Source organism: Altererythrobacter sp. Z27 (assembly GCF_052683155.1).
The window spans coordinates 2,225,699-2,283,369 of the sequence record NZ_JBQYMC010000001.1; the positions used below are offsets into that span (position 1 = coordinate 2,225,699).

Consider the following 57,671-nt stretch of genomic DNA (forward strand, 5'->3'; position numbering starts at 1 on the left):
CGGCCAAATACGGCGAATATCTCTCGGAAGGCGATGGCGAAACGCTCGACCTTAGCCTCAGCTACGGCACGCGCGGCCCCGGCATTTCGGTGGCCTTCGGCGTCGACTATGTCGACCAAAAGGAAGTCCGCACCGCCAACCGCGCGCTGACCCAGTTCCCGAACCCGGGCCAGACCAGCTGTACCGATCCGATCGGCGGGTGCTCTTCGGGTACGCTCGGCGGGCGTATCGTGTTCAATCCGGGCAATCCTTCGCTTCCGGCTGGCGGCAGCGTGACGGTCCGCAACTATCCGCTGATGACTCGCGGGGCCTATGACCCGACGCTGGTCGGCGGCGACTTCAAGGCCTTCACCAGCGCCGACCGGTTCAACTTCGCACCGTTCAACCTGCTGGTGACGCCGTCCGAGCGTTACGGCGCATGGATGAGCGCGAAGATGGAGCTGAGCGATGACATCAACCTGCGCACGCGGGTGGTTTACAATCGCCGCAATTCGAAGAATCAGGCAGCCTTCCTGCCGCTGTTCCTCGGCCCGGACGCAGGTAACGGCAATCTGCTCGACACCGTCTCGATCGACGTCACCAACCCGTACAACCCCTTCGGCATCACGCTCAATTCGGGGACCAACGGGCAACCAGCAACTTACAGCTTCATCGGTCGCCGCCTGGTCGAGAACGGCCAGCGCACCTACCACCAGACGGTCGATACCTTCACCGCGGCGGCAACGCTCGACGGCCAGTTCGAAATGGGCGGTCGCAACTTCTACTGGGACGTCAATGCAGTCATCGGCCTCAACGATGCGCACCAGCTGTTCACCGGCAACGTCAACGCCGCCAAGGTGGCACAGGCGCTGGGTCCGCTCGCCGATTGTACCGGCCCATGCGTCCCGCTGAACATCTTCGGCGGCGCGGGTTCGATCACGCAGGATATGCTCGATTTCATCGCCTTCGACGAACGCGCGAAGAGCGACCAGCGGCTGCAGGACTACACCGCCAACCTGTCGGGCGAGCTGTTCGACCTGCCGGGCGGTGCAGTCGGTATCGCGGTCGGTTACGAGCATCGCTACCAGAAGGGTTCGTTCACGCCCGATCCGATCATCCAGGCCGGTCTTGGTGCCGACATTCCGGCGCAGGCAGCATCGGGTTCGTACAAGTCGGACGAATTCTATGGCGAATTGCGCGTCCCGCTGCTGTCCGACATGCCGTTCTTCCAGCAGCTCGAACTCGACGGGGCGATCCGCCGCGCCGAATATTCGACCGGTTTCTCCAACACCAGCGTGACCGGAACCGTGCTGTGGAAGCCGGTGACCGACCTGCTGCTGCGCGGCTCCTATGCAGAGGGCTTCCGTGCCCCCGCGCTGGGTGAACTCTACGGCGCACAGTCGCGCGCCGACGCGCCGATCGACGATCCCTGCACCAACGTGGCGGGATCGCCGTGGCAAACCAGCGCCACGGTGCGGACCAACTGCATCGCCAATGGTGTGCCTGCCAGCGGCAGCTACCAGGAGCCCAATGGCGGGCAGTTGCCGACGCTCACCGGCGGCAACTCCGCGCTCGATCCGGAAACCTCGGAAACCTGGCTGTTCGGTGCGGTCTACAGCCCCGACTGGGCACGCGGCGGTTTCGTCAGCGACCTCAGCCTTGAAGTCAATTACTACGACATCACGGTTGACGGGGCGATCGCGGCGATCAACCCGCAGGTCACGCTGTCGCGTTGCGCGCAGCTTGGCGATCCGCTGGCTTGCAGCAACATCACCCGTACCTCGAGCGGCATCATCTCGAGCATCCAGGGACTGCTGCAGAACATCGGGCGGATCAAGACGACCGGCATTGACGCCACGTTCAACTTCCGCACGACCGAGACCGACGCCGGGACCTTCGGGCTGTCGCTCAACGCCAACTTCCTCGACAAGTATGAGGAAACCTTCCCGACCGATGCGGGAACGGCAACAATCGACTATCGCGGCACGACCCGTGGCTTCCCCGACCAGTCCTATGCCAAGTTCAAGGGCACGGGCGTGCTGACCTGGTCGCTGGGTGCGTTCGATGCGGCGTTCACCGGACGCTACATCGACAGTGTGGTCGAAAGTGACGGCAACAAGCTGAACTCGCGCTTCTACGGCGATATCCAGCTCAGCTTCACCCCGGGCTTCATGGATGACGCGTTCCGCTTCTCGGTGGGCGTGCTCAACGTGTTCGACACCGATCCGCCGGCCTGCTTCAGCTGCACCGGTCCGAACTACGATCCGACCACCTACGACATTCCCGGCCAGTTCGGTTATGTCCGCCTGACTTACCGGATGTGACGAAAGCGAGGGGCAGGCGGCAACGCCTGCCCCTTCATCCTTGCGAATCCGGAGATATTGCCGCCGAACGCATGCTCGGCGGCTCGTCTCGATGAAATCTGGTGCAACGCACGATCCTGCGGCTAGAAGGCCTGGTGTATCCAAGCTTTCGGAGGATCGATGACGCCAGACGCCAGCCCGCTGTTCCAGCCGCTCACCCTGCCCAATGGCAGCGTCCTGCCCAACCGCCTGTGCAAGGCGGCCATGGAAGAGAACCTGGCGGTGCAGCCGGGGCAGCATCCGGGCGAAAAGCTGTTCTCGCTCTATCGCCAATGGGCCGCCGGCGGCGTAGGCCTGATCCTCTCGGGCAATGTCATGGTCGATCCGTCCGCGCTGACCGGGCCGGGTGGGGTCGTGCTGCAGAAGGGCACCGAGCTGGAGCCGTTCCGCAAATGGGCCGAGATCGGCAAAGCGGGCGGCGGACAGTTCTGGCTGCAGATCAGCCATCCGGGGCGCCAGCTGTACAAGAGCCTGGGCGAAATCGCGGTCTCGCCTTCCGGCGTGGAGCTCAATCTCGGCAAGTTTTCGTCGCTCTTCGCGCCGGTTCGGGCGCTCGAAGCGCAGGAAATCGAGGCGATCATCGCGCGCTTTGCCGATACCGCACAGGCGGCGGAAGAAGCAGGGTTCGATGGAGTGCAGATCCACGGCGCGCATGGTTACCTGATCAGCCAGTTCCTCTCGCCTCTGACCAACCAGCGCAGCGACGAATGGGGCGGCAGCCTTGAGAACCGCGCACGCTTCCTGCTGCGGATCGTTGAGGCGGTGCGCCAGCGGGTGAAGCTCAGCTTCGGCGTCGCCATCAAGCTCAATTCGGCCGATTTCCAGCGCGGCGGTTTCGCCTTCGAGGATGCGCGGCAGGTGGTTCAGTGGCTCAATGGCTATGGACTCGATTTCGTCGAGCTTTCGGGCGGCAGCTATGAAAGCCCGGCGATGCAGGGCCATCCGCAGGAAGGGTCGACCGGCGCACGCGAGGCCTATTTCATCACCTTCGCGCGCGATATCGCCAGGGTCGCGGACACGCCGATCATGGTCACCGGCGGGATCACCAGGCTCGAAGTGGCCGAGGCCGCGCTGGCGCATGATGCGCAGGGCTTCGGGGTCGAATTGCTCGGGATCGCGCGCGCCATGGCGGCAGACCCGATGTTGCCGCAGCATTGGCGCCAAGGGCTCAATGCCGATGTGACGCTGCCCGAGGCCGGGTTCGGCAACCCGACGCTCAAGGGCCTCGCCACCATGGCACTGACCAAGCAGCAGATCATGAAGATGGCGAAAGGCAAACCGCCTGGTGATGGCGGCTCGGCGATTGTCGCACTGCTGGCCGACCAGTGGCGCGCGGCGCGGCGAGCGAAGAATTACCGCGCATGGCGCGCGGGCTGAGCCTGCGCCCGATCAGGCGGCGCGCGTCTTGCGCCGGTCATTCTTGCGGCGTTCGGGCTGCGTCGACTGACGGATCTTGCCGCGTTCGAAGGCCTGCAGCCGCTCGCTGACAGTCCGGTTGCGGCCCTGCGCCTTGGCTTCGTAGAGCAACATATCGACCCGGCTATAGATGTCGGCGAAATTGGCCATCGGCACCGCCAGTCGCGGCGCCACCAGCAGTCCCATGCTGGCTGTGACCAGCTGTTCCAGCTCGGGCACTTCCTGCGCCACACGGATCGGGATCGCATTGCGCAGCTTCTCCGCGCGCGCGGGCGCATCCTTGCCGCGCATCACCAGCAGGAATTCCTCGCCGCCCATGCGCATGGCGATGCCATCCCCGTCGGACTCGATCACCCGGGCGACGACCTTGAGCACTTCGTCGCCGACCAGATGCCCCGCAGTATCGTTGACCGGCTTGAAATGGTCGAGATCGATCAGCGCGAAAGTCTCGTACCCTGCCCGGTGCAAATCCTCGAAGCGTGCATCGATCGCGCGGCGGTTGTGCAGGCCGGTCAGCGGGTCGCGTTCGCTCAGATGCTCGAGCGCTTCGGCTTTGGTGCGGGCCTGGTCGCGCTCGCGGCGAAGCATGAAGAATCGGTCAGCCACACCGATCGCGGTGATAGTGGTTTCGCTCAACACACCGATATAGAACAATGGCAGCGCTTCGGACGGGATACCTAGCGGGAGGACATTCGTGACGATCTCTATCGAATAGGCCAGCAGCAGCGGGATCCAGCCGACAATTTGGAACCGGATCGAGCGCGAGCCTCGGCGATAGGCGTCGGCCATCGCCCAGATGAATACCGCCAGCACCGGCAAGAGCGCATAGGTGTGGAACCGCCCGCCGAGCGGAGCCAGAACTTCCAGCCCCAGCGCATGGATCGCCGAGGCGGCAAACCCCCAGATACCGGCAGCCAGCAGCAGCTTGCGCAGGCGCTGGTCGAGCCGCCCGCCTTCGACGAAGGCGTTGGTGAAGAATGCGGCCACCAGGATCGCCACGCCCAGGCTTACGATCAACAGTTGGCGCCAGGTCTCAATCGAAATCTCGACGAATTCGACCACCAATCCCGATCGCAGCAACACCATGCTGGCAAAGGCGAGCGAAAGCGCCGCATGCCACAGCAGGAAGGGGCTGCGCAGCGCGCTCCAGAAGGCCAGGTCGAACACCACCGGCATCAACATCATCCCCAGCACCAGCGCCAGGAACAGCATGTTGTGGTAGTGCGGCATCGTGCGCGAAGGGTCGGCCTTGAACAGCTTGGACCGCAGCACAGTCACATCGTGGCGCGCACCGTCATATCGCACGAACAGCGCGCGGCTTTCGGGCGTGATTTCGGGAAGCTCGACGAGGAACATCGGCTCGCCTGAGATCAGGCGAACGCTATCCTGCGTCTGGCGCGACTGGCGCATGGTTCCGTCACGATCGATCACTGTCAGTTCGACTTGGTCGAACATGCCGATCCGGCTGCGCAGATATTTCGGCGCTTCAACTTCACTGTCGGCGGAAAGGTCGAAACGGACCAGCATATGCTCCGCAGCCGCATCCTGTCTCGTGCCGTGGCACTGCCAATGGAGGCCCGGCCCTGCAAGTGTCGCGGCTGAAACGGGTGCTTCGAAAGGGACGACGCAACTAGCCAGCTGCGGCGTTTCCATCCGCGATGGAAAATAGGCAGACGCATAGGTCGCCACCGTCGCCGCAAAGGCGATCGCAAGAAAAATTACCCTACCCACGCGGGCCCCCTAGCCTGAGGGGGATTTAAAAGCCGTTAAGCATGGTTTGCGAGTTGGCGCGAAAATTGAACGCAATCCGCAGCTTACCCTTAACCCGCCTGTTCACCGCGTTCGCGCAGTTCAGGAGAATTCCCGATTGTCTCAAAAATGTCATGTCATCGACATAGGGCGGTCGGAAATCTGCAACAGGAATTTCACAAATGCTTCGTTCAACTCTGCTGGCGGCCACTGCAGGCGCCATCTGTTTTGCTCAACCCGCCTATGCGCAGGACAGCTCCGATACGGCCCGCGAACTGGCCGAAATGCGCGCGGCCATGGCTGCGATGGCGGCGCGCATCGATGCGCTCGAGGCCGATCTGGCCGAAGCGGAAGCCAAGGCAGAAGCCGCCAGCACTGAAGCTGGCGCAGCGACCGAGGCCGCCACTGCGGCCACCGCTGCGGCGGAAAAGGCCGGCAAGGGCCCCTCGATTGCTTTCAAGGGCGCGCCCGAAATCAAGGGCGAGGGCGGCTGGAGCTTCAAGCCGCGCGGCCGCCTGATGTATGACATGGGCTTCACCAGCGTGCCCGGCTCGACCGGCCGCTCGGACGGCTTCGGCAGCGAAGCGCGCCGCGCACGCCTCGGCGTCGAAGGCACAATCCCCGGCGGCTTCGGCTACAAGTTCGAAGCCGACTTCGCGGGCAATGAAGTCGAAATGGCGGACGCTTACCTGTCCTACACTGATGGCCCGGTGGAAGTGATGGTCGGCCACCAGAACAACTTCCAGTCGCTCGAGGAGCTGACCAGCAGCCTCCACACCACCTTCATCGAGCGCGCGGCATTCACCGATGCATTCGGCTTCGAGCGCCGCGTGGGCGCTTCGTTGACCTACAAGCAGGGCATCGCTCTCGCCCAGGCTGGGTTCTTCACAGACAACATGTCCGATACCGACACGGGCAACCGCGGCTTCGACGGTCGTCTCGTGCTGATGCCCAAGCTGGGCAGTGCGCAGCTGCATCTGGGCGGATCGATCCACTATAACGACATCAAGGAAGACGGCACGACGGTGCGGTATCGCCAGCGCCCGCTGGTCCACTTCACCGGTGAGCGCTTCATCAACACTGACTATATCGCGGCGACCAGTGAGCTTGGCTATGGCCTCGAAGCCGCCGCCATCACCGGCCCGCTGCATGTTGCGGCGGAAGGTTTCTGGCAGAAGGTTTCGACCCCGGGGGTTGCGCTCGATCCGACCTTCTTCGGCGGCTATGCCGAAGTCGGCTATTTCCTGACCAAGGGCGACACGCGCGGTTACAAGAGCGGCAAGTTCGACCGCACCAAGCCCGCCAACCCGATGGGCAAGGGCGGCATGGGTTCGCTGCAGCTGAACCTGCGCTACGACTATCTCGACCTCAACGATGCCGGGATCGTCGGCGGCACGCAGGACGGCTATTTCGTTTCGCTGGCATGGAAGCCGACCGACTACACCATGCTGCTCGCGAACTACGGCAAGCTCGACTATTCGGACGCGGTTTACGCTGCAGCCGGTGGCGACCGGTCATACTCGGTCGATGTGGTCGGTGTGCGCGCCCAGATCGATTTCTGATGATGTGTCGGGGTGGCGGTTTGCCCGCTGCCCCGCACGCCCGATTTTGTCACATTCCTGTCATGCTTCGGTCCTAGGCGGGCAGCTGATCCAACCGGGACCAATTTGAGGATTTTCCCATGCGTCACTTCAAGACTACCTGCCTGATCGCGCTTTCGACCCTCGCGCTGGCCGCTTGCGGCGAAAGCGGCACTTCGAGCACGCGCGATTCGATCCGCGCAGTCGGCTCGTCGACTGTCTTCCCCTTCGCCAAGGCAGTGGCGGAAAGCTTCGCCCGCTCGAACCCCGAGTTCAAGTCGCCGCTGATCGAATCGACCGGCACCGGCGGCGGCATCAAGCTGTTCTGCTCGGGCGTGGGCGCATCCACCCCTGACATGGCGAACGCATCGCGCCGCATGAAGCTGAGCGAGTTCGAAGACTGCCAGAAGAACGGCGTGACCGACATCGTCGAACTGCAGGTCGGCCTCGACGGGATCGCCTTCGCTTCGGCCAAGGGCGGGATCTCGATGAACCTGTCGCCCAAGATGGTTTACGAAGCGCTCGCCGCCAAGCCCTATGGCAAGGAACAGACCGCCAAGACCTGGTCCGATGTCGATCCGTCGCTGCCGAACGAGCCGATCCTGGTTTACGGCCCGCCTTCGACCTCGGGCACGCGCGACGCGCTGAAGGAACTGATCCTTGAAGTCGGTTGCAAGACCAGCGACGAGATGAAGGCGCTCAAGGAAACCGACGAAGACAAGTTCGCGCAGCTCTGCACCGAAGTTCGTGCGGACGGCGCCTATGTCGACCAGGGCGAGCAGGACAACCTCATCGTGCAGAAGATCGAGAACAATCCGCGCGCTGTTGGCGTGTTCGGCTATTCCTATCTCGAAGAGAACCTCAACAAGCTGCAGGGCCTGTCGATGAACGGGGTCGAGCCGACCTATGAGAATATCTCGAGCTTCGCCTATCCCGGTGCCCGCCCGCTTTACGTCTATGTCAAAGCGGCACACCGCCGTGCCATCCCCGGCCTCGACCAGTACCTGCAGGAATGGGTGAACAACTGGGGCCCGGGCGGTTCGCTCTCAAAGATCGGTTTCGTGCCTTCGCCCGATGCCGAGCGCGCCAAGTACGAAAAGGCCGCGACCGAATATGTCACCATCACGGCTGACGAACTGAAGTAATCCCCCCTTGATACTTCAGTCGAAGGCGCCGCTCCGTCACTGCGACGGGGCGGCGTTTTCGGTTCAGGTTGCCAGATAGGGCGAAGGCGCCGCCCCTTGCGGAGCGACGCCTTCCCTTGCATCTTCGAGCGGATCAGAAATCGATGCTGGCGCGGCCGTAAACGAACCGTCCGCTGAAACCGAATGGCGACTGTCCCGAATAGGGCAGGAAGATATTGCTGCCCGTCGGCACAAGGCGATCGGGATATTCGTCCAGCAGATTGTTGGCGCCCACGGCGAGCTGCACGGAATCGACCGGCTTGAAGCGCAGTTCGAAATCGACCACCCACTTGGGGGTCATAGTGAAGTCGCCCGTGGCAGCTCCCTTCGCAACAGTGATGTCGCTTACGCTACCGGTCGGCAGGAACACTGAGCCATAGCGATTGGCGCGCAGAGTGGCCCCGAACGGATCATTGTCCCATTCGAGCCCGAGGTTGAGCTTGTTCTTCGGCTGGCCGTCGGTCAGGCGGAAGCTTTCCGGGCGAGCGAAGAGGCGCTGGGCAGCGAAGCCGCTGAAGGTCCGCCGGTCAGTGATGTCCGTGCTGTTGATGTTGTAGCCGGCGGTCAGAGTGAGGCGGCCGATCCCGAAGTCCGGCAGGCGATAGCTGCCGACGATATCGAGGCCTTCGGTGCGGGTATCGATGCCGTTGATGAAGAAGCGGCCCGATGTCCCGACAACGCCCGCTGCCTGCAGGATCGCCACGACGTCGGCACCCTGCAGGTTCTCGGTCAGCACGATGCGGTCTTTGATCTTGATGTTGTAATAGTCGACCGTGACGTTCAGTCCGGGGACCATCGAGAACACGACGCCGCCGCTGAAGTTGACCGATTCTTCCGGCTGTAGCGGCTCTGCCCCCAGCGCCACCGCGATCGGCGAGCTGACGGGGAACGTGCCTACTTCGACCAGTCCGACCCCCTGGATATTGTTGGTCGAAGTGGTCGAGAAGAATTGCTGCGCCATGCCGGGGGCACGGAAGCCGGTTGAAACCGAGCCGCGGAACGCCAGCCCGTCGATCGGCTCGAGCCGCGCGGCCGCCTTGCCGTTGAGCGTATCGCCGAAGTCGGAGAAATGCTCGTACCGGCCCGCGATCTGGATATTGAACATGTCCGACAGATCGGTGTCGAGCTCGACATAGGCGGCATAGGAATCGCGCGACTTGTCGATCGCAGTGCTCGGCGCAAAGCCCGGGAACACTTGCGCGCCCGGTGCCGCGCCGTTCGAGAATGTATAGGGCCCGGCTATGTAGCTGCCCTCTTCACCCGGGCGGATCTTGTAGTTTTCGTTGCGCCATTCTGCGCCGAATGCCAGCGAGCTTTCGCCGATACCCAGTTCGATCGGGCGTTGCGCATCGAAATTGACCGAGGTCTGGCCCGAGCGCAGTCCGCCCGCATCGAACTTGCGAGGACTCACGAGCCCGCCAAGCGAGACGTTCCAGGTGTTCGATATGGCATAGTCGAGCCGGTTGGAACCGTAGTTGACCGAGAGGTCGAGGTTCCACCCGCCGGTTTCGCCGCGGACGCCGAAGACCCCGGCGATATCCTCGATGTCGCTGTTGATCTGCGGCAGGAAGCCATCGGGGTAGAACGGAACAAACGTAGTCGTGCTCGCGGCCCAGTCACGGTTGCGCGCATCGTTCGAACGGCGATAGAAACCGGTGCCGTTGCCGTCACGCTGGCCGTAGCTGCCGAAAGCGTAGAGTTCGAAATCGGCTCCAACGTCCATGCCGGCATTGACGAAGAAGTTCAGATCCTTCGACTCGCCGTCGCCGAAGCGGTGGCTGAAGCGGTTGAACGTCACTTCGCGCGGGTCACCCGCGGTTACATATTGCCGACGGATATCGGGGCCCGAGCGGTTGGAGGGGGAGCGATCCTTATACTCGGCAGTCCAGTTGAGATAGCCGCTGTCGCCCACCGGTAGCCCGATATTGGTCGCGAAGGTCCAGGTGTCGCCATCGCGGCGCTTGCGTTCCCGGTCCGAGAAAGTGACGACAGGGTCGTCGCTGTTGCCGGTGGTGCCGGTAACGCTGTCGATCTCGTACACATCCTCCATCGTGGTGATGTACTTGCCGAAGCTCATCTGCGCCCGGCCACCCTCGCGCTTCTTGATCTGGATGTTGATCACGCCCGCGATCGCGTCAGAACCATATTGCGACGAAGCGCCGTCGCGCAGCACTTCGATGCGCTCGATCGCCAGCGGCGGAATAGTGTTCATGTCGACGCCGGCTGAACCGCGGCCGACCGAGCCGTTGAGGTTCAGCAGCGAGGAAATGTGGCGGCGCTTGCCATTGACCAGCACCAGCACCTGGTCGGGCGAAAGGCCGCGCAGCGTGGCGGGCCGCAGCGAGTCGGTGCCGTCGGTCAGCGACGGCTGCGGGAAGTTGAACGACGGGACGAGGTTGTTGAGCAGCCGGTTGGTTTCGGTCGATCCCTGGTTGAGCAGCGCTTCGGCGCCGATGACATCGATAGGCACCGTGCTGTCCGCTACCGTACGGTCGGTGCGGCGCGTGCCGGTCACGATGATTACTGGCTGGTCACCGCTCTCGGCGCCTTGTCCGGAGGCATCCTGTGCCAGAGCCGGGCTGGACAGGCTGGCGAATGCGATTGCTGCGCAGGCGCAGGTCGAATGAAGCACGAGGCGTGACGACATGGTGTTTCCCCTTTGGTGATGCTCGGCCACTCACGAGCGGCACGAAATTACCCAAAAGGCAGAGGGTTGGAGAAGTATATTACGATTTGAAGCGACGTTCCTGCCTGATTGTGGCATTCGTGTCACAGAGGGGTGCGAAGCGTCAGAGCGGGTTTCCGTCGCGGTCGCGGTAGATCTCGCGCCGCCCGACATGGTTGGCGGGGCCGACCAATCCTTCATCCTCCATCCGCTCGATCCATTTTGCGGCGGTGTTGTAGCCGACGCCCATCTGGCGCTGCAGCCACGAGCCCGAGGCCTTCTGGTTCTCGATCACGATCTGGCAGGCCTGGCGGTACTTGCGTTCTTCCGGATTGTCGGACGCAGTGAAGTCGTCCTCATAGGGCGAATAGCCTTCTTCGGGTTCTTCGGTCACCGCGTCGACATATTCGGGCTTGCCCTGCGCGCGCCAGAAATCGGCCACACGCTCGACTTCATCGTCTCCTACAAAGGGGCCGTGCACGCGGATCAGCGCGCCGGTGTTGGGCTTGTAGAGCATGTCGCCCTTGCCCAGCAGCTGCTCGGCGCCCTGTTCGCCCAGGATGGTGCGGCTGTCGATCCGGCTCGTCACCTTGAAACTGATGCGGGTGGGCAGGTTCGCCTTGATCACGCCGGTGATGACGTCGACCGAGGGGCGCTGCGTCGCCATGATCAGATGGATACCTGCAGCGCGCGACTTCTGGCTCAGGCGCTGGATCAGCACTTCGATCTCCTTGCCGACCGTGACCATGAGATCGGCCAGCTCGTCGACGATCAGCACGATTTGCGGCAGCGGTTCGTAATCGAGCTGTTCTTCCTCGTAGATCTCGTCGCCCGTTTCCGGATCGAACCCGGCTTGCACGCGGCGGCCCAGCGGCTTGCCCTTGGCCGCAGCGCCGGTGATCTTCTCGTTGAAGGAGTTGATGTTGCGCGAATTGACGCTGCTCATCATGCGATAGCGGCGCTCCATCTCTTCCACCGCCCATTTGAGCGCGCGCACCGATTTGTGCGGCTCGGTCACCACCGGCGAAAGCAGGTGCGGGATATCGTCATAGGTCTTGAGCTCGAGCACCTTGGGATCGATCAGGATCAGGCGGCATTCGGCAGGCGTGAAGCGATAGAGCAGGCTTAGCAGGATCGCGTTGAGCCCGACCGACTTGCCCGAACCGGTGGTGCCCGCCACCAGCAAGTGCGGCATCGCGGCAAGGTCGGCCACGATCGGTTCGCCCGCGATATCCTTGCCCAGGATGATCGGCAAATTGCCCTTGGATTCGGCAAAGGCGGCGCAGGCGGCCAGCTCCTTGAACGCAACCGTCTGCCGGTCTGCATTGGGCAGTTCGATCCCCATCACGGTCTTGCCCGGGATCGGGCTGACGCGCGCGGAGATCGCGCTCATGTTGCGCGCGATGTCTTCGGCAAGGCCCATCACGCGGCTGGCCTTGATCCCCGGTGCAGGCTCGAGCTCGTACATGGTTACGACCGGGCCGGTGCGTACGGCAGTGATTTCGCCCTTCACGTTGAAATCGTCGAGCACGTTTTCGAGCAGGCGCGCATTGCGCTCGAGTGCCATCTTGTCGAGCTTGGGCGCGTTGTTCGCAGGCGCATCGGCCAGCAGGTCGAGGCTGGGCAGGTCGAAGCTCGCGAACATGTCGCGCTGCTTGGCCTTGGGCAGCACCGCCGGTTTGGGTGGAGCGGAAGGATCGCTGATCTCAGGGGCGCGGCGCGGAGCAGGCTCGGGCCGCACATCGCCTTCGCTGCGGCTGCGCCTAGCGGATCGTTCGCGCCTTGGTTCGGGTAGGGCATCCTCGCCCGCGATCACGCGGCGGCTGCGCTGCGGCAAGCGGTCCTGCACGAAGTCGGGCAGTGTCAGCAAATTGCGCCAGTCGATTGCGAACACACGTGTCAACAAGCCGATCCCGCCCGCAAGGCTGGCGAGCGCAAGGCCCAGCGTGATCCAGCCCGATGCATCCTCGCCGAAGCGTGCCGCCACCGCCTCTATCGCCGCGGCGCCCAGCAGGCCCGCGATTCCTCCCAACTGCGCAGGCAGGGTCGAGAGCGGTCCTTCGAACGTCAGCGAAAGCACGCTCGAAAGCAGCACCATCGCCAGCAGCAGCATGGCCAGCGGCAGCCACCAGCGGGTAGGCTCGGCATCCTCTTCCTGCTCGACATCGCGCCACAATTTGCGCGCGCCGATATAGATCAGCGGCAGCAGCAGAACTGCAGTAAGGCCGAAAATGCCCAGCACCTTGTCCGCCGCCCATGCGCCGCTCGCGCCCATCCAGTTGCGCACGTCCTCGCCCGAGGCTGCGGTCGAACCCGAGGGGTCGGTCTGGGTATAGCTCGCCATGGCGAGGCCGAGGAACAGCAGCAGCGCGAACAGCGCGCCCGCGCCCGCCATCTGCGCGGCACGACGCATCGAGCGGCGAAACGCCGCACGCCAGTCTGTCGCGCCCTTCTTGCTCATAGCGCGGGTTGCCATGGCTGTTCCTCCTGCTGGAACACACCATGAATCTTGCGCGAGTCCGCGTCAAGGAAAGTGCGGCAGGGCGAGTCTGCTAGGATAGGCCGTCGATCGCGGCCCAGCGCGGCCAGCGCAGGCGATCTGCGCTGTGCTGGTTCATCCCGCCGAGCGCGATCACGGGCATTTGTGCATGTGCCGCGAGCAGGCGAAAGCGCAGCGGGCCAAGGCTCGGCGCGCCCGGATGGGTGCGCGTCGAGAAGGCGGGTGAAAGCATCACCGCATCGGCGCGCAGGCGATTGGCTTCGCCGATCTCGCGCAAATCATGCGCTGTGGCGATGGTGATTAGGTCGCGGCTGGTCGGGTAAAGCGCGCGCGGCGCGCCATAGATGCCGTCGGCGCCCCATTCGCGCGCGGTGAGCGCGCTGTCGGCAAGGACCAGCAGGTGCCCGCGCGCAAGGCAGAGGCGGCGCAGCTCGCGAAAGCGTGCCCAGCGTTCCGGATCGCCAAGGTGGTAATGACGATAGACGAGGCCCGATCCGCGCGGCAGGCGCAGCAGCGCATCTTCCAGCACGGCGTCGTTGCGCGCATCGGACAGCAGCCAGAGCGAGGGAAGGGCCTGTATCTTCGTCACGCAATCGCTATAGCGCGGCGCGATGGAAAAGGCAGATACTCCGCTCGAGGAAGTTCGTGGCAGGGTCGCGCGCGCCTGCAAGCCCGCGCGGCGCGAGCCCGAGGAAATCACGCTGATCGCGGTCAGCAAGACCCATCTGGCGGAAGCGATCCTTCCGCTGCTTGAGCAGGGGCAGCGCGTATTCGGCGAAAACCGCGTGCAGGAAGCGCAGGGGAAATGGCCCGCAGTGCGCACCCGCTTTCCCGATGTCGAACTGCACCTGATCGGCCAGCTGCAATCGAACAAAGCGGAGGATGCCGTGGCACTGTTCGACTGCATCCATGCGCTCGACCGGCCGAGCCTGGTGAAGGCGCTGGCACACGCAATGGACGCGGCAGGCAAGCGCGTGCCTTGCTTCGTACAGGTCAATGTAGGCGAAGAAGAGCAGAAGGGCGGTTGCGCAATTGCCGACCTTCCCGCGCTGCTGGACCAGGCCCGCGAAGCCGGAATCCCGGTCGCCGGGCTGATGTGCATCCCGCCTGCCGATATCGAGCCCGCGCCATTCTTCGCGCTGCTGGCCAAGCTGGCGGCGGACAATGGCTTGCCGGGCCTCAGCATGGGGATGAGCGGGGATTATGAAACCGCAGTGATGCTCGGCTCGACCCATGTGCGCGTGGGCACCGCGCTGTTCGGGGAGCGCCCCGCGCTCAAGTAGCGAAGCGGTAGCGCGGAAAAGACCCGCTCAAGTAGCGAAGCGGTAGCGCACAGGAAACCAACGAAAAAGGGCGCCCCGAAGAGCGCCCTTTCCCTTTTGCGTTGATCGCGTGGATCAGAAGTTGCCGCGCAGTGTGATCCCGTAGGTCCGCGGTTCGGCGAGGAACTGCGAGAAGATCTGGCGACCGCCCGGATAGTTCCCGGCATCGTTGAACGGTGCACCCGAACCACCCGCCTGGAACGGCGAGTTGAAGGCGACCTGGGCATAGTCCTTGTCGAACAGGTTCTGTGCCCAGAGCTCGATGCTCCACTTGTCGTCGGGACCGCGGACGCCGACGCGAGCGTTGAACAGCGCGTAGCCATCCTGTTCCTTCTGCGGGAACAGGTCGGAACCGGTGTTGTAGTCGCTGGTCATGCGGCCATCGATGTAGACAAGGCCGGTCAGCCCGCTGCTGCCCAGTTCGGGCGTCCAGGTGATGCTGCCGGTTGCGACCAGTTCGGGCGCGTTCGACAGATTGTCGCCAGGCAGCCGGCGCAGCGCAGCGTCGAGCGGTGCGCCGTCCTTGTTGCCGACGAGGTCGCCGCGATACTTGGTGCGAGCGTAGGTCAGGCCGGCCGCGACGCGGAAGTCAGGTGCCGGAACCAGCTGTGCCTCAAGTTCGAAGCCCTGCGTGCGTACGCCGTAACCGACGTCTTCCTTGGCGCAGGCGCCGGTGGCCGAGCTGGTGTCGGTGTCCGAATCCGGGCCGCCGACGAGTTCGCCGTTACAGCCGTTGATGTTCTGCACCAGGAAGACCGTTCCGTTGAATGTGTTCAGCTGGAAGTTGCTGAAATCCGAACGGAAGGCCGACATGCTGAGGCTGAACGGGCCGGTCGAGTACTTGGCGCCGATTTCATAGCTGTCGACCAGTTCGGGGTCGAACTGGAGGTTGCCGACCAGCGACTGTGCGCCACCCACCGAGGCAAAGGTGGCGAGAGGCGGCTTGAGCGCCGAGCGGTCAAGGTTGAAGCCGCCCGCTTTGTAGCCGCGTGCATAGCTCGCATAGACCATCAGGTCGTCGGTCGGCCTGTACGACAGGATCGCCGTGCCGGTCCATTCGTCTTCGCTACGCGAATCGTTGATCGACACGCCATTGAGTTCGGCAGTCGAGTTACCCTGACAGCTCAGGCCGATCAGGCCCTGGCTGACCGCGGCCAGCGATGCGATACCCGTGAAGCTGCCAACCAGGCCCTGCACCGTGGTGCAGACCGTGTTGTCATTGGTAAAGGTTGCATCGAAGTCCTTCTTGTCATGCGTGTAACGCAGGCCAAGGGTCAGGTCGATCTTGTCGGTGAGGTGGACGATGTTGTGCGTGAACAGCGCCCAGTTGTTGCCGTCCTGGAAGTAACGGTCGTTGACCGTACCGAGGTCGTTGAGGCCGTCGAGTGCGTCGACCGCTGCGTAGATCGCGGCCGTAGCACCGCCGAACAGTGCCGGGCGGGCTGCAAAACATCCGGGCGAGGTCGGGGAATACAGCGCGGCAAGGCCACCACCCGAAACCAGGCGGCAGGTCGCGAACCGGCCATAGTCATCGCCGAAGCGCAGATTGTCATGCACGGTCAGCTTTTCGTTCGAGTAGAAGCCACCGACAAGCCAGTCGAGCGTGCCGTCGAAAGCTTCACCTTGCAGGCGCAGCTCCTGCGTGAAGGTGTGGAACTGGCGATAGGCGTCGTCGCTCGGATCGCGATAGATGATGTCGACATAGCCATAGTCGGTGTCCGACGCCTGGCTCGAGCGATATTCGCGATAGGCGGTGATCGAGGTCAGCGTAGCGCCGCCCAGATCCCAGTCGATCTGGCCCGAGAAGCCATAATCCTTGGTTTCGCCGGCATAGCTGCGGCCCGGGCTCACCGACAAAGTGCGCTTATAGCCCTGGTTGAAGGCCGACAGTGGCTGGCCGAGGTCGCGCAGCACGTTGATGATATTGTTGCCGTCTGCCGGCGGCAACCCGCCGACGGACAGCGGGTTGGCGACATTGTTCAGGTCGCCGATGAACGGGTTGACGCTGCTGTCAACATAGATCGCGCCGCAGCACTTTTCGTCGCGCGAAGTGTAGTCGGCGATCAGGCGGATCGACACAGTGTCGCTCGGCTCGATCAGCAACTGGCCGCGCAGGAAGTAACGGTCACGGTCGTTGACGTCGGTATTGTTGGTTTCGTCGCGATAGAAACCGTCGCGCTTCACCCAGATACCGTCGAGGCGGGCAGCGATATTCTCGGTAACGGGCCCGGTGACGCTGCCGCCGAGGCGCATGTAATCGTAATTGCCATAGGTGATCTCACCGGTGGCGCCGAAATTGAAGGATGGCTTCTTCGAATAGATGCTGATCAGGCCGGCCGACGAGTTGCGGCCGCCCAGTGTGCCCTGCGGGCCGCGCTGCACTTCGACGCGGTCGATTTCGCCCAGCTCGTTGAGGCCGATGCCCGAACGCGAGCGATAGACGCCGTCGATGAAGACCGGAACCGAGCTTTCAAGGCCGGGGTTGTCGCCCACCGTGCCGATGCCGCGGATACGTGCCGAGCCGTTCGCTTCCGAGCCGGTCGAAGAGACCAACAGCGAAGGGGCGACCTGATTGAGCTGGCGGATATCGTTCGCGCCGCTGTTCTGCAGCGTTTCCGCGTTCACCGCGGAGATTGCGACTGGAACGTCGGCCAGCGCCTGCGAGCGGCCTTGTGCCGTCACGATGATTACATTGGCGTCGAAGTCATCGTCGCCGGATTGGTCCTGTGCAAATGCTGCCTGGGGCACAAGCGCCATGCCTGCGCCCATGATCGCGAGCGACGCGATCGAAGATATTGTCGATTTCACCGGGGCTCTCCTCATATTCCCAACGCCATCCAATAGCGTTCTGTAATATAATTGCAACCGGTGTCCCGCAGGGCAGGAATCACGCCTCTTCGAGTTGCCGCTGGCGCCTATCACTACCAGCATCGAGCAGGCGTGCCTCGATCTCCGCCAGGCGGTTGTCGGCGGTCACCTTGTCGCCCGTCAAATCGGTAACATAGAAGGTGTCGGCGGCGCGTTCGCCATAGGCGGTGATATGCGCCGACTGGACCACCAGATTGCTTTCGAATAGCGCGCGCGCAAGGCGGTTGAGCAGCGCCGGGCGGTCGCGCGCGTTGACTTCGATCACAGTGAAGCGGTTCGAGGCATTGTTGTCGAAAGTCACCCGCGGGGCGACATCGAACGTGCCCGACCGCGTATGCGGCAGCGGGCGCGCCGCCAGCTTGGGGACCAGCTCGATCCGGTTGGCCAGCGCGTCGGCAATGGCCTTCTTGAGCCGCTCGATCTGCTGGCCTTCGCGGAACGGCTTGCCCAGCGGGTCCTGCACCAGGAAATTGTCGACCGCCCAGCCGCTGCGTGCGGTGTGGATGCGCGCGTCGATGATATTCGCACCCGCCAGCGCGATACCGCCGGCAATGCGATAGAACAGGCCGGGGTGGTCGGCCGCGATCACGCTCACCAGGGTAGCGCCGCGTTCCTCGTCAAACTCGCAATGGATCGAGAGATGCTCTTCGATTTCGCGGGCGACTTCATATTGGACGAGATTGCGTGCGATCACGTCTTCGGGCTCGGCAATCCAGTAGGAATCGTCGAGCAATTTGCCGACCTGCGCCACCAGCGGAGATCTTGAGCCCAGCCGTTCCGCCACCGCTTCGCGCTTGGCCGCGACGCGTTGCTTTCGCCCGTCGCGCATATGGCCAAGGCGCAGGCGCTCCTGTCCGGCGTCGTAAAGTTCGCCCAGCAGCTGGCCTTTCCAGCTGTTCCATGTGCCGGGGCCGACCGCGCGGATATCGACCGCGGTCAGGATCATCAGATTGCGCAAGCGTTCGAGGCTCTGCACCTGGCTGACGAAATCCTCGATCGTCTTGGGATCGGTGAGGTCGCGCTTGAACGCGGTCGCGCTCATCAGCAGGTGCTGGCGCACCAGCCAGGCGACAAGGTCGGTCTCGTTATCATTGAGGCCGAAGCGCGGGCACAGTTCATGCGCCACTTCGGCGCCGAGCACCGAATGGTCGCCGCCGCGGCCCTTGGCGATGTCATGCAGCAACACCGCGACATAGATCGCCCGGCGCGAATTGACGCGGTGGATCAGCCGGGTCGAGCGCGGGTGGTCGGACACCAGCTCGCCCTTCTCGATCCGGTTGAGCAGGCCGATCGCGCGGATGGTGTGCTCGTCCACCGTATAATGGTGGTACATGTCGAACTGCATCTGCGCGTTGACTCGCCCGAAATCGGGCACGAATCGGCCGAACACGCCGGCATCGTTCATCCAGCGCAGCACCGTTTCGGGATCGTTGCGACCCGCCAGCAGTTCGAGGAACAGCGCATTGGCGCGCGCGTCTTCGCGTATGTCGGACTTGATCAGCGCGCTGTCGCGATCGGCCAGGCGCATGGTTTCGGGATGTATCTCGAGGCCATTGGCTTCAGCCAGCTGGAACACTTCGATCAGCCGCACTGGGTCCTTGCGGAACCAGTCGTCCGATGGCGCGGCGATCTTGCCGGCAAACACGCGATAGCCCTTGAGCATGCGCGATTTCTGGCTCCAGCCCGCGAAGAAGCCGGTGCGCGCGCGCTTGCCCGCGAATTCATCGTCGAGGTGCGACAGGAACACGGCGGTCAGGCTGCCCACGCGCCGCGCCTGCAGGAAATAGAACTGCATGAAGCGTTCGACCGCGCTCTTGCCCGGGCGGTCGGCGAAATTCATCCGCGCGGCGACTTCGCGCTGGAGGTCGAAGGTCAGCCGGTCTTCCGCCCGGCCGGTGATGATGTGCATGTGGCAGCGCACTGCCAGCAGGAAGCCCTCGGCGCGTCGGAAGCTGCGGTATTCGGCCCGGGTGAACAGGCCCACGTCGACCAGCTCGGCCGCGCTGCGCACGCGGTGCATATATTTGCCGATCCAGTAGAGCGTCTGCAAATCGCGCAAGCCGCCCTTGCCGTCCTTCACATTGGGTTCGACCACATAGCGGCTGTCGCCCATCCGTTTGTGGCGCTGGTTCCGCTCTTCGAGCTTCTGGGTGAGGAATTGCCGCTCGCTGCCCTTGGCCACTTCCGCCCAGAAGCGGCGGCTGGTCTCGTCGTAGAGCGCGCGGTCGCCCCAGATGAAGCGCCCTTCGAGCAGCGCGGTGCGGATCGTCAGGTCTTCGCGCGCCATGCGCATGGTGTCGTCGACCGTGCGGCTCGAATGGCCGACCTTGAGGCCGAGGTCCCACAGGTAATAGAGCATCGCTTCGATCACCTGCTCGCACCACGGCGCGCGCCGGGTGGGCGTGATGAAGGCGATGTCCACGTCCGAATGCGGCGCCATCTCGGCGCGGCCATAGCCGCCCACCGCGATCAGCGTGAGCCGTTCGGCGCTGCTGCGGTTGGCGACCGGATAGACATGCGCGGTGACATGATCGTGCACCACGCGCACGATCTGGTCGATCAGGAAAGCCTGCGCGCCGGTGCATTCATGCCCGGCGGATGGCTTCTCCGTTAGCCGCCGCGCGATTTCGGCGCGCCCTTGTTCCAGTGCATCGCGCAGCAATTGCACGATCTGCCCGCGCGCTTTCTCGCCCTGATCCTCGACCAGCGCGTGGATCGCGTCGGCAAGCGCGCGCCGGTCGATGACCGCGCGCTGGTTGGGGACATTGAGCGATTTCAAGCGAGGCCTCTATGCCGCCATCAGGTCGCCGGCGAACATCTTGCGGACGGTGCGCTTGTCGATCTTCTGCGTGCCGAGCCGCGGCAAGGCCTTGTCCGACACCCAGATATGCTCGGGCAGCGGTACCTTGAACGGCGCGATATGCGACAGCAGGAATTCGCGCAGTTCGCCTGCGCTCAGGCTCTGCCCCGGCTTGAGGTAGAACACCACCGCGGGCACTTCGCCCATCCGGTCGTCAGGCACGCCGAACACCGAACATTCGGCGATGGCGTCATGCGCGTAGACCGCTTCCTCGACTTCGAGGCAAGTGATGTTCTCGCCGCCGCGGATGATGATGTCCTTCTTGCGGTCGACGATAAAGACATAGCCGTCCTCGTCGAGCCTCCCGAGGTCGCCGGTGCGGAAATACATGTCCTCGGTATAGGCCGCCTTGGTGGCTTCCTCATTGTTCCAATAGCCCATGAAATTGCACACCGAGCGGATCGAGATTTCGCCCACCTGGCCTTGCGGCAGCTTGTTGCCGGCATCGTCGAGGATCGCGAGATCGACCAGTGGGCGGCTCGGCTTGCCGGTGCTCAAAGGTTTGGCAAGATAGTTCTCGTTGAAATTGCCGCAGCCCACGCCGTTGGTTTCAGTGAGGCCATAGCCCATCAGCGGGAAGCCGTCGGGGAAGGCGTCGCGGATCTTGCCGACATGCTCGACCGGGCGCGGCGCCCCGCCTGCGGCAAAGCCGGTGCACGAGCTGAGATCGTATTTCGCGCGATCGGGATGGGTCGCGATCTCATAGCTCATCAGCGGCACGCCCGCGAAATAGCTGACCTTTTCCTTTTCCATCAGGCGCAGCGCTTCGCCCGCATCCCAGCGCGGCATCAGCACCAGCTTGCGGCCGAGCGCGAAGCTCTGCAGGAATACCGGGACTTCGCCGGTAACGTGGAACAGCGGCACGGCCACCAGCGCGCAGGCCTGCGATGTCGGGGCCTTGCCGCCGGAATCGAGATAGGTGAAGGCCATCAGCGACTGCATGGCATAGCTCAGCGCGCCGCTCACGACGCCGCGATGGTCCGACCATGCGCCCTTGGACTTGCCGGTCGAGCCGGAGGTGTAGAGGATGGTGGCGTAATCGTCGGGGCCGACTTCGGGGAAGCGCGCGGTGGCGGGATCGCCCCACAATTCGCTCAGCCCGTTCGAAGGCGGGCCTTCATGTCCGAACAGCACGATCCGCGCGCCGTGCGCCTGCCCGTCGAGCCGCTGGGCCCGCTGGGCGTCGGCCAGCAGCAGGCGGCAGCCGACCAGTTCGATCTGTTCGGCGAGTTCCTCGCCGCTTGAAAAGCCGTTGAGCAGCGTGGCGCAGCCACCCGCCACAAGGATGCCCATGTATGCGACGATCCAGTTGGCCGAATTGCGCGCGGCAATGCCCACGCGGTCGCCCTTGGCAACGCCATGGTCGGCGATCAGGCCCGCGGCGACGCGCTGCGCAGCATCCCACGCTTCGGCGAAGCTGATGCGGGTCTCGCCATCGATCAGGAAGGGCTGGTCCCCGTTCTGGCTGCAGTAATGCGCGAAATAATGCACCAGGCTCGGCGGGGCATTCTTGAGCATGGGCATTTCCACGCCGCCGCGTGTCACCGGCACGAGCTCGGCGGGGGCGCCGGGCGCGGTCAGCGTGTCCATGATCGCATCAAGTGTCTTGTCGAGCTCTGTCGGCATTAAAATCCTCTCCTCTTGGTACCGAGTTGTCTCCCGGCCGCGTCCTTGGCCTGCTGGCGGGCCCAATCCCCGCCGAACAGGCTTTCCCCCAAACCCCGGCTGTGCCAAAAGCCCGTCCGAACGCTGTGCCGGACCGGCAGGCCCAATCTATATAGAGGTTCGCTTCGTGCTGTCACTACTCGCCGCTTCGGGGATCGCCGCCAGCGGCGCTGCCGATCCGATCTACTGGAAAGACCTCGGCCTGGTCGAGGGAATCGACCTCGGTTTCTTCACTTTGCGCTTCTATTCGCTGGCCTATCTTGGCGGGATCCTGTTCGCCTATTGGCACCTGACCAAGATGATCAAGGCGCCCGGCGCGCCGATGGCGCAGCGGCATGTCGATGACCTGTTCTTCTATTGCACGCTGGGCGTGATCCTGGGCGGGCGGCTGGGTTACGCCGCCTTCTATCGCCCCGAATTGTTCACCAGCTTCAGCGGCAACGGCTTCGTCACCTGGGAATTGCTGCGGCTGTGGGACGGGGGGATGAGCTTCCACGGCGGGGTGATCGGCGTGCTGGTCGCGATCGCCTGGGTCAGCCTGCGCGGCAAGCTCAATTTCCTGCGCATTGCCGACTATGTGGCGGTCAACGTGCCGATGGGAATGCTGCTGGGGCGGCTCGCCAATTTCAACAATGGCGAGCTGTGGGGCCGCGCCACCGACGTGCCCTGGGGCATGGTGTTCTGCGACCTTCCCAGCCTGCCCGGCGAATGCCAGACGACCTTTGCCGTGCGTCATCCCAGCCAGCTCTACCAGGCCGGGCTCGAAGGACTGCTGCTGCTCGTGATCCTGCTGGTGCTGTTCTGGAAAACCGGTGCGCGCTATCGCCCGGGCCTGATGGTGGGCGTTTTCACCATCGGGATTGGCGCGGCCCGCTTTGTTAACGAATTCTTCCGCGAACCCGATGCACATCTGGCGCAATTCGCTGCAACAACCGGACTTTCGATGGGGCAATGGCTCACAATACCGCTGATTCTGCTTGGATTGATTGTAACGCTTTACGCGATAAGTCGCGGGCCGATCGGGAGCGGCGGGAGCAAGCCGGGGCAGGCATGAACGACAATCCGCCAGCCAGCCTGGCGGACATTTTCCGGCGGCTGATCCGCGAGACCGGGCCGATCAGCCTGGCCCAGTATATGGGCGAGAGCAACGCGCGCTATTACACCAGCCGCGACCCGCTGGGCGAAGAGGGCGATTTCATCACCGCGCCCGAAGTGAGCCAGGTTTTCGGCGAGCTGATCGGGCTGTGGCTGGCCGATATCTGGGTGCGCGCCGGGCGGCCCGATCCGGTCCATTACGTCGAACTGGGGCCGGGCCGCGGCACGCTCGCTTCCGACGCGCTGCGCGCCGCCGCGCGCTATGGGCTGACGCCGCAAGTCCACTTCGTCGAAGGATCGGAGGCGCTGCGCCAGGTCCAGCGCGGCACGATCCGCGGCGTGCAGCACCATCTCGACCTCACCAGCCTGCCCGATGACGGGCCGCTGCTGATCATCGCCAACGAATTCTTCGACGCGCTGCCAGTGCGCCAGCTGGTGCGTTCGGCAGAGGGCTGGCGCGAGCGCATGGTGGGGCTCGACGATGACCGCTTGGTATTCGTATCGGGCGGCAAGCCGATGGATGCGGCGGTGCCCGAAAGCTGGCGACAGGCGAGCCAGGGCACGGTGATCGAAACCAGCCCGGCTTCGGCAGCGGTTATGAGCGAACTGGCCGATCGGCTGGTGGCGCAGGGTGGCGCGGCGCTGGTGATCGATTACGGCCCGCGCGAAACCCGCGCCGGGTCGACGCTCCAGGCGATCAAGGCGCACAAGAAGGTCGATGTGTTCTCCGCGCCGGGCGAGATGGACCTCACCGCGCATGTCGATTTTGAAACGCTGGCCAAGGTTGCGAAGCGCCAAGGCGCGCAATTGTTGGGCGTGACGATGCAGGGCGAATGGCTCACCGCGCTGGGGATCGACATGCGGATGGAAGCATTGCGTCGCCGCGCGCCCGACCAGGCCGACAAGCTCAAGCGGCAGCAGGACCGGCTGACCGGCGAAAGCCAGATGGGCCTGCTGTTCAAGGTGATGGGGATTTCGGCGCCCGGCTGGCCAGCCGAAGCGCCCGGCTTCGGCAGCTAGAGCCCCGCGCGCCGCGCAAGCAATCGCGCCGCTTCGTCAGGAACGGAAATCGGGGTCAGCCCTCGGCCTCGTCCAGCGCGGCGATATAGGTCACCTGCTGCAATTCGACCTCGCGTCCGGCGTCGCTGGTCACGCGCATGGTCCCTTCATCGCTTTCCTTGCCGAGCGTCCAGCAGGCGCCGGAGCGGGTCTCGTCCTCGGGCGTGAAGCACAGCCTGCCATCGGCCAGCCGCTCCCATGTCCCTTCCTGCCACGGATCCCCGTTCTTGAGATCGCGATAGCGCCCGTCTGGATCGAGGAAAGTGGTGTAGATCGCGCCCTCCTCGCCGGTCACGCGCCATGCGGTATTGGCCATCGCAATATCGGCGGCAGTCGCCTTGGGTGCGGGGGTTTCGGCAACGCCGACCGCATCGGCCATGGCTTCCTCCGCAGGCGAAGGCGAGGCTGCCGCTTCATTGCCGGCCGTATCTTGCGGCGGGTTGCAGCCGGCCAGCAGCAAGATGCAGGCGAACAGCGGAATATGGCGCATGGTTCGGCTCCCGGAATGGATGTGCGCGCCACCCTAGGCTGCCCGGGCGGCGGGGCCAAGCCTCGGCGCAAGCATGCCGATTTCATATGCAACCGGTTTGCGCTCGCAGCGCGCGCTGTTATGGGCGGAAGCGAGGAGAAGAAGAGCAAATGCGCGCCACCCCCGATTTCGATTTCCAGCTCGGCGAAAGCGCCGAGATGATCCGCGAGACCGTTGGCCGATTCGCCGACGAGCAGATCGCGCCGCTCGCCGAAAAGACCGACCGCGACGACTGGTTCCCGCGCGAACTCTGGCCCGCCATGGGCGAGCTGGGCCTGCACGGCATCACCGTGGAAGAGGAATGGGGCGGGCTGGGCCTGGGCTATCTCGAACACGTTATCGCAGTCGAGGAAGTGAGCCGGGCAAGCGCGTCGGTCGGGCTTTCCTACGGCGCGCATTCGAACCTCTGCGTCAACCAGATCCGCCGCTGGGGCAATGACGAGCAGAAGGCGAAATATCTCCCCAAGCTGGTCAGCGGCGAGCATGTCGGCTCGCTCGCCATGTCCGAAGCCAGCGCCGGTTCGGACGTGGTCTCGATGAAGCTCAAGGCCGAGCAGGTGCAGGGCGGCTACGTGCTCAACGGCACCAAGTTCTGGATCACCAACGCCACCTATGCCGATACGCTGGTGGTCTATGCCAAGACCGATGGCCACGCCGGGTCGCGCGGGATCACTGCCTTCCTGATCGAGAAGGACATGCCCGGTTTCAGCATCGGGCAGAAGATCGACAAGATGGGGATGCGCGGCAGCCCCACCGCCGAACTGGTGTTCGACGATTGCGAAGTGCCCGAAGAAAACGTGATGGGCCCGCTCAATGGCGGGGTCGGCGTGTTGATGAGCGGGCTCGACTACGAGCGCGTGGTGCTCGCCGGGCTACAGCTCGGCATCATGCAGGCCTGCCTCGATTGCGTGATCCCCTATGTCCGCGAGCGCAAGCAGTTCGGCAAGCCGATCGGCGCATTCCAGCTGATGCAGGCCAAGGTGGCGGACATGTATGTCGCGCTGCAATCGGCGCGCGCCTATACCTATGCCGTGGCCAAGGCCTGCGATGCGGGCCAGACGACGCGCTTCGATGCGGCGGGCGCAATCCTGCTCGCCAGCGAGAACGCTTTCAAGGTCGCCGCCGAAAGCGTGCAGGCGCTGGGCGGCGCGGGCTATACCAAGGACTGGCCGGTCGAACGCTATATGCGCGATGCGAAGCTGCTCGATATCGGCGCGGGGACGAATGAGATCCGGCGGATGCTGATCGGGCGCGAATTGATCGGGGCTGCGGGGTGAGCGAGACGGAGGATAGTCTGAGCACGAAGAACCTCATCGAGGCCCATATCAACAATGAGGGCTATGCCGATGTCCGCATCGCTGCATATCAGCTTGAGGGCGCATATAACTTTGGACGATTTCTCGCCGACGTCGCCCGGCACGGCGCGCTTGCCTACGCCACGACGTGGTCGCTCGACGAAGGTCTTGCGCTACAGCAGATTTGCTCGGGCCTGAGTGATCAATTGCGTGAGCAGAATTCATCGATCGACATCATTGAAGCTGGTGGTCTCGACTCATGACCGCACCTGTCCTCACCACCAAGCCCGACTGTGAACTCACCGGAGCTGCGGCATGAGCGACGAGGACTACGTCTATGACGAGGTGAGCGGCGAATGGATGCCGGCCTCCGAGCTCGCAGCAAGGCGCGCTGCCGAAAGCGCGGTCGAAGTCCGCGATGCAGTCGGCAATATCCTTGCCGATGGCGATCAGGTGACGCTGATCAAGGACCTCGAGGTCAAGGGCGCCGGACAGACCCTCAAGCAGGGCACGCTTATCAAATCGATCCGGCTTACCGGTGACGCGCAGGAAATCGACTGCAAATACCCCGGCATCAAGGGCCTGGTCCTGCGTGCCGAGTTCGTGAAGAAACGCTGAGGCCCGACGAATGACCGCGCCTGTTCTCACCAGCAAGCCCGACTGCCAACTGATCGGAGCAGAAGGGTGATTGTCGACGGCAATGTCCTGCTGCTGTCGTGCCCCGAATGCGGGGTACAACACCCGCATTTCCAGTTCTGTGGTGATACCGACATGGCCACGGATGGAGTGTCGTCTGCGGGCGATCGCGAGGGTTCGCTTCTCGCCCTGTTCCGCACCTCGCAAGACAAGGTGGAGCAACAGGGGTTGGGCGGAGACTTGCGTTCGGCGATGCTGGCAAGAGTGATCGAGCATGCGCCATCGGCCGAGGGGCTGGACTTTGCGACATTCCGGAAACTCTACCGGCCACCCGAATTGAAATATCACTGCCCCTGGTGCGATATGGCGGAGATGTCCGTATCGCGAGAGATGAAGCCAGACGAATTCGTCGAGGCCGGGGGACGGATTCAATGTATCGGCGCTATCGAATTGCGCGAAGGACAAGCCTTTTCATGACCGCACCCGTTCTCACCACCAAGCTCGACCGTGAAAGCCCCGAGGCAAAGGCGCGGTTCCAGCACAACAAGGCGCTGGCTGACGAGCTGCGCGCCAAGGTCGCTGAAGCCGCGCTGGGCGGTCCCGAGAAACATCGCGAGCGGCATGTGTCGCGCGGCAAGCTGCTCCCGCGCGAGCGAGTAGAACGGCTACTCGATCCGGGCTCGCCTTTCCTCGAAGTGGGGCAACTCGCTGCGAATGGCATGTATGAGGGTGACGTGAACGGCGCCTCGATGATCGCGGGGATCGGCCGCGTTTCGGGCCGTCAGGTGATGATCGTGTGCAATGATGCCACCGTGAAGGGCGGCACTTACTATCCGATGACGGTCAAGAAGCACCTGCGGGCGCAGGAGATCGCGCAGGAAAACCGCCTGCCGTGCATCTACCTCGTCGATAGCGGCGGCGCCAATCTGCCGCACCAGGCCGAAGTGTTCCCTGACCGCGACCATTTCGGGCGCATCTTCTTCAACCAGGCGAACATGAGCGCGCTGGGCATTCCGCAGATCGCCTGCGTCATGGGCAGCTGCACCGCGGGCGGGGCCTATGTTCCCGCGATGAGCGACGAGACGGTGATCGTGCGCGAGCAGGGCACGATCTTCCTTGCCGGGCCGCCGCTGGTGAAAGCGGCGACAGGCGAGGAAATCAGCGCAGAGGACCTTGGCGGCGGCGACCTCCATGCGCGCAAGAGCGGCGTGGTCGACCATCTCGCCGAGAATGACGAGCACGCGCTCACCGTGGTGCGCGATATCGTCAGCCATTTGGGTGCCAATACCGGCGCGGCGAAGGACGTCGAACTGCGCGATCCCCGCCCGCCCAAGTTCGACGCCGAAGACCTTTACGCGCTCATCCCCGAGGATGTGCGCGCACCCTATGACGTGCACGAAGTGATCGCGCGCATCGTCGACTGCAGCGAGTTTCACGAGTTCAAGCAGCATTACGGCTCCACGCTGGTGTGCGGCTTCGCGCATATCTGGGGCATGCCGGTGGCGATCCTCGCCAACAACGGCGTGCTGTTCTCCGAGAGCGCGCAGAAGGGCGCGCATTTCATCGAACTTGCCTGCCAGCGGCGCATTCCGCTGCTGTTCCTGCAGAATATCTCGGGCTTCATGGTCGGCGGGAAGTACGAGGCTGAAGGCATCGCCAAGCACGGCGCGAAGCTGGTGACGGCGGTCGCCACTGCGACCGTGCCCAAGGTGACCGTAGTGATCGGCGGCAGCTTCGGAGCGGGCAATTACGGCATGTGCGGCCGCGCCTACCAGCCGCGCTTCCTCTTCACCTGGCCCAATGCGCGCATTTCGGTGATGGGCGGCGAGCAGGCGGCATCGGTGCTCGCGACTGTCCACCGCGATGCAGACAAATGGGACGAGCGCGAGACCGAGGCCTTCAAGGCGCCGATCCGCCAGAAATACGAGGATGAAGGCAATCCCTATTACGCCACCGCGCGGATGTGGGACGATGGCGTGATCGACCCGGTGCAGACCCGCGACGTGCTGGGCCTCGCTTTCGCCGCGACGCTCGAAGCGCCGATTGCAGAGCGGCCGCAATTTGGCGTTTTCCGGATGTAGGCAGAGGGCGATCTTCCGACGTACTGCTACGCCGGAAGGGATTACGCATGCCTGCCCGCGGAGTTATTTCGGGAGCGGGAGGAGGCCGGTCCGAGGCAATTCCATCGCCGAGCCTTGGGTCGCACCACATGGACTGGCCGGGCGTCTATCGCTAACCGGGCCTTCACCTTGCCACCCCTGATGAAGGTGCCTCCTCCCAATTTCACCGTGCCTGCGGTTCGACCAGGGAGGCGGAACGCTTGTACTGTATTCCACGCATCATATTCCGCACAATCTGGTGCCTGGGCGCAATCGCGGCTTCTCCGGCCTTCGCTGCACCTGTTTCGCCTCAGGTTCATCCCCATAACCTGCCGCAGTCGACTGACGCCGACAATCTCCCGTCATGGGCGAGCCCGGAACACCCGGAAAATCCGGCGTCCGATCTGGAGTTGGCTGTGCGCGCTTTCATGACGGCACTCAGACACCCAAACTCCAATTTTCGTGGTGCGCCCGCGCTGCATGGAAAGGCAGTCCTGACCGTCATTTCACGCGCGGGCGATCCGGTTGCCCTGGCAGGTGAGCAAGCACGGACCTTCCTGCTCGCCGTGTTCGATCCGGACAAGGCTAAGTTCCGTATGGCCGCGCCCGAGGTTCAAATTGAAGGCAATTACGGCCTCGTCACTCGCAGATTCAGTGCGCAAGAGACGGGCAGCCGCACGGAATGCATGGTTTTCCACGCCGAGGCATGGCGCAAAGGACAGCAGTGGGAGTTTCTGCGGATTACGCTTGTCGGCATGCCCTATTTCGACAAGTGCGAAATCCAGGAGGGTTGACTGCGCATCGTGACGTCGAAACCCTCTCGCTTTCCGCTGCATAGCTGCTAGGCCGTAGCGTCAAGGGAGAGGAAATGTCGCAAGCCAGGGGCCGCAAGCGCTCGATCTTGTCGCGCATCGTGCGTCGCATCATCATGGCGCTCTATCGCTGGAAGGGCTGGAAGATCGACGGGCAACTGCCCGATCTGCCGAAATTCGTGATCGCGGGCGCACCGCACACGTCCAACTGGGATTTCGTGTTCTTCATCGGTGCCACCGCAAAGGAAGGCGTCGAACCCAATTTCATGGGCAAGCATACGCTGTTCGAAGGCATCATGCGGAATTTCATGTTCGACATGGGCGGCATCCCGGTCGACCGCAGCAAGCGCGCCAACTACGTCGATCAGGTAGCCGAGGAATTCGCCCGGCGTGACCATCTGGCGCTCGTGATCGCGGCCGAGGGGTCGCGCACGACCGACGGCAGCTGGAAATCAGGATTCTACCATATCGCGCAGGCAGCCAATGTGCCGATCGTGCCCGCCTGGGTGTGCAACGATCGCAATATCCTGGGTTTCGGGGAACCTGTCTGGCCCAGCGGCGATTATGGAGCAGACCTGTTGAAGATTGCCCGCTTCATGCGCTCAAAGCTGCCCGAGAACGAACGCTTCAAGGTGCTGGAGGCGCAGGCGCTGCGGATCATCGAGGGAGAGGCCGATGCTTGACGCACTGCTGGTGAATGCCGCGATCCTCGTCGCGATCGTGCTTGTGTTGTGGATCGTCTCGGTAAGGATCGACGATGTCTCCTTCATCGACGCCTTCTGGGGCGCGGGGATGGGCATCCTGGCGATTGCCAGTTGGATGCATGTGCCCGGCGGCCAGCCGGGCGCGCTAGCCACGCTGTTGATGGCGATGGCTGCGGCATGGGGATTCCGGCTGGGTATTTACCTGCTGCGCCGCTGGCGGCGCGAGGGCGAGGACAAGCGCTACAAGATGATCCTCAAGAAGGATCGCGAGAAGGGCAATTTCGCCTTCGCCGCACTCACCAAGGTGTGGCTGATGCAGGCCGTGTTGCTGTTCATGGTCTCCTCGCCCGCGCAAGTCGGCATCCTCGCTTCGTCCGAGCCCGCGCCCATCGCTCCGCTGGCATGGGTGGGGCTGGCGATCTACCTGATAGGCATATTCTTCGAATGGGTGGGCGACTGGCAGCTGGCGCGGTTCAAGGCCGATCAGGATAATTACGGTCAGGTGCTCGACACCGGACTGTGGCGCTACACCCGCCATCCCAATTACTTCGGCGACTGTGCTGCATGGTGGGGCATTTGGCTGGTCTGCGCTTCGGCCGGATGGGATTATGCGCTCTACACGCTGATCGGGCCGATTTTCCTCACCTTCACGCTCACCAAATGGTCGGGTGCGGCACTGCTCGAAAAGGGGCTCGATCGCTCCAAGGGCGACAAATACGCTGACTACAAGCGGCGCACCTCGGCTTTCCTTCCGCTTCCGCCGAAACGGCGCGGGTGAGAGGGGCATCACAGGTCGCAGCCCCGCAGCGAAAAATAATTCGCGCTTGGTGGTTTAAGCCGCGCGCCGGACACACTAGATAAGCCCCCGTTCCACCGGGAGGAAACGGACGATGATGTCCGCCGAAACGCGACGATCCGAACGCCAGAGGCTTGCTGCGCGCGCGCTTGAGCTGACCATCCAGCGAGGACATGAAATCACGCTTCCGTTGCTTGCGGCGGAAGAAGGCATATCGCGCCACCGGGTCGAAGAACTGTTCGAGGATGATGGCGACCTGTTCGAAGCCGTGGCGGAACTATGGATGGAGCCTCACGTCGCGATCATGGAAGAGGTCGTTGCGAGCGACTTGCCGTCCAATCGCAAGATGTTCGAATTCTTCGTCCGGCGCTTTCGCGTCACGCGCGAACGCTATCGCCAGAACCCGGCGGCTTTTGCGCTGATCTGCGAACTGGGCGCGGCGCGGTTCGAGCGCGTGCGCAGCTTCGTCGACCTGGCCGACCATTATCTGTGCGAAGTGATCGCGCAGGCGCAGGTCGACGGCTATTTCCCCGGGTTGGGGATCGACGAGGCGCTGTCGCTCATCAACCAGATGGTCGCCAATTACACACTGCCCGATGCGCTGACCTACATTGACGAGAAGCTGAGCGAAGAAAAGCTGGCGCGCATTATCGACACGATCTTCATCGGGCTTTCCGCCGAAGCGGGTGGCGCGCGCGGGATCAACACGCTGCGGCTGGCGACCTGAACCCGCAGTTCAGCGGCGCGGCAGGCGGCCCCGCACGCCACGCAAAGCATATTTCAGGCTTCCGCCGATCATCAGCATCGCACTTCCAACCAGCAGCAGCGCCCAGACCCAGTGCGGCAGCAGCAGGCTCGCTTCGATCGCGCCGGTGTCCGACAGCATCAGCTGGCCGCCGATCACAGCGTTCTCGGTGAAGAGGTAGTCCCACGACAGGAACATGCTGAGCCCTGCCAGCATGCCGAGGAATTGCAGCATGAAGCGCACTAGGCCGGGCTTGCCGCGCCATGCCAGCAGCGCCAGCAACGCGGCAATTGCGGGCAGGACGATCCAGCCGGTGAGCGTGCGCACCCAAATCAGCGTGGAGAGCATCACGATCGCCGCGAGCGCCAGCAGCGCGGGGCGCCAAAGTCGCGCGCGGGCGCTCGCCAGCATCAGCGCCATCCCCATCACGCTCGGCCCCAGCGGTCCGCCCGCCGCGATCATCGCGCGCTGCCATGGCGGAATGTCGGCCGGGGACAGGCTTTCGGCCACGCCCGATCCGTCGGGGAAAATCAGCAGCCGCTCGAACTGGTGGCCCAGCGCCAGCGCGGTCAACCCGTGGCCCATTTCGTGGAACCATGTGCCCAGGATCATGAAGGGATAGATCAGGTAATTGCCGAAGGGCAGGTGCGGCGCGAACACCACCAGTATGCCTGCAATGAAGAGCCGGCCCACCTGTTCGGATTGCGATCCGGGGGCAACGCGCTTCACGTCGCCCGCCTCAGCCTTCGCTTTCGGCGTTCTTGTGGTGGAGGAGGTATTCTTGCGCGATCGACCATCCGGCCAGGAATAGTCCGGCCAGCAGCGGGCCGAGCACCACGCCCGAAAGGCCCATGGTCGCGATCCCGCCCAGCGTGGTGATCAGAATGACCCAGTCGGGAATTCCGGTGTCGCGTCCGACCAGGATCGGGCGCAGCACATTGTCCGCCATGCCGATCACCGCAAGGCCCGAAATTGTCACAAAGACGCCTTCCCAGGTCGAGCCGGTCGCGAGCAAATAGATCGCCGCGGGGACCCACACGATCCCGGTGCCGACCGCGGGCAGCAGCGAGAAAATTGCCATCAGCAGGCCCAACAGCACGGCTGCCTGCACGCCCACGATCCAGAAGGTGATCGCGCCCAGCGCGCCTTGCACCAGCCCGACCACGACCGAGCCCTTGATCGTTGCGCGCACGATCGAAACGAAGCGTTCGGCCAGCTGCCGGGAGATTTCCAGCGGGAGCGGAATCCCGCGCAGGATGGCGGCGCTGACCGCCTTGCCGTCGCGCAGCAGGAAATAGGTGACGTAAAGGCCGACCAGGAAAGACAGCACGAAGCCGAACAGCCCGCCGCCGATCGCCACTGCCTGCCGCGCGATCATCCCCGCGCTTTCGGTCAGCAGGTCCTGCGCACGTGTCTGCAACGCGGTGAAATCAGCCAGGCCGAGCTTTTCGAGCGGCTCGCGCAGCTGCGCCGGCAAGGCGTTGAGCACGTCGATGAACCAGGCCGAGACATCGAGATTCCCGTCCTGGAAGGCGATCACGACATTGGCCGCCTGCTCGACCACCAAGCTGCCGATGAACAGCCCGGGCAGCAGCACCGCGAAAGTGATGAACACCAGTGTCGCCACCGCGGCGCGATTGGCCCGCCCGTTCAGCTTGGCGAGGAACCACTGGTAAAGCGGCTGGAACATGATCGCCGCGAGCGAGGCCCACAGCACCGAAGTGGCGAGCGGCCACACCACGAACACGAGGCCTGCGGTGAGCAACCCCAGCAGCAGGACGAAGCCGAGATGTTCGTAGCCGTCGCGTTCGCGATCTTTCGCCATGCCTTATCCGCTCCCCAAAGGCGCCGACGGGCGCCGCTCAGACGTCGAGATTCGCCACATTCAGTGCATTGTCCTGGATGAATTCGCGGCGCGGCTCGACCACGTCGCCCATCAGCCGGGTGAAGATCTCGTCGGTTACGTCGGCATCCTCGACCTTGACCTGCAGCAGTGCGCGATTTTCCGGATCGAGCGTGGTTTCCCACAGCTGCTCGGCGTTCATTTCGCCCAGCCCCTTGTAGCGCTGGATCGAAAGCCCTTTGCGCCCTGCCGCGAGCACCGCGTCAAGCAGCTCGCTCGGGCGCGAGATCGCTTCGCCGCCGGCTGCGGCAGGCAGGTCGTCCGCCTCGCTATCGTCATCGGGCACGATTTCGGGCTCGGCGCCGGTCTTCACCAGCCGACCGGGCCGGGCATAGGCTTCGGCCTGGCTGCCGGCGAGCCCGTGCAGCTTGTGCGCTTCGGCGCTGACGAGGAACTTGGCTTCGATCTCGTGCACATCGGTCACGCCGCGCCACACCCGCTCGAACCGCACGGTGCCGTCATCGCCGATCTGCGCCGACCAGCGCGCTTCGGGATCGCCCAGTTCCATCCGCTGCGCCGCCAGTTGCAACGCCTCTGCGCGGGTCGCCGGGGCGAGTGCGGGATCGAGCGCGCCCGACAGCGCCATCTGCTCGATGATCGCCGGATCGTATTTGCGCGGAATGAAACCGAGCAGGCTGCGCAGGCGCAGCGCATGGTCGACCATCATGCGCAGGTCTTCGCCCGAGCGCGCGCCGCTGACCGTTTCGAGCACGCGGCCCTGCAGCCCGGCCTCGACCAAATAGCGGTCGAGCGCGGCCTGGTCCTTGAGGTAGACCTCGCTGCGGCCCTTCGCCACCTTGTAGAGCGGCGGTTGCGCGATGAAGAGGTGCCCGGCCTTGATGATCTCGGGCATCTGGCGGTGGAAGAAGGTGAGCAGCAGCGTGCGGATATGTGCGCCGTCGACGTCGGCGTCAGTCATGATCACGATCTTGTGATAGCGCAGCTTCTCGAGGTTGAACTCGTCGCGGATGCCGGTGCCCATCGCCTGGATCAGCGTGCCGACTTCCTTCGAGCTGATGATCCGGTCGAACCGCGCGCGCTCGACATTGAGGATCTTGCCCTTGAGCGGCAGGATCGCCTGCGTCTTGCGGTCGCGGCCCTGCTTGGCCGAGCCGCCTGCGGAATCGCCCTCGACCAGGAACAGTTCGCTCTTGGCCGGGTCGCGTTCCTGGCAATCGGCCAGCTTGCCGGGCAGGCTGGCGACGCTCATCGCGCCCTTGCGGCTCATTTCGCGGGCCTTGCGCGCCGCTTCGCGCGCGGCGGCGGCATCGATGATCTTCTGGATCACGTCCTTGGCCAGCGCGGGGTTTTCCTCGAGCCAGTCGTTCATCTTGTCGCCCATCAGCGCTTCGAGCGGCTGGCGCACTTCGGAGCTGACCAGCTTGTCCTTGGTCTGCGAACTGAACTTGGGATCGGGCAGCTTGACGCTGACGATCGCGCTCAACCCTTCGCGCATGTCTTCGCCCGAAAGGCTCACCTTCTCCTTCTTGATCAGCCCCGAACGCTCGGCATAATTGTTGAGCGTGCGGGTCAGCGCGGCGCGGAACGCGGCCAAATGCGTGCCGCCATCGCGCTGCGGGATGTTGTTGGTGAAGGTCAGGACGTTTTCGTAATAGCTGTCGTTCCACTGCAGCGCGACGTCGATCCCGATCCCGTCCTTCTCGGCCGAAATCGCGATCGGTTCGGGCATCAGCGCCTGCTTGTTGCGGTCGAGATACTTCACGAAAGCGCCGATCCCGCCTTCATAGAGCAGGTCGTGCTCGCGGGTTTCCTCGTGGCGGTTGTCGCGCAGCAGGATGCGCACGCCCGAATTGAGGAAGGCCAGTTCGCGGTAACGGTGCTCGAGCTTGTCGAAATCGAACTCGGTCACGTTCTTGAAGGTCTCGGTCGATGCCTTGAAGGTGACGCGCGTACCCTTCTTGCCCGGAGGGGCGTCGCCGACGATCTTCAGCGGCGCTTCTGCATCGCCGCTGCGGAAGCGCATCCAGTGCTCCTTGCCGCCGCGCCACACGGTCAGCTCGAGCCATTCGCTCAGCGCATTGACTACCGACACGCCCACGCCGTGCAGGCCGCCCGACACCTTGTAGGCATTGTCGTCGCTGGTGTTCTCGAACTTCCCGCCCGCGTGGAGCTGGGTCATGATCACTTCGGCCGCCGACACGCCCTCTTCGGGGTGGATGTCGGTCGGGATGCCGCGCCCGTTGTCTTCCACCGAGACGCTGCCATCGGGGTTGAGCTCGATCAGCACGAGGTCGCAATGGCCCGCCAGCGCCTCGTCGATCGCATTGTCCGACACTTCGAACACCATGTGGTGCAGGCCCGAACCGTCATCGGTGTCGCCAATATACATGCCGGGGCGTTTGCGCACGGCATCGAGGCCCTTCAGAACCTTGATCGATTCTGCGCCATATTCGCCCTTCTGGACGGTTTTTTCGGGAGTATTTTCGGTGTTCTCGGACATGTCCATCATATAGGCGCGAGGGGGGCGAATCCCAAGCAATTCGGGCCTTGCAAAAGGGTGTTTTCCACGGCTTGCCCCAGACCCCTACTCAGGGGCGGGATATGCCACGGGTTCCCCGGCATCGAAGGCCTTGCGGAAATGCACCGAACCTTGCCAGATCGAAACGTCGAACACATCGGCTAGCTGGCTGCGAACATCGGCCGGAAACTGGCTTTCGTGGCAATTCACCGCACGGCGCACCGCGGCCAGATCGGCCTGGTTGTAACCGTATGCAACGGTCAGGAGCGCGGGATCGGTAACCGCCCATTGCTGCAACTCGGGGATCGGCGGCAGGGTACCTGCGCGAATGCCGGGATAGAGCAGGACGGGGCGGCCCTCGGGCATGGCCTGCACCAGTTGCGTGACGATCGAGCTCACCATGCGGTGATCGCCATGGCCATATCCGCCGTCCGGCCCCCAGGTCAGCACGTATCGATAGTCTCCGGCCTGCAGGATCTCGCCGAGTTCCGCGGCCAGCCCGCGCGCCGGGCTGTCGGGCGCGCGCGGCATGTCGCCAAGCGTGCCGTCGCCCAGGCGGAGGAAGCGCGGCTCGGTTGCGCCCAGCGCGCTTGCGGCGCAGCTTGCCTCGCCTTCGCGCTTTTCGGCCAGTGCTGCGCCCGCTTCCATTCCCGAGACGCCCGGCCCCTGGTCGCCGCTGGTGGCATAGACGATCGCCAGCTCGGCCCCTTCGCGCGCGGCGCGGGCAATGGCCGGAGCCAAAACGATCTCGTCATCGGGATGCGCGACCACGACTAGCACCTTGGACAGTGTCCTTGGCGGCGCATTGGGCGAATCTGTCGCCTGCGCAGCCACGGCCAGCGGTATATGGGCCAGCATCGCGGCAATGAACGGGCGCAGCATCGTCAATCTCCTTGGCTTCGGCCCGCGAGACTGCATAGATGCGCGGCGGATTGCAACGGGCGGGGCAACGGAGAGTACATCGCATCATGCTAGAGCAATTGAAGTCCGAATTCGGCAATTTCCCCGCCATCCTTGCGCAATGGGCCGCGAGCCAGCCCGATGCCGTCGCCTTGCGCGACGGGCAGGCCGAAGTCAGCTGGGGCGAGCTGGGCGACAAGGTCGAGCGGCTCGCGGCAAGGCTGGTCGAAACCGGGCTTGAGCGCGGGCAGTCGGTGGCGATCCTCGGCACTTCGACGGTCAATTACGCGCTGGTGTTCCTTGCCGCGGTGCGCGCGGGCGGGGTGGCCGCGCCGCTCACCACCAGCGCTTCGAAGGAGCAGCTGGTGGGCATGGCGCGCGACAGCGGGGCGCGGCACCTGTTCATCGATGAAGCGAAGAGCGGCGAACTTGGCGAAGATTTCGTGCCTGAGCTCGACCACATTGCGCTTGAGGATATCGGCGCGTGGATGGCGCCCAAGGGCACCCGCGCGCCCGAATACGTTCCGGGCCGGAAAGACCCGTTCAACATCATCTATTCATCGGGCACGACCGGCATCCCCAAGGGCATCGTCCATTCGCACCTGATGCGCTGGCGGCAATTCGCCACCACCGGGGCGAGCTTCCTCGAATCCGGCATGCCGGTGCGCTCGCTGGCCTCGACCCCGCTCTATTCGAACACCACCATGGTGGCCTTCCTTCCCGTGCTGGTGGCGGGCGGCACGGTCAACATCATGGGCAAGTTCAACACGGTCGGCTGGCTCGAGATCGCCGAGCGCGAGCAAGTGACCGTCACCATGCTGGTGCCAGTGCAATACCAGCGGCTGATGGCGGAACCGCGCTTCGACGAGTTCGACCTTTCGGCGCTCAAGCTCAAATATTGCACTTCGGCGCCCTTCTCTGCCGAGCTCAAGGCCGAAGTCCTGCGGCGCATGCCGGGCGGGCTGGTCGAGATTTATTCGATGACCGAAGGCGGAGTGGTGTGCCTGCTCGCCGCGCATGAATTCCCCGACAAGCTGCATACTGTCGGGCGGCCCGCGCCGGGCAGCGAAATGAAGGTGCTCGACGATGAGGATCGCGAAGTGCCGCCGGGCACGCCGGGCAATCTGGTGGGTCGATCGCAGACCATGATGAGCGGCTACCAGAACCAGCCCGAAAAAACGCGCGAAGGCTATTGGACCGATCCCGAAACGGGGGATGTGTGGCAGCGCATGGGCGATATCGGCCGGGTCGATGCCGAAGGCTTCGTCGAACTGGTCGGCCGCGCGAAAGACATGATCATCTCGGGCGGGTTCAACATCTTCCCCTCGGACCTCGAGGCCGAGCTCGACAAGGAGCCCGACGTGATCGAGGCCGCAGTGGTGGGCGTGCCGTCCGAACGCTGGGGCGAAACCCCGGTCGGTTTCGTGCGGCTGGCCGAAGGCGCGCGCGACGTCGATGCGATCTGCGCGGCGGTCAATGCGCGGCTGGGCAAGACCCAGCGGCTCGCTGCGCTCAATGCGATCGACGAGATGCCGCGCAGCCACATCGGCAAGCTGCTCAAGACCGAGCTGCGCGAGATGGTGGTGGAAAGCGGCGCGCGCTTCTAGCGTCTTTCCAAAGGCCGGGACCGTCCGTCACAATCGGACGGACGGCGCCGCTCCTGGCCTCGCTTTGCCGCTTTCGGCCTTGGCTGAATGCTCAAACGATCGTGGCGTTGAACATCAGGCCGCTGAGGCTGATTGCAGCGATAAGCGAGATGAGCTTTTCGGCAACATTGGTCATGGTCTTTTCCTTTCTTCTTGTTCTTGGCGGCCATGGAGCGCGCAGGGGCGAGCACGCGCCGCCGAAGCCACGCGAATGCATCCCGCCTGAAGTGCGCCCCAAAGCTGCTGGTATTCGCGAGTGAGGCGCGGCCACCGGGTTGGGGGACTGGTGGCGGCCGCGCCTCGCTCGCTGCTGTGGTCGCTCGGGCCTTTGCCCACCGGCACCCGAGGGAGAGGGGGGTGCGGGCGACCTGCCAGGGGGTGCCGGCTTTGGGGGCTCCGGCACGGCCTGGCTTGCATCGGCGCGAGGGGGAGAGGGTCTTCGCCGCCGATGCAGCGTTGAAATAATGTTTCACTCGGTTGAACACAAATGAGAAAACAAGCAGACATGTTGCGAAAACTGCAATCAACTGCGCGCACTGTCCCGCTGAGGTGAAGAGTGCGGCATTCGCCGTGCCCCTCCGGCGGTGCAAAGCGCGCGGCGAATGCTGGACAGCGTGCCCGCGCATCCTTAACGCGCCGACATGGACCCGCAGCACCTCCCCGATTCCATCCTCATCGTCGATTTCGGCAGCCAGGTGACGCAGCTGATCGCGCGCCGCGTGCGCGAAGCAGGCGTCTATTCCGAGATCGCGCCCTTCACCATTGCGGAAGAGGCGTTTCATCGCCTCAAGCCCAAGGGCATTATCCTTTCGGGCTCGCCCGCCGGCGTGCCCGAGGAAGGCAGCCCGCGCGCCCCCGAATTGCTGTTCGAGGCGGGGATCCCGATCCTCGGCATCTGCTATGGCCAGCAAGTGATGAGCCACCAGCTCGGCGGCGAAGTGCGGCCCGGGCATGAGACTGGCGAAGGCGGCGAGTTCGGCCGCGCCTACCTCACCGTGACCAAGGAATGCGCGCTGTTCGACGGGCTATGGAAAGTCGGCGAGCGCCACCAGGTTTGGATGAGCCACGGCGACAAGGTGACGCGCTTTGCCCCCGGTTTCGAAATCGTGGCGGTATCCGATGGTGCGCCCTTCGCGGTGATCGCTGACGAGGAGCGCAAGTTCTATGGCACCCAGTTCCACCCCGAAGTGGTCCACACGCCCGATGGCGGCAGGCTGATCGCCAATTTCGTGCGCCATGTCTGCGGGCTGGCGGGCGACTGGACCATGGCCGAATTCCGCAAGACCAAGATCGAAGAGATCCGCGCGCAAGTGGGAAGCGGTCGCGTGATCTGCGGCCTTTCGGGCGGGGTCGATTCCGCAGTCGCCGCGGTGCTGATCCACGAAGCGATCGGCGACCAGCTGACCTGCGTCTTCGTCGATCACGGGTTGATGCGGATGAACGAGGCCGAACAGGTCGTCACGCTGTTCCGCGACCATTACAACATCCCGCTGGTGCATGTGGATGCGGAGGACATGTTCCTTGGCGGGCTGGCCGGGCTGACCGACCCCGAAGCCAAGCGCAAGTTCATCGGCAAGACCTTCATCGACGTGTTCGAGGCCGAAGCGCAGAAGATCGGCGGTGCCGATTTCCTGGCGCAAGGCACGCTCTATCCCGACGTGATCGAAAGCGTCAGCTTCACCGGCGGGCCGTCGGTCACGATCAAGAGCCACCACAATGTCGGCGGCCTGCCCGAACGCATGAACATGAAGCTGGTCGAGCCGCTGCGTGAATTGTTCAAGGACGAAGTGCGCGCGCTGGGCCGCGAGCTGGGCCTGCCCGAAGTCTTCGTCGGCCGCCATCCCTTCCCCGGCCCGGGCCTCGCGATCCGCATCCCCGGCGAAGTGACCAAGGAACGCTGCGATATCCTGCGCAAGGCCGATGCGATCTATCTCGATGAGATCCGCAAGGCCGGGCTCTATGACGCGATCTGGCAGGCCTTCGCCGTGCTGCTCCCGGTCAAGACCGTGGGCGTGATGGGCGATTACCGCACCTATGACAGCGTGTGCGGCTTGCGTGCGGTGACTTCGACCGACGGCATGACGGCAGACGTCTATCCCTTCGAGGCGAGCTTCCTCACCGGCTGCGCGACGCGCATCGTCAACGAAGTGCAGGGGATCAACCGCGTGGTCTACGACTATACGTCGAAGCCGCCGGGCACGATCGAATGGGAGTGATGGCTGCGATAAAGGAGGTCATTGGTCACCCAAAGGCAGTCATGCTGACCCTACGATTTGCATGGGCAGTTTTCACGAAGGATTCCGAGAACGAGCTAGCAGTCCACCGAGAAATGCGAGCCTATGCCCTAAGGCGCGGCGCGACCGAGACCTTTGCGTGGAGATCACGGGCAAGAGAGGCAGAACTTCTCTTGAGATGCGGAAAGCCGCATGAGTCTCGTTCGCTGTTCATAGACGTGCTGAAGGCATGCAAAGTACGAGAGGACGAGATGGGGCGGCATCTCACACTCTATGCTCGCTATTGGATTTCGTTGATCGATGTAAAGCCTTCTCAGGCGGATTATTGGGCACGTCGAGCTGCCGAGGCTGGACTTCTGAAGCGCGGTTTGACGGAAATCCCGGCACCTACTAAGCATAAGGACGAATTCGATAGGGAATTCGAACATATAGCAGCAGAAATCGATTGTGAGCTTCGCCGCAACGAGGCGTCATTTGGAGCTTCCAATCGAACTGAATAGTAGAGGCGAACTCGCTTACGTTCGCTCAATCAGCGCGGCGGGTCACCGTTGAGGGCTAAGCCGCTTCCTTCACGCGCTCCCCGATCCGTTCCACCGCGGCGTGGACTGCGCGCGCGGCGCCATCGTCCAGCCGGTCCTCGAACAGGGTCAAGTGCTGGAGCAGGGTCTTGCGGACCGCGCCATGCGGCTGGCCCAGCTCGGCATGACGCTCCAGCCCGTAACGCATGATGATGGTGGAGTTGACCGCCAGGTCGCGCAAGCGCTCGACCGGCCAGTCGAGCAGCCCGGCTTCGACCAGCGCGGCCAGATGCGCTTCGATGCTGTCCTCGGTCTCGACCAGCCAGCCCGCCACGCGGCTCGCGATCGGCTCGACATGCTCGCCGTAATGCGGCTGGTCGCGATAGAGGAAGCGATAGTCGCGCAACTCGCGCATCAGCGCCTCAAGCATGGCGCAATAGGAACCGACCGAATTGGCCGGATCGGGCCGCATGGATAGGCGCGCGGCGATCCCTTCGGCGAATTCCTCCGCGATCGCGGCCAGCAGGTCGCGCTTGGTCTTGAAGTGATACCACAGATTGCCTTCGGCGATGCCGCAGGCCTCGGCCAGCGCGGCGGTGGTCACCGCGCCATAGCCTGCCTCGTTGAACAGCAACCTCGCCTTGAGGACGATCTTGTCGCGGGTCTTCATCAATAGCGCGACAGCTGGACCGGCAAATGCTTGTAGCCGTGGACGAAGCAGGCCGGGACTCGCTCTGGCTCGCCCACGACATTCACCCGCAAGCGGCGCTTGGCCAGTTCCTCGAGCAGCGTGTGCAGCTGGAGTTCGGCCACGCGCGCGCCCACGCAGCGGTGGATGCCATAGCCGAAGCTGAGGTGGCGACGGGCGTTCGGCCGGTCGACCCTGATCGCTTCGCCATCGTCGAAAATGTCCTCGTCGCGATTGGCCGAGAGGTACCACAGCACGACCTTGTCGCCCTTTTTCATCAGGGGCCCGAACATGTCGGTGTCTTCCTCGACCGTGCGGCGCATATGCGCGAGCGGGGTCTGCCAGCGGATGATTTCCTGCACGGCATTGGGGATCAGCGAAGGGTCGGCCTCCAGCTTGGCGCGTTCCTCCGGATATTGGCTGAGGCCATAGGCATAGGCCGACATCGAATTGCGGGTGGTGTCGTTCCCGCCCACGATCAGCAGGATCAAATTGCCGATGAACTCTTCGGGGCTCATATCCTTCATGGCATCGGACTGGAGCATCACCGATATGAGATCCTTGCCCGGATTGGCCAGCCGCTCCTGCCACAGCGCGGCAAAGGCCATGCCCATTTCCTGCAGCTTGGCATTGCGTTCGATCAGGCCCTCGGGCGAACGGATCATTTCCACATCGCCGCCGTAATCGGACCATTCGGTCAGCTTGTGGCGCTCTTCCCACGGGAAATCGAACAGCTTGGCGAGCATGCCGGTGGTGAGCTCGATCGAGACTTTCTCCACCCAGTCAAAGGTTTCGCCTATGGGAAGCGAATCGAGCAGTTCGCCTGTGCGCTGCTGCACCTCGGCCTTCATATCGGCGACTTCGGACGGGCCGAAGCTGGGCGCCACGGTGCGGCGCTGCGCGGTGTGATGCGGCGGGTCCATCGCGATGAACATCGGCTGGCGGATTTCATTCTCGAGCGGCTTGTCGGAATCGAAGGCGATCGAGATGCCGCCATATTGCCAGCTCGACGAAAACAGCTTGGGCAGAGCTTCGATATGCTGGATCGGCTTGTAGGTGGAGACCGACCAATACGGCCCGAAATGCGAATCCGGCACGAACTGGATCGGTGCGTGCTCGCGCAACTGGCGGAAGGGTTCCCGCCACGTGTCCTCGACGTAGAGCTCCTTGCGCGAGACATCGATCGGATCGATCTCGGCGGTCTTGACCGTAAGGTCGGCGGATGTGGCCATAGCGAATCTCCCTCCCAGACCCTGATTAGGGTGTATGCCCTAATTTTTGGAGCCGGGCAAGCAGGTGGCTGACGCTACGGCCCGCGGCCTCGCAAAAGCGGGCCTTGCGCGGCACTGCATTCTCCGCAAGGCTCGCGCCAAAATCAGCCATTGCAGCAGGGAGATTCGCCATGAAAACCGCCATCACCGAAATGTTCGGCATAGAACACCCGATCATCCAGGGCGGCATGCACTTCGTCGGTTTCGCCGAAATGGCGGCGGCAGTGTCCAATGCCGGCGGGCTGGGCATCATCACCGGGCTGACGCTGGGCACGCCCGAAAAGCTCGCGAACGAAATCGCGCGCTGCAAGGACATGACCGACAAGCCCTTCGGCGTGAACCTCACTTTCCTGCCTTCGCTCACCCCGCCCGACTATCCGGGGCTGGTCAAGGCGATCATCGACGGCGGCGTGAAGGCGGTCGAAACCGCCGGGCGCAACCCGTCGCAGGTGATGCCTGCGCTCAAGGATGCGGGCATCAAGGTGATCCACAAATGCACCAGCGTGCGGCACAGCCTGAAGGCGCAGGAGATCGGCTGCGACGCGGTGTCGGTCGACGGTTTCGAATGCGGCGGCCATCCAGGCGAGGATGACGTGCCGAACTTCATCCTGCTGCCGCGCGCAGCGGACGAGCTGGAGATTCCCTTCGTATCGAGCGGCGGCATGGCCGACGGGCGCAGCCTCGTCGCTTCGCTTGCGATGGGCGCCGCGGGCATGAACATGGGCACCCGCTTCATCGCCACCAAGGAAGCGCCGGTCCACGAGAATGTGAAGCAGGCGATCGTTGCCGCTTCCGAACTCGACACGCGCCTCGTGATGCGCCCGCTGCGCAACACCGAACGCGTGATGACCAATGAAGCGGTTGAACGCCTGCTCGAGAAGGAGCGAAAACTCGGCGCCGATCTCAAGTTCGAGGACATCATCGGTGAGGTCGCGGGCGTCTATCCGCGCATCATGATGGAAGGCGACATGGATGCCGGCGCATGGAGTTGCGGCATGGTCGCGGGCCTGATCCACGATATCCCGACCTGCAAGGAGCTGATCGACCGGATCATGCAGGAAGCGAATGACATCATCGCGCGGCTCGATCGCTTGCAGGCCGCCTGACGCTTCGACTTCCCGGAATCAAAAAGGGGGGAGCGCCCGCCACACGCGCTCCCCCCTTTCTTGTAACTGCGATGTAGGCGATCAGCCTTCGCCGCCGTCCTTCGCGCTGTCATCCTTGACCCTGGTGTAGGGGATGAAGTCGTCGAGGAAGATCACGCCCGAATACATATGGCTCATGCGATCGACCATGGTGACATTATCGAGCCGGCAAAGCTGCGTGCCGCCGAAACGCCTGATCACCAGGATCTCGTCATCGTCGATATCTTCGGGGTGCTTGGTGCGATTGACGTAGATCGTATTGCCCGAACCATAGACCAGCGCAGTTTCGTCGATGATCCGGAAACTCTGGCTTCCGGTCGTTCGGATGCAGCTGGTCGGCTCGCCCGCGACGCGGCCTTCGAGCAGCTTGGCGAGTTCCTTTTCACCCTTGGTCATTTCGTGTTCGTGCTGCGAATGGTCCTGCGGTTCGTCACCGGCAAGAACCGGCGATGCGAGCAGGCCGAGCGCGGCGCCTGCTATCAATGCATGAGGCAATAATCGGGTCATGGCGTTACTCCTTACAAGGCTAAGTGCCTGAAAGGATTCATACCATATATTGCTGAACCGGGCATGAGTGGAGCGTGCCCGCTCCGCGCGCCTATTGCGGGCTGGCGCCTTCCGAAATGTCGGGCAGTTGCGACTGGTCGACCCCGTCCGCCGGGCCGCCCTTGAGCACGAAGCGCCGGTCGCAATAGCCGCAGTCGACATAGCCGTGCTCGTCGATCTGCAGATAGACGCGCGGATGGCCCAGCGCGGCCGGGCGATAGTTCGTGCCGCCGCGGATGCCGCTGGCGCCGTCGCAGCTGACGCGGGTGGTTTCGACCGTGATCACTTCGGGCGGTGCAATGCTCATGGACAGGCGAATAGTAAGAAGCGCGCGGATTCGCAACGGGTCAGCAAACCCTTTGCATGCCTTCGATAAAGGCTTAGTGCGCAGGCCATGACCAATCCGCCCGCAATTTCGATCCGCGACCTCAGGAAAACCTATGCCGGCATCAAGGGCGCGCCGGGCAAGGAAGCGCTCAAGGGCGTGAGTTTCGACGTGCCGCAAGGCCAGATTTTCGGCCTGCTCGGCCCCAATGGCGCAGGCAAGTCGACGCTGATCAACATCCTCGCCGGGCTAGTCACCAAGACCGGCGGCAGCGCCGAGATCTGGGGTTTCGACATCGACACGCATACGCGCAATGCGAAGCGGTCGATCGGCATCGTGCCGCAGGAAATCGTGTTCGACCCCTTCTTCACGCCGTTCGAAGTGCTGGAGAACCAGGGCGGCTTCTACGGCATCGCCAGGCATTTGCGCCGCAGCGAGGCACTGCTCGAAGCGGTGCGGCTGGCGGACAAGCGCGACGCCTATGCCCGCACGCTGTCGGGCGGGATGAAGCGGCGCCTGCTGGTTGCCAAGGCTATGGTCCATTCGCCGCCGATCCTGGTGCTCGACGAGCCGACCGCCGGGGTCGATGTCGAGCTGCGCAAGCAATTGTGGGATCTCGTCACCCGGCTCAATGACGGTGGCGTCACCATCGTGCTCACCACGCATTACCTCGAAGAGGCCGAGGAGTTGTGCGACCGGATCGCCATCATCAATCACGGCCAGCTGATCGCGAACAAGCCCACGCGCGAACTGGTCGACATGGCGCGCGAGAAGATCGTGCGCGTCACGGTGGACAAGGACCTTGCCGGGCCGGTGATGGAGCCGGGCTTCACCCGCGCGGACATGGTCGACGCGCGCACGCTCGAGATCACCTACAATCGCGATGCCGCCAGCGCGGGCCAGGTGCTCGCCAAGGTGCAGGAGCATGGCTATGTGATCGAGGACGTGACGACGCGCGAGCCCGATCTTGAGGATGTGTTCGTCCAGCTGACGGGCTCTGGCTGATGAGCGGCACCGAGCACGACGTCCTGATCATCGGTTCGGGCGCGGCGGGGCTCACCGCGGCGCTAGCGCTGGCCGAGACCAAGCGCGTGCTGGTGCTGGCCAAGGGCGATTTGCGTTCGGGCAGCACGGCATGGGCGCAAGGCGGGATCGCCGCGGTGCTCGATGCGGGCGACACTTTCGAAAACCACATTCGCGACACCATGGTGGCAGGCGCGGGCCTCAACCGGCGCGAGACGGTGGAGTTCGTGATCGAGAACGCGCCGCGTTCGATCGAGCGGCTGATCGAATTGGGCGTGCCATTCAACCGCGAAGGTGCGGACTTGCACCTCACGCGTGAGGGCGGGCATTCGCACCGCCGCATCGTGCATGTGGCCGACGCCACCGGCTGGGCGGTGCAGGCCGCGCTGCTCAAGGCGGCGGAGGAAAATCCCAACATCACGCTCCTGCCCGGACATGCCTGCATCGATCTTGTCACCGGGCGGCATGGCGAGCGCTTCTCCGGCGATGGGCGCGTGTGGGGCGCCTATGCGCTCAACGAAGTCACCGGCAAGGTCGAGAAGCATCTGGCGCGCGCCACCGTGCTCGCGTCGGGCGGGGCCGGGCGCGTCTACCAATTTTCGACCGCGCCGCGCGGCGCGACGGGTGACGGGATCGCCATGGCATGGCGCGCGGGCTGCCGCGTCTCCAACATGGAGATGATGCAGTTCCACCCGACCTGCCTCTACAATCTCGAGGTCAAGAACTTCCTCATTACCGAGGCGGTGCGCGGCGAGGGCGGGCGGCTGCTCAACCCCGTCACCGGCGAGCGCTATATGGAGAAGTACGACAGGGAGCGGATGGAGCTGGCCCCGCGCGATATCGTGGCGCGCGCCAATGACGACCAGATCAAGCGCTATGGCCTCGACTACGTCCATCTCGACATCAGCCACCAGCCGCCCGAATTCGTGCGCGAACACTTCCCGACCATCTACGAGAAGCTGCTCGGGCTCGGCATCGACATGACGAAGGAGCCGATCCCGGTCGTCCCGGCGCAGCATTACACCTGCGGCGGGGTGCTGATCGGGCTCGACGCGCACACCGATTTGCCCGGCCTGTGGGCGGCGGGCGAATGTACCGAAAGCGGGCTGCACGGCGCCAATCGCCTTGCGTCGAACAGCCTGCTCGAATGCTTCGTGTTCGGCGAAGCCGCCGCGAAAGACATTCTCGCCAGCTGGGATGTGCTCGACGCCCCGCCCGCGATCAAGGATTGGGACGCCAGCCGCGTCACCGATTCCGACGAGGAAGTGGTGATCAAACAGAACTGGACCGAGATCCGCCGCTTCATGTGGAACTATGTCGGGATCGTGCGCACCACCAAGCGGCTCGAGCGCGCGGCGCACCGGATCAAGCTGCTGACCGACGAGGTCGACGATTATTACGGCCACTTCCGCGTTACCACGGACCTGATCGAGCTCAGGAACCTGCTGCAATCCGCCGCGCTGATCGTGACCAGCGCGCTACGGCGCAAGGAAAGCCGCGGGCTGCATTATACGCTCGACTATCCAGAGACATTGCCGGCCGCAGAGGATACGGTGCTGGTTCCATAGGGTTTCGACCGGGGAGGGATGCGTGAGCCGCTTGCATGTCGAACGCCACAATATCGACCGGATCGGCTGGCTGCGCGCCGCCGTGCTCGGCGCCAATGACGGGATCGTCTCTACCGCCAGCCTTGTCGTTGGCGTCGCTGCCGCAGCTGCGGACAAGCAGGCGGTGCTGCTTGCGGGCTTTGCCGGGCTTGCCGCAGGTGCGCTGTCGATGGCAGCGGGCGAATATGTCTCGGTCAGTTCGCAAGCGGATACAGAAGCGGCCGACATAGCCCGCGAAACCGCCGAGCTGGCGACCCAGCCCGAAGCCGAGCTGGACGAGCTGACCGGCATCTATGTCGATCGCGGGCTCGAACCGGCGCTTGCCCGGCAAGTGGCCGAAGCGCTGACCGCGCATGATGTGATGGCGGCGCATCGCCGCGACGAGCTGGGCCTGTCCGAAGCGACCGCTGCGCGCCCGCTGCAGGCGGCGTTTGCTTCCGCGCTGACCTTCTCGGTGGGCGCGGCGCTGCCGCTGCTGGTGGTGCTGCTGGTGCCGGTGGCGATGCTGACCGCAGGGGTGGTTGCGGTCTCGCTGCTTGCGCTTGCGCTGCTCGGCGCGATGGGCGCGCATGCGGGCGGGGCTCCGCTCGCCAAGCCGGTCATTCGCGTCGTGTTCTGGGGCGCGCTGGCGATGGCGGTCACTGCCGGAGTCGGCAAATTGTTCGGCACTGCGGTGGGTTAGCGCCCGCAGATTCGCGCTCACCAGCGGCTCGCTCGCCATTCATCGGACGCAATCGCCCGCTCGTCGGGCATTCCGGTCGCTGCACCGAGCACCCATGCCATTCGCCGATCTCGAATTGAGGCTTTCGGCGCGATCGGCATTATGGGGGACAGGAAGCGGGGTGCAACAGCCCCCAAGGACAATCCCCCAAGCGCCTCGCTTCCCGATCGACCATACAAACCGCGGCACGAGTGATGGGACTGGTGCTCGCTGGCCCTGGTCAAACTGGCCGGTCATCCACGCTAATGAGAGGATGATCAAATGCAGACCCTTATCAAGACTTCGCTCGCGGCGGCCCTGAGCCTTGCCGCTCTCTCCCCCGCGCTCGCCGACGAGCAGATCGTGGTCCATTCGCAGGCCGAAATGGACCAGTGGCAGGCCGATGTGACGCGCAATCTCGACCGCCGGCTCGAAGCCGCGCAGCACGACACAAACGTCACGCCCAAGAGCGGCATCGTGCAGCTGCGCTTCACGCTCGACGCCAATGGCCGTGCAGAAAACTTCCAGACGCTGACCAGCTCGGGCGACCGCTCGACCGACATGGTGGCGACGCGCGCAGTGCGTCGGCTCGGCAATCTCGACGATGCGCCGGTCGCCAATGCCGAAGGCCAGACCTACCAGGCGAACATCATCTTCGCGGACAACATGCGCGAGCATGACAGGCTGCAAGCGAAGCTCGCCAAGATGGAAAGCGCGCGCCTCGCCCGCAATGACAGCGAGAGCAAGGTCGTCAGCTTCGGCCTTTAGCGGCAAGCCGCCGCGAAGGGGCGACGGCGGGCCATCCGGTCCGCCGTTTCCCGTCGCGGCGCTCGACAAGCGCGCGTTTCGCGATATGCATGGGGCGTCGCCCGGGCTTTGGCCCGAGCGGCGCCCATGCTTTTGCACCAAAGGGAGATGCGCGAGATATGCCCAGGGTCACAGCCAATTCGATCGAACTTGAATACGATACGCACGGCGATCCGGCGAACCCGCCGCTGCTGCTGGTGATGGGCCTCGGCGCGCAGATGACGCTGTGGCCGATCGAACTGGTGCAGGGCCTCGCCCGGCGCGGTTTCCACGTGATCCGCTATGACAATCGCGACATCGGGCTCAGCCACAAATTCGAAGGCGCGAAAGCGCCCGGCATGGTGCGCCAGATGCTGCTCGCCCGGCTCGGCTTCCGCTCGCGCGTGCCCTATACGCTGTCGGACATGGCGGCCGACGGGATGGGCCTGCTCGACGCGCTGGGGATCGAGCGCGCGCATGTGGTCGGCGCGTCGATGGGCGGCATGATCGCGCAGCTGATGGCGGTGGAGCACGGCCACCGGCTGCACAGCCTCACCTCGATCTTCTCGACCACGGGCAATCGCAAGCTGCCGCAGGCGGACAGGAAGGCGATCGAGCCGCTCACCACGCCGCCGCCATCGATGGAAGAGGCGGACCTGGTGGCGCATGGCATGCGCGTTTCGACCGCGATCGGCAGCCCCGGCTATCGCCCCGATCCCGAAGCCCAGCGCCAGCGGGTGATCGAGAACGTTCGCCGCTCGGTCTATCCGCAAGGGCTCCAGCGCCAGCTCGCCGCGATCATCCACGATGGCGACCGGACCGAACGGCTCAAGCGGGTAAAGGCGCCCACGCTGGTGCTGCATGGCGAGGACGATCCGCTGGTCAAGGTCGAGGGCGGTCGCGCCACCGCTGCGGCGATCTCCGGCGCCAAGCTCAAGACCTTCCCCGGCTGGGGGCACGACCTGCCGCTGGAACTGGTCGATACGATCGCCGATGCGATCGCCGAGCACGCCCGCGCGGCGCATCCGGCCTAGCGCCGATACGCCTGCGGCAAGCCATTTCGAGTCGCTTGCCGGGGGGCGAACGATTGTTGCCTCGCCGGGCAAATCGCAGGCCTGCACCGCCAAGAAAATTAGCCGCGCCCGCAAGGAGCGGCATGGTTTTGTATGAAGGCGACATGCTTTCAGGACTCGTTTGACAGCACCTGCAATCGGCGTATTTTCGCGGGCAGGACGACGCATGTGCCCGCAGGCTTACGGCGCCCCGATCGACCAACGACCGTCATCGCTGAATAACAACAGTCGCACTTAGTGCGGTACCCTCTGCGGCCGATCATCTTTTTCGCTCGAAAGGATGATCCCATGAATACACTTCTCAAACTCAGTCTCGCCACGGCCCTTGCAGGCGTGGCCGTCGCCTCCCCGCTTGCCTCGCAGGAAATCAGGGTGGTCCCCACTGCCGACGGCACCCAGCGCTTCATTTCCGATGTCTCGCACGATCTCGATCAGGAACTCGGCATGATCGACCTCGACAATTGGCGCTTCCGCGGCGGCTTCGCCCAGGTCCGCTTCCAGGTCGACCCGGAAGGGCGGGCGGAAAACGTCACGCTTTATCGCAAGTCGGGCGACCGGCAGGTCGATCGCACTGCGCTGAGAGCAGTCGAGCGGCTCGATTCGATCGGTGAACTGCCCGCCGGCTATCCCGACGACCAGGTGATCCAGGCGAATATCGTCCTGGCGCGCAGCGAATCGCAAATGGCCAGCCTCAACAAGCGGCTCCGCCGGGTCGAGGAAGCGCGCATCGCCGAAGCGGCGGGCAAGCCCGGCGCGCCGGTGCTGGCGCTGTCGATCGTGGTGAACTCCCCTTCCTGACTCATTGAGTGAGTCGGGACGCCTTGGCGTCGCGCTGCCCAGTCTGCGGGTGGGGAGCGCGGCGCCAATGTGGCGTCAGGCGGCGCATGATCGGCTGGCCTTGCGCGGCTTCAAGCGCACTTTCCGGATTCGAAAATTGCGCTGCGGGATTCGATTGATTCACAACCCCCGGCGGTCCTTTTTGCCCGCAAAAATTTTTTCACGGATTCATTTTTGGGGTTGCGCGGGCCGCGACCCAAGGATTTCCCGCGCGTCGCGGCGTTGCAGCATGGCAATACACCCCCGCGCGAGCCCTCCGGCCCACAGTAAATACGAATTTACCCTCTTGCACCGGACCCTCCTCTGATTCAGTATCTAGTGGTTGAGGCTGCGGGGGCACCCACAAGACCTAGTTTTTCCGAGCGCAGGCACCATCTCTGCGCCTGAGGGAAAGAGTCGGTCGATTCACGGCAATCCCGCGCCCTCTCTGTGGGCAAAAAAGGGAAAACTAATTCCCCCGAAGGCCTTCGGAATTGCTAGGTGGGGATGACCCGCCGAATCGAACACATGCGGAACATCGCCTGCAAAAAGGGGTGGCCGCGGGGAACGTAGAAACGCGAAGCGAGAAGCGGGGCAAATGATGGATTTCAGGACGGGCGACGAGGCAGCAATGGGTTTGGAACAAGAGACGGAAGGCGCTCTCGAAACCGAAACCAGGCAGCCCAGGAGCAAGCGCCAGTCCCCGCAGGCACAGGATGCCCCGGAAGCGAACAAGGCAGTTGCAATGGAAAGCGAAGACAAGGGAACCGAAGCGCTGGTGGCTGAAAAGGCCGGGGAAGCGCTCGCCGGCGCCATGGCGGCGGTGGCGAAGTCGGCTGCCGAAATCGACAGCAAGAAGGTCAATGATCGTCGCTTCATCATCGTGACCGATTCCAGCCGCGATGCGCTGCTGACCGAATTCGGCAAGGAAACGCTGACCGACCGCTACCTGCTGCCCGGCGAAGACTACCAGGACCTGTTCGCCCGCGTCGCCGATGCCTATGCCGATGACCAGGAGCATGCCCAGCGGCTCTATGACTACATCTCTAAGCTGTGGTTCATGCCTGCGACCCCTGTGCTGTCGAATGGCGGCACCAATCGTGGCCTGCCGATCAGCTGCTACCTCAATTCGGTGTCGGACAGCCTCGAAGGCATCGTCGGCACATGGAACGAGAACGTCTGGCTGGCCTCGAAGGGCGGCGGCATCGGCACCTATTGGGGCAATGTTCGCGGGATCGGCGAGCCGGTTGGCCTCAACGGCAAGACCAGCGGCATCATCCCCTTCGTGCGCGTGATGGATTCGCTCACGCTGGCGATTTCGCAAGGCTCGCTGCGGCGCGGTTCGGCCGCCTGCTACATCGACATCAGCCACCCCGAGATCGAGGAGTTCCTCGAGATCCGCAAACCTTCGGGTGACTTCAACCGCAAGGCGCTGAACCTGCACCATGGCGTGCTGGTGACCGACGAGTTCATGGAAGCGGTGCGCAATGGCGACGAGTTCGAACTCAAGTCGCCGCGCGACGGCAGTGTGCGCGGCAAGGTCGATGCGCGCAGCCTGTTCCAGAAGCTGGTCGAAACCCGCCTCGCCACGGGCGAGCCCTATATCGTATTCTCCGACACAGTGAACCGGATGATGCCCAAGCATCACCGCGACCTGGGGCTCAAGGTCTCGACCTCGAACCTGTGCTCGGAAATCACCCTGCCGACCGGCATCGACCACTTGGGCAACGATCGCACCGCTGTGTGCTGCCTCTCGTCGCTCAACCTCGAGACGTGGGAAGAGTGGAACGGTGACAAGCGCTTCATCGAGGACGTGATGCACTTCCTCGACAACGTGCTGCAGGACTATATCGACCGCGCGCCCGACGAGATGGCCCGCGCCAAATATTCCGCCAGCCGCGAACGTTCGGTCGGCCTCGGCGTGATGGGTTTCCATTCCTTCCTGCAGATGAAGCAGATCGGCTTCGAAAGCCCGATGGCCAAGGTGTGGAACCTTAAGATGTTCAAGCACATCGCGGCCAAGGCGTCCGAAGCCTCGATGCTGCTGGCGCAGGAACGCGGCGCATGCCCCGATGCCGAAGACATGGGCGTGATGGAACGCTTCAGCTGCAAGATGGCGATCGCGCCCACCGCGTCGATCTCGATCATTTGCGGCGGCACCAGCGCCTGCATCGAGCCGATCCCGGCCAATATCTACACCCACAAGACGCTGTCGGGCAGCTTCATCGTCAAGAACCCCTATCTCGAGAAACTGCTGCGCGACAAATCGAAGGATTCGGTCGCGGTGTGGAACACGATCCTTGAACGCGGCGGTTCGGTCCAGCACCTCGACTTCCTCAGCCCTGAGGAAAAGGCGGTCTACAAGACCAGCTTCGAAATCGACCAGCGCTGGCTGCTCGAATTCGCTGCCGATCGCGCACCCTTCATCGACCAGGCGCAGTCGCTCAACCTGTTCATCCCGGCCGACGTCGACAAGTGGGACCTGATGATGCTGCACTTCCAGGCGTGGGAGAAGGGCATCAAGTCGCTCTATTACCTGCGCTCGAAGTCGGTGCAGCGTGCGGGCTTCGCGGGCGGGGTGGAAGCGGACAACACCGCCGACGCGCCGAAGATCGAACTGACCGCCGGCGGCGAGCAGACCGATTACGAGGAATGCCTCGCCTGCCAGTGAGGTGAGAAGATGTGGATAAAACGAGAACAGACTGCTTCGCAAGTCTGTCCCGTCAAGCTAATAAGGTAGATGAATGAATCACTTGGCCGTATTGGCCAAAAAATTGGGGAGCAATCCCCTATAAGGAGCTTGCTCCCCGAGCAGGCTGAACGGTTAAGTTCGAGGCCAGCTACGCAATCGCCGCCTCGCATCTGAAGCCGTTCTCGTCAACCCGATTACTTCAGTTTTCGGGCAGGAGAAGATGTGCGTTGTTGATAGTTGGTGGACAAAACGAGCTAGGGCCGAAAGCGCGCGAGCGTTTAGCTCGACTCGGCCAATTCCTCCACGACGGCGGACATCCCTCCATTTTCAATCGCGGTGAAGTCGATTTGCCAGAGCCGCAAACGAGAAAGGAAGTACAAGATGTCGAATGCAAAGCCTCATCCCGATCCCCAGCCGGATCGCGGCAAAGACAACGAGCCTGGGCGAGGTCACGGTCGACCGGTAGAGAACCGACCTTCCGCTCCCCAGATTTCGAAGCCGCTTTCGGAGCTCAGCTTCGAGTTCTGGCACAACATTACCAAGCGCTAGCTTTTGAAAATGGGGGAGGGATATGGGTGGCCGTCGAGGCTAAGCCACTTGGCCTCGACGGTCCTGCCGCGCACATCCTTATGGGCGTTCGCGAAGATGAAACTATCTTTCCACGTGCCTGGGCATTCGAACGGATCGGGCATCAAGTTCGACCGTTTCCTACGAAGCACACAAATTTCCCCGATGCTTCCATTTGTGCTTTCGACCCGAAATCCGGTGCGTGGACTCGCGAGGACGGGCTGACCGCGCTCGTGGACCATTATGCGCTCTGGGCAGTGAAGAGCTGGCATCGACAAGAATTCGGTTGGTGGCCTGGCCCACAAATCGGCAAGTGCGCGCTTTATCGTCGGAATGAATTTGATGTGCGCGAATGGTGCGGCTGTGGATCGGGCATACCTTACGGCTTTTGCCACTATCAACGAGACAAGCAGGTGCCCGATGAGCTTGCGCAGCGTGAATTCACCGCGCTCTTTGGTCTGGATTACCAGAACCGGCAAACCCCAACTGTCATAGTCGAAGCAGCGCGAACTCGCTGGAAGACATTGCCCGCCTTGGATAGCTTGATCTTCTGAAGATGGCGTGGACGCCGTTGCTCCAAGAAACGGATTGAGGCACACTGTCCGCATGCAAGATCGGTCAGGTCCCTCGCCTTTTCGGCAAACCCTCGTCGCAATCAGTTTGTTGCTACTCCTTTCAGCCTGCGCCGCGCAGATCGATGCGGGGGTTGCGACCGGAGAGGACGTGCCCGGCTTCTGGTGGGGGCTGTGGCACGGCTTCATCTTCCCCTGGGCCTGGATCGGCTCGCTGTTCGACGAGGGGATCGCGGTCTATGCCGTGCCCAACAGTGGCGGCTGGTACGATTTCGGCTTCTTCCTCGGCATCACCGTGCTCGGCGGAGGCAGCTGGTTCAGCTCGAAGAAGCGGCGGCGCGACTGACGCCGCACTGAGCGAGCTTCATGCGCGGCGGCGGTCGCGCGGGTCTTCGCTAATCCGGTCAATTCCCGCGCCCAGGCCTTCGTCCGCCTCGATCACTTCCACCCGGTCGCGTCCGGCGCGCTTGGCGCTGTAGAGCGCGACGTCGGCCATCTCGATCATGTCCTCAAGGTCGAGCCGGCGGTTGGCCGGGGCCAGCGCCAGCCCGATGCTGGTGGTGATGAGCGGCTTGGAATCGTCGCGCACCGGCACCAGCATGGCGGCGATGGCTGCGCGCATTTCCTCGGCCAGCTCGCGCGCTTCGCCCGGGTGGCGTTCGCGCACCGCAGCGATGAATTCCTCGCCGCCATAGCGGGCGAGCACGCCATAGCGGCTCGGGAACACCGCCATCAGCTGCGCCGCGGCGAGCGCCAGGCAACGGTCGCCGGCCTGGTGGCCGTGGCGATCGTTGAAGGCCTTGAAGTGATCGAGGTCGATCATCATCACCGCCAGCTTGCCATGCTTGCCGCGGCTGCTTGAAAGCCCGCGCAGCCGCTCGCTCACAACGCGCTCGAACTTGCGGCGGTTGGGCAGGCCTGTCAGCGGGTCCTGTTCGGAAAGCTGGCGCAGCAGCTGGTTGTTCCGCTCAAGCTCGATCCGCGTCATCTCGTCGCGCTGGTCGAGAAGGAAGCTGCGCGCGTTGAGTTGCCAGCTGCGTCGCGCGATCGCCCAGGCGGGGATGCCCACCAGCGAGGTTATCACGATGTAAAGACCCAGCTCCAGCGGCGGCAGCGCATGGGGCCACATTGCCACTGCCGAGGTGGCGAGCGCAAAGGCCAGCGCATAGCGTTTTAGCTCATCGGGGCGAAACGGCAGCGCCAGCCCCAGGCACGAAATGCCAAGCAGGAAAGTGGTCGCCAGCGTATAGCGCGCCATCGCTTCGGACGTGACGAAGCTGGCGAAGTACATCGCCAGCATGCCGATGCTGATCAGCGCGCCTGCCGCCACCAGCTTCATCTGGCCGACCTGGTGCTTGCGCAGCAGGAACAGGCCCGCCACCGCCAGCGGCACGATCGTCGCCGACCGCCACAGCAGTGCCACATGGATCATGTCCGGAAGGGCGAAGGCATCGAACAGCAGGGCGCACAGGCTGATGGCGAGCGCGAAGAGAATCTGGAACCGCAGGCCTTCATAGACCCGGTTGCGCGAATATTCCTCCTCCAGCGCCTTGAGCGCGGGCGACCACGCAGCATAATCGCTGCGGGTGGCGAGCGCCAAATCGATCTCTTCGCGCAGGGCGAAAGAGTGAGGAGAGGGTTCTTGCGACATAGCCCCTAAAAGTTAGCCGAAATCCCGTTAAGTATCTCCTAAAGCACTATTTTTTGCGGTTTTCTGCGGGTCACGATGGTTAACGCCACCCTTCGGCCGCGCGAAAAAGGTTAACGCCGATATAAGGGATGCGAATCACCCGAATCACGCAGCCCTGCGGCGCATGCCGGGCGACGAATCCGCGCTTCGGCCCGACTCGAAAAAAGCACGGCTTATCCCCGCCAAAACACCCCTGCTTGCCTTCGAATTGCCGCCATGATTCCCTATATTGGAAATTCGCGCTGATTCACGGAGACCACCAGATGTCGTTGCTCGAAGCCCGCAAGACCTACAAGCCGTTCGAATACCCCTGGGCCTACGAGTTCTGGAAACGCCAGCAGCAGATCCACTGGATGCCCGAGGAAGTTCCCCTGGGCGAGGATTGCCGCGACTGGGCGCAGAAGATTTCCGAGCACGAGCGCAATTTGCTCACGCAGATCTTCCGTTTCTTCACCCAGGCCGACGTCGAGGTGCAGGATTGCTACCACGACAAGTATGGCCGCGTGTTCAAGCCGACCGAGATCAAGATGATGCTCACCGCCTTCTCCAACATGGAGACGGTGCACATC

47 protein-coding genes (2 of these 47 running past the window's edge) are annotated in these 57,671 nt (G+C 63.7%); 30 read left to right on the plus strand and 17 right to left on the minus strand.

What is annotated here, in order from left to right; genetic code table 11:
• Positions 1-2,303: the 3' portion of a TonB-dependent receptor domain-containing protein gene (locus ACUJ47_RS10875; RefSeq protein WP_445538414.1), read on the plus strand. Its footprint begins 586 nt before the window's first position; 2,303 of the gene's 2,889 nt are visible here — the last part of the coding sequence; its start codon lies beyond the left edge, outside the window; the stop codon is at positions 2,301-2,303.
• 159 nt (positions 2,304-2,462) lie between these two features.
• A complete protein-coding gene (locus tag ACUJ47_RS10880) occupies positions 2,463-3,719 on the plus strand; it encodes an NADH:flavin oxidoreductase/NADH oxidase family protein (RefSeq protein WP_445538415.1) in 1,257 nt (418 codons plus the stop codon).
• Between the two features lie 12 nt (positions 3,720-3,731).
• On the opposite strand, the gene ACUJ47_RS10885 is transcribed toward ACUJ47_RS10880, so the two are convergent.
• Complete coding sequence (locus ACUJ47_RS10885) at positions 3,732-5,489, minus strand: diguanylate cyclase (RefSeq protein WP_445538416.1); 1,758 nt, start codon at positions 5,487-5,489, stop codon at positions 3,732-3,734.
• A 200-nt stretch (positions 5,490-5,689) separates the two neighbouring features.
• Here ACUJ47_RS10885 and ACUJ47_RS10890 point away from each other — a divergent pair, with 200 nt between their 5' ends.
• Both ACUJ47_RS10890 and ACUJ47_RS10895 read left to right on the plus strand, forming a co-directional pair.
• Positions 5,690-7,069 carry an OprO/OprP family phosphate-selective porin gene (locus ACUJ47_RS10890; protein ID WP_445538417.1) on the plus strand — a complete coding sequence of 460 codons (1,380 nt, stop codon included), beginning with the start codon at positions 5,690-5,692 and terminating at the stop codon, positions 7,067-7,069.
• Positions 7,070-7,188: 119 nt separating this feature from the next.
• Positions 7,189-8,232, plus strand: coding sequence for a substrate-binding domain-containing protein (locus ACUJ47_RS10895; protein WP_445538418.1), 1,044 nt, complete (start codon positions 7,189-7,191; stop codon positions 8,230-8,232).
• Between the two features lie 133 nt (positions 8,233-8,365).
• On the opposite strand, the gene ACUJ47_RS10900 is transcribed toward ACUJ47_RS10895, so the two are convergent.
• From ACUJ47_RS10900 to ACUJ47_RS10910, 3 genes are all read right to left on the minus strand, one after another.
• Complete coding sequence (locus ACUJ47_RS10900) at positions 8,366-10,918, minus strand: TonB-dependent receptor plug domain-containing protein (RefSeq protein ID WP_445538419.1); 2,553 nt, start codon at positions 10,916-10,918, stop codon at positions 8,366-8,368.
• Positions 10,919-11,060: 142 nt separating this feature from the next.
• Entirely contained in the window at positions 11,061-13,412 is a 2,352-nt protein-coding gene (locus ACUJ47_RS10905) for a DNA translocase FtsK 4TM domain-containing protein (protein WP_445538420.1), read from the minus strand.
• A 76-nt stretch (positions 13,413-13,488) separates the two neighbouring features.
• Positions 13,489-14,025 carry a thiamine phosphate synthase gene (locus ACUJ47_RS10910; protein ID WP_445538421.1) on the minus strand — a complete coding sequence of 179 codons (537 nt, stop codon included), beginning with the start codon at positions 14,023-14,025 and terminating at the stop codon, positions 13,489-13,491.
• 22 nt (positions 14,026-14,047) lie between these two features.
• Between ACUJ47_RS10910 and ACUJ47_RS10915 the strand changes: the two genes are divergently transcribed.
• Positions 14,048-14,719, plus strand: a complete 672-nt coding sequence (locus ACUJ47_RS10915) for a YggS family pyridoxal phosphate-dependent enzyme (protein ID WP_445538422.1) — start codon at positions 14,048-14,050, stop codon at positions 14,717-14,719.
• A 114-nt stretch (positions 14,720-14,833) separates the two neighbouring features.
• Here ACUJ47_RS10915 and ACUJ47_RS10920 read toward each other — a convergent pair whose 3' ends face one another.
• The 3 genes from ACUJ47_RS10920 to ACUJ47_RS10930 form a co-directional block, all read right to left on the minus strand.
• On the minus strand, positions 14,834-17,527 hold the full coding sequence (locus tag ACUJ47_RS10920) for a TonB-dependent receptor (RefSeq protein WP_445538890.1): 2,694 nt from the start codon (positions 17,525-17,527) through the stop codon (positions 14,834-14,836).
• A 118-nt stretch (positions 17,528-17,645) separates the two neighbouring features.
• Entirely contained in the window at positions 17,646-20,405 is a 2,760-nt protein-coding gene (locus ACUJ47_RS10925) for a [protein-PII] uridylyltransferase (protein ID WP_445538423.1), read from the minus strand.
• Positions 20,406-20,414: 9 nt separating this feature from the next.
• A complete protein-coding gene (locus ACUJ47_RS10930) occupies positions 20,415-22,112 on the minus strand; it encodes a class I adenylate-forming enzyme family protein (protein ID WP_445538424.1) in 1,698 nt (565 codons plus the stop codon).
• Positions 22,113-22,278: 166 nt separating this feature from the next.
• Between ACUJ47_RS10930 and lgt the strand changes: the two genes are divergently transcribed.
• Both lgt and ACUJ47_RS10940 read left to right on the plus strand, forming a co-directional pair.
• Positions 22,279-23,205: a prolipoprotein diacylglyceryl transferase gene (lgt, locus tag ACUJ47_RS10935; RefSeq protein WP_445538425.1), complete on the plus strand. Its 927-nt coding sequence runs from the start codon at positions 22,279-22,281 to the stop codon at positions 23,203-23,205.
• On the plus strand, positions 23,202-24,266 hold the full coding sequence (locus ACUJ47_RS10940; RefSeq protein ID WP_445538426.1) for a class I SAM-dependent methyltransferase: 1,065 nt from the start codon (positions 23,202-23,204) through the stop codon (positions 24,264-24,266). Before lgt ends, ACUJ47_RS10940 begins: the two co-directional genes overlap by 4 nt.
• 55 nt (positions 24,267-24,321) lie before the next feature.
• On the opposite strand, the gene ACUJ47_RS10945 is transcribed toward ACUJ47_RS10940, so the two are convergent.
• Positions 24,322-24,795, minus strand: coding sequence for a hypothetical protein (locus tag ACUJ47_RS10945; RefSeq protein ID WP_445538427.1), 474 nt, complete (start codon positions 24,793-24,795; stop codon positions 24,322-24,324).
• 149 nt (positions 24,796-24,944) lie between these two features.
• On the opposite strand from ACUJ47_RS10945, the gene ACUJ47_RS10950 reads away from it, so the two are divergent.
• The 9 genes from ACUJ47_RS10950 (at position 24,945) to ACUJ47_RS10990 (ending at position 31,903) form a co-directional block, all read left to right on the plus strand.
• Complete coding sequence (locus ACUJ47_RS10950; RefSeq protein WP_445538428.1) at positions 24,945-26,111, plus strand: isovaleryl-CoA dehydrogenase; 1,167 nt, start codon at positions 24,945-24,947, stop codon at positions 26,109-26,111.
• Entirely contained in the window at positions 26,108-26,392 is a 285-nt protein-coding gene (locus tag ACUJ47_RS10955; protein ID WP_445538429.1) for a hypothetical protein, read from the plus strand. The genes ACUJ47_RS10950 and ACUJ47_RS10955 overlap by 4 nt, the downstream gene beginning before the upstream one ends.
• 52 nt (positions 26,393-26,444) lie before the next feature.
• On the plus strand, positions 26,445-26,747 hold the full coding sequence (locus ACUJ47_RS10960) for an alkylphosphonate utilization protein (protein WP_445538430.1): 303 nt from the start codon (positions 26,445-26,447) through the stop codon (positions 26,745-26,747).
• Positions 26,748-26,813: 66 nt separating this feature from the next.
• Positions 26,814-27,242, plus strand: coding sequence for a hypothetical protein (locus ACUJ47_RS10965; RefSeq protein ID WP_445538431.1), 429 nt, complete (start codon positions 26,814-26,816; stop codon positions 27,240-27,242).
• Positions 27,239-28,846, plus strand: coding sequence for a carboxyl transferase domain-containing protein (locus ACUJ47_RS10970; RefSeq protein ID WP_445538432.1), 1,608 nt, complete (start codon positions 27,239-27,241; stop codon positions 28,844-28,846). The genes ACUJ47_RS10965 and ACUJ47_RS10970 overlap by 4 nt, the downstream gene beginning before the upstream one ends.
• Positions 28,847-29,085: 239 nt before the next feature.
• Complete coding sequence (locus ACUJ47_RS10975) at positions 29,086-29,658, plus strand: hypothetical protein (protein ID WP_445538433.1); 573 nt, start codon at positions 29,086-29,088, stop codon at positions 29,656-29,658.
• Positions 29,659-29,732: 74 nt separating this feature from the next.
• Entirely contained in the window at positions 29,733-30,359 is a 627-nt protein-coding gene (locus tag ACUJ47_RS10980; RefSeq protein WP_445538434.1) for a 1-acyl-sn-glycerol-3-phosphate acyltransferase, read from the plus strand.
• Positions 30,352-31,158 (plus strand): DUF1295 domain-containing protein, encoded by an 807-nt coding sequence (locus ACUJ47_RS10985; protein WP_445538435.1) that lies wholly within the window; start codon positions 30,352-30,354, stop codon positions 31,156-31,158. Before ACUJ47_RS10980 ends, ACUJ47_RS10985 begins: the two co-directional genes overlap by 8 nt.
• A gap of 112 nt (positions 31,159-31,270) precedes the next feature.
• Complete coding sequence (locus tag ACUJ47_RS10990; protein WP_445538436.1) at positions 31,271-31,903, plus strand: hypothetical protein; 633 nt, start codon at positions 31,271-31,273, stop codon at positions 31,901-31,903.
• 9 nt (positions 31,904-31,912) lie between these two features.
• Here the strand turns inward: ACUJ47_RS10990 and ACUJ47_RS10995 are convergent, their stop codons facing one another.
• From ACUJ47_RS10995 to ACUJ47_RS11010, 4 genes are all read right to left on the minus strand, one after another.
• Positions 31,913-32,650 (minus strand): M50 family metallopeptidase, encoded by a 738-nt coding sequence (locus ACUJ47_RS10995; protein WP_445538437.1) that lies wholly within the window; start codon positions 32,648-32,650, stop codon positions 31,913-31,915.
• Positions 32,651-32,660: 10 nt separating this feature from the next.
• Complete coding sequence (locus ACUJ47_RS11000) at positions 32,661-33,746, minus strand: AI-2E family transporter (RefSeq protein ID WP_445538438.1); 1,086 nt, start codon at positions 33,744-33,746, stop codon at positions 32,661-32,663.
• A 37-nt stretch (positions 33,747-33,783) separates the two neighbouring features.
• On the minus strand, positions 33,784-36,285 hold the full coding sequence (gyrB, locus tag ACUJ47_RS11005) for a DNA topoisomerase (ATP-hydrolyzing) subunit B (RefSeq protein WP_445538439.1): 2,502 nt from the start codon (positions 36,283-36,285) through the stop codon (positions 33,784-33,786).
• Positions 36,286-36,369: 84 nt separating this feature from the next.
• Complete coding sequence (locus ACUJ47_RS11010; protein ID WP_445538440.1) at positions 36,370-37,185, minus strand: PIG-L family deacetylase; 816 nt, start codon at positions 37,183-37,185, stop codon at positions 36,370-36,372.
• 86 nt (positions 37,186-37,271) lie between these two features.
• Here ACUJ47_RS11010 and ACUJ47_RS11015 point away from each other — a divergent pair, with 86 nt between their 5' ends.
• The 3 genes from ACUJ47_RS11015 (at position 37,272) to guaA (ending at position 41,065) form a co-directional block, all read left to right on the plus strand.
• Positions 37,272-38,810, plus strand: a complete 1,539-nt coding sequence (locus ACUJ47_RS11015; protein WP_445538441.1) for a class I adenylate-forming enzyme family protein — start codon at positions 37,272-37,274, stop codon at positions 38,808-38,810.
• Positions 38,811-38,911: 101 nt separating this feature from the next.
• Positions 38,912-39,109, plus strand: a complete 198-nt coding sequence (locus ACUJ47_RS11020; protein ID WP_445538442.1) for a hypothetical protein — start codon at positions 38,912-38,914, stop codon at positions 39,107-39,109.
• Positions 39,110-39,490: 381 nt separating this feature from the next.
• Positions 39,491-41,065 carry a glutamine-hydrolyzing GMP synthase gene (gene guaA / locus ACUJ47_RS11025; protein WP_445538443.1) on the plus strand — a complete coding sequence of 525 codons (1,575 nt, stop codon included), beginning with the start codon at positions 39,491-39,493 and terminating at the stop codon, positions 41,063-41,065.
• Between the two features lie 573 nt (positions 41,066-41,638).
• Here the strand turns inward: guaA and ACUJ47_RS11030 are convergent.
• Together ACUJ47_RS11030 and ACUJ47_RS11035 are read right to left on the minus strand one after the other, a co-directional pair.
• Positions 41,639-42,271, minus strand: a complete 633-nt coding sequence (locus tag ACUJ47_RS11030; RefSeq protein WP_445538444.1) for a TetR/AcrR family transcriptional regulator — start codon at positions 42,269-42,271, stop codon at positions 41,639-41,641.
• Positions 42,271-43,521: a cytochrome P450 gene (locus ACUJ47_RS11035; protein WP_445538445.1), complete on the minus strand. Its 1,251-nt coding sequence runs from the start codon at positions 43,519-43,521 to the stop codon at positions 42,271-42,273. Before ACUJ47_RS11035 ends, ACUJ47_RS11030 begins: the two co-directional genes overlap by 1 nt.
• A 170-nt stretch (positions 43,522-43,691) precedes the next feature.
• Here ACUJ47_RS11035 and ACUJ47_RS11040 point away from each other — a divergent pair, with 170 nt between their 5' ends.
• Entirely contained in the window at positions 43,692-44,666 is a 975-nt protein-coding gene (locus ACUJ47_RS11040) for an NAD(P)H-dependent flavin oxidoreductase (RefSeq protein WP_445538446.1), read from the plus strand.
• A gap of 81 nt (positions 44,667-44,747) precedes the next feature.
• Here the strand turns inward: ACUJ47_RS11040 and ACUJ47_RS11045 are convergent, their stop codons facing one another.
• Entirely contained in the window at positions 44,748-45,212 is a 465-nt protein-coding gene (locus ACUJ47_RS11045) for a hypothetical protein (protein ID WP_445538447.1), read from the minus strand.
• A 91-nt stretch (positions 45,213-45,303) separates the two neighbouring features.
• Entirely contained in the window at positions 45,304-45,558 is a 255-nt protein-coding gene (locus ACUJ47_RS11050) for a zinc-finger domain-containing protein (protein WP_445538448.1), read from the minus strand.
• Between the two features lie 87 nt (positions 45,559-45,645).
• On the opposite strand from ACUJ47_RS11050, the gene ACUJ47_RS11055 reads away from it, so the two are divergent.
• The 9 genes from ACUJ47_RS11055 to ACUJ47_RS11095 all read left to right on the plus strand — a co-directional run bounded on the left by ACUJ47_RS11055 (position 45,646) and on the right by ACUJ47_RS11095 (position 55,758).
• Positions 45,646-46,581: an ABC transporter ATP-binding protein gene (locus tag ACUJ47_RS11055; protein ID WP_445538449.1), complete on the plus strand. Its 936-nt coding sequence runs from the start codon at positions 45,646-45,648 to the stop codon at positions 46,579-46,581.
• The gene (nadB, locus tag ACUJ47_RS11060) at positions 46,581-48,167 is read left to right on the plus strand and encodes an L-aspartate oxidase (protein ID WP_445538450.1); all 1,587 of its coding nucleotides are present in this window, start codon (positions 46,581-46,583) and stop codon (positions 48,165-48,167) included. The genes ACUJ47_RS11055 and nadB overlap by 1 nt, the downstream gene beginning before the upstream one ends.
• A 22-nt stretch (positions 48,168-48,189) precedes the next feature.
• Complete coding sequence (locus ACUJ47_RS11065) at positions 48,190-48,888, plus strand: VIT1/CCC1 transporter family protein (RefSeq protein ID WP_445538451.1); 699 nt, start codon at positions 48,190-48,192, stop codon at positions 48,886-48,888.
• Between the two features lie 300 nt (positions 48,889-49,188).
• The gene (locus tag ACUJ47_RS11070; protein ID WP_445538452.1) at positions 49,189-49,674 is read left to right on the plus strand and encodes an energy transducer TonB; all 486 of its coding nucleotides are present in this window, start codon (positions 49,189-49,191) and stop codon (positions 49,672-49,674) included.
• A gap of 158 nt (positions 49,675-49,832) precedes the next feature.
• On the plus strand, positions 49,833-50,726 hold the full coding sequence (locus ACUJ47_RS11075; protein WP_445538453.1) for an alpha/beta fold hydrolase: 894 nt from the start codon (positions 49,833-49,835) through the stop codon (positions 50,724-50,726).
• A gap of 327 nt (positions 50,727-51,053) precedes the next feature.
• Positions 51,054-51,563 (plus strand): energy transducer TonB family protein, encoded by a 510-nt coding sequence (locus tag ACUJ47_RS11080; protein ID WP_445538454.1) that lies wholly within the window; start codon positions 51,054-51,056, stop codon positions 51,561-51,563.
• Positions 51,564-52,326: 763 nt separating this feature from the next.
• Positions 52,327-54,252 (plus strand): ribonucleoside-diphosphate reductase subunit alpha, encoded by a 1,926-nt coding sequence (locus ACUJ47_RS11085; protein ID WP_445538455.1) that lies wholly within the window; start codon positions 52,327-52,329, stop codon positions 54,250-54,252.
• 596 nt (positions 54,253-54,848) lie between these two features.
• Positions 54,849-55,394, plus strand: a complete 546-nt coding sequence (locus tag ACUJ47_RS11090; RefSeq protein ID WP_445538456.1) for a hypothetical protein — start codon at positions 54,849-54,851, stop codon at positions 55,392-55,394.
• Positions 55,395-55,503: 109 nt separating this feature from the next.
• Entirely contained in the window at positions 55,504-55,758 is a 255-nt protein-coding gene (locus ACUJ47_RS11095; RefSeq protein WP_445538457.1) for a hypothetical protein, read from the plus strand.
• Positions 55,759-55,776: 18 nt separating this feature from the next.
• On the opposite strand, the gene ACUJ47_RS11100 is transcribed toward ACUJ47_RS11095, so the two are convergent.
• The gene (locus ACUJ47_RS11100; protein WP_445538458.1) at positions 55,777-57,063 is read right to left on the minus strand and encodes a GGDEF domain-containing protein; all 1,287 of its coding nucleotides are present in this window, start codon (positions 57,061-57,063) and stop codon (positions 55,777-55,779) included.
• 302 nt (positions 57,064-57,365) lie between these two features.
• Here ACUJ47_RS11100 and ACUJ47_RS11105 point away from each other — a divergent pair, with 302 nt between their 5' ends.
• A protein-coding gene (locus tag ACUJ47_RS11105) for a ribonucleotide-diphosphate reductase subunit beta (RefSeq protein ID WP_354143716.1) crosses the window boundary here: on the plus strand, positions 57,366-57,671 show its beginning. It continues 759 nt past the right edge of the window; the window shows 306 of its 1,065 coding nt (coding positions 1-306); it begins with the start codon at positions 57,366-57,368; its stop codon lies off the right edge, out of view.

What these genes read in the sequence shown, in the direction of transcription:
- ACUJ47_RS10880 (WP_445538415.1), top strand. Translation starts at nt 2,463, where the DNA reads ATGACGCCAGACGCCAGCCCGCTGTTCCAGCCGCTCACCCTGCCCAAT.
- ACUJ47_RS10890 (WP_445538417.1), top strand. Translation starts at nt 5,690, where the DNA reads ATGCTTCGTTCAACTCTGCTGGCGGCCACTGCAGGCGCCATCTGTTTT.
- ACUJ47_RS10895 (WP_445538418.1), top strand. Translation starts at nt 7,189, where the DNA reads ATGCGTCACTTCAAGACTACCTGCCTGATCGCGCTTTCGACCCTCGCG.
- ACUJ47_RS10900 (WP_445538419.1), bottom strand. Translation starts at nt 10,918, where the DNA reads ATGTCGTCACGCCTCGTGCTTCATTCGACCTGCGCCTGCGCAGCAATC.
- ACUJ47_RS10905 (WP_445538420.1), bottom strand. Translation starts at nt 13,412, where the DNA reads ATGGCAACCCGCGCTATGAGCAAGAAGGGCGCGACAGACTGGCGTGCG.
- ACUJ47_RS10915 (WP_445538422.1), top strand. Translation starts at nt 14,048, where the DNA reads ATGGAAAAGGCAGATACTCCGCTCGAGGAAGTTCGTGGCAGGGTCGCG.
- ACUJ47_RS10920 (WP_445538890.1), bottom strand. Translation starts at nt 17,527, where the DNA reads ATGGGCGCAGGCATGGCGCTTGTGCCCCAGGCAGCATTTGCACAGGAC.
- ACUJ47_RS10930 (WP_445538424.1), bottom strand. Translation starts at nt 22,112, where the DNA reads ATGCCGACAGAGCTCGACAAGACACTTGATGCGATCATGGACACGCTG.
- ACUJ47_RS10940 (WP_445538426.1), top strand. Translation starts at nt 23,202, where the DNA reads ATGAACGACAATCCGCCAGCCAGCCTGGCGGACATTTTCCGGCGGCTG.
- ACUJ47_RS10945 (WP_445538427.1), bottom strand. Translation starts at nt 24,795, where the DNA reads ATGCGCCATATTCCGCTGTTCGCCTGCATCTTGCTGCTGGCCGGCTGC.
- ACUJ47_RS10950 (WP_445538428.1), top strand. Translation starts at nt 24,945, where the DNA reads ATGCGCGCCACCCCCGATTTCGATTTCCAGCTCGGCGAAAGCGCCGAG.
- ACUJ47_RS10960 (WP_445538430.1), top strand. Translation starts at nt 26,445, where the DNA reads ATGAGCGACGAGGACTACGTCTATGACGAGGTGAGCGGCGAATGGATG.
- ACUJ47_RS10970 (WP_445538432.1), top strand. Translation starts at nt 27,239, where the DNA reads ATGACCGCACCCGTTCTCACCACCAAGCTCGACCGTGAAAGCCCCGAG.
- ACUJ47_RS10980 (WP_445538434.1), top strand. Translation starts at nt 29,733, where the DNA reads ATGTCGCAAGCCAGGGGCCGCAAGCGCTCGATCTTGTCGCGCATCGTG.
- ACUJ47_RS10985 (WP_445538435.1), top strand. Translation starts at nt 30,352, where the DNA reads ATGCTTGACGCACTGCTGGTGAATGCCGCGATCCTCGTCGCGATCGTG.
- ACUJ47_RS10990 (WP_445538436.1), top strand. Translation starts at nt 31,271, where the DNA reads ATGATGTCCGCCGAAACGCGACGATCCGAACGCCAGAGGCTTGCTGCG.
- ACUJ47_RS11000 (WP_445538438.1), bottom strand. Translation starts at nt 33,746, where the DNA reads ATGGCGAAAGATCGCGAACGCGACGGCTACGAACATCTCGGCTTCGTC.
- gyrB (WP_445538439.1), bottom strand. Translation starts at nt 36,285, where the DNA reads ATGTCCGAGAACACCGAAAATACTCCCGAAAAAACCGTCCAGAAGGGC.
- ACUJ47_RS11010 (WP_445538440.1), bottom strand. Translation starts at nt 37,185, where the DNA reads ATGCTGCGCCCGTTCATTGCCGCGATGCTGGCCCATATACCGCTGGCC.
- ACUJ47_RS11015 (WP_445538441.1), top strand. Translation starts at nt 37,272, where the DNA reads ATGCTAGAGCAATTGAAGTCCGAATTCGGCAATTTCCCCGCCATCCTT.
- guaA (WP_445538443.1), top strand. Translation starts at nt 39,491, where the DNA reads ATGGACCCGCAGCACCTCCCCGATTCCATCCTCATCGTCGATTTCGGC.
- ACUJ47_RS11030 (WP_445538444.1), bottom strand. Translation starts at nt 42,271, where the DNA reads ATGAAGACCCGCGACAAGATCGTCCTCAAGGCGAGGTTGCTGTTCAAC.
- ACUJ47_RS11035 (WP_445538445.1), bottom strand. Translation starts at nt 43,521, where the DNA reads ATGGCCACATCCGCCGACCTTACGGTCAAGACCGCCGAGATCGATCCG.
- ACUJ47_RS11040 (WP_445538446.1), top strand. Translation starts at nt 43,692, where the DNA reads ATGAAAACCGCCATCACCGAAATGTTCGGCATAGAACACCCGATCATC.
- ACUJ47_RS11045 (WP_445538447.1), bottom strand. Translation starts at nt 45,212, where the DNA reads ATGACCCGATTATTGCCTCATGCATTGATAGCAGGCGCCGCGCTCGGC.
- ACUJ47_RS11050 (WP_445538448.1), bottom strand. Translation starts at nt 45,558, where the DNA reads ATGAGCATTGCACCGCCCGAAGTGATCACGGTCGAAACCACCCGCGTC.
- ACUJ47_RS11055 (WP_445538449.1), top strand. Translation starts at nt 45,646, where the DNA reads ATGACCAATCCGCCCGCAATTTCGATCCGCGACCTCAGGAAAACCTAT.
- nadB (WP_445538450.1), top strand. Translation starts at nt 46,581, where the DNA reads ATGAGCGGCACCGAGCACGACGTCCTGATCATCGGTTCGGGCGCGGCG.
- ACUJ47_RS11070 (WP_445538452.1), top strand. Translation starts at nt 49,189, where the DNA reads ATGCAGACCCTTATCAAGACTTCGCTCGCGGCGGCCCTGAGCCTTGCC.
- ACUJ47_RS11075 (WP_445538453.1), top strand. Translation starts at nt 49,833, where the DNA reads ATGCCCAGGGTCACAGCCAATTCGATCGAACTTGAATACGATACGCAC.
- ACUJ47_RS11080 (WP_445538454.1), top strand. Translation starts at nt 51,054, where the DNA reads ATGAATACACTTCTCAAACTCAGTCTCGCCACGGCCCTTGCAGGCGTG.
- ACUJ47_RS11085 (WP_445538455.1), top strand. Translation starts at nt 52,327, where the DNA reads ATGGAAAGCGAAGACAAGGGAACCGAAGCGCTGGTGGCTGAAAAGGCC.
- ACUJ47_RS11100 (WP_445538458.1), bottom strand. Translation starts at nt 57,063, where the DNA reads ATGTCGCAAGAACCCTCTCCTCACTCTTTCGCCCTGCGCGAAGAGATC.